The sequence below is a fragment of the Frankia sp. Hr75.2 genome, from assembly GCF_949319125.1.
GTDB classification, from domain to species: Bacteria; Actinomycetota; Actinomycetes; order Frankiales; family Frankiaceae; genus Parafrankia; species Parafrankia soli.
The window spans coordinates 1-57,671 of record NZ_CASGGV010000266.1; the positions used below are offsets into that span (position 1 = coordinate 1).

Sequence of the window (57,671 nt, forward strand, 5' to 3'; positions counted from 1 at the left end):
CCGTCCACCCTGGATGAGAGGTCGCCGTAGCCCACGAATGCTGGGGCGATCTCCCAGGCACGGACCAGACTCGGCGCCGTGGGGAGGGTCCCCTGGCGGGCGTGGGCCCGACCAGGGGAACCGTGACAGTTGCCGCTCTCGGACGGGCGCCGACCGAATATGGTCGTGCGCCATGCGGAACTCGTTCTGTGTTCTGGCCTGAAGGCGAAGCCGAGAACGGCGAGCGACGCGACGTCGCACTCAGGACCAGCCGTCCGAGCGCGGCCCCTGCGCGGAACTGGTCGACCGGCCGGTCGACGTCGGTTCCGACCGCCAGGACGGTCGGACGTTCGACGGCCACGTCCGCCACCCGCGTGCCACTCTTGTCGATCACGTCGAAGTCCCGCAGCACGAACTCCGGCTCGCGGGTTCGCGCAGTGGTGACGACCGAGTACCGCGGGATGCCGTCGGCAGCGCTGACGCGGCAGCAGCGGTTCGACGGGCGTCCTGCGGACAGCATTCCGGGGTGTTTCATCGCGACCCGCCGTCCGGCCTGGCCGGATGCCTAGTCGAGGTGCCCCAACGCGACGGCGAGCGACTCGGCGACGGGAGCCGCCGTGTCCACGGGCTGGGCGGACGGCCAGGGATCGGCTCGGGAGGCCATCGCCTCGTATACGACGGCCGAGGCGTCGGAGACCTTGTCGGGGGAGTCTGCCCGCTGCGCGATCCGGGAAACGGCCAGGTCCGCGGGTGCCACGCAGTGCAGTTCGACCAGGTCCGCGTGGGTGTCGGCCGCGACCTGCGCGGCCAGGTCCCGCTGGGCCTTCGATGTCCAGGAGGCGTCTGCCACGACCGTCTCGCCCCGTTCGAGGGCCAGGCGGGCGCGGTGGAGCATCTCGGCGTAGGCCCTGTCCGTGGCCTGCGGTCCGTAGACGCCTTCCCCGAAGGGGGCGGCGGCCGGGTCGTCGGACCGCAGGTGGTGCTGCTCTTTGCGTACGCTGTCCGACCGCAGCCACACCCAGTCCGGATGGCTGTCGGCCAGCTGCTCCGCCAGCGTCGACTTGCCGGTGCCCGGCAGGCCACCGACGAGGACCAGCCGCACCCGGCCGCGCCGCAGATGCCGCAGCGCGATGTCGGTCAGTGCCCGGGCGGTGTCGGCCGCGCCTGGCTCGCCCTGGTGGTCGCGGATGCAGGCAACCTTCGCGCGCACGAACGCCCGGTAGGCGATGTAGAGGTCTTCCAGGGAGCGCGGGTGGGTCTCCGCCGAGAACTCGCGGTAGGCGTCGAGGAAGTACCTGGCCTGGTCGGGCACGCCGAGCCGTTCAAGGTCCATGGCCAGGAACGCCACGTCGCCGAGGACGTCGCCGACCCGCAGCCGCTGGTCGAACTCGATGCAGTCCAGGATGCGGGGGCCGTCGTCGAGGCAGTAGATGTCCTCTGCCAGCAGGTCGCCGTGGCCGTCACGGACCCGCCCGGCGCGTTGCCGTTCGGTGATTAGCGGTGCTCGTCCGGTCAGGTAGCGCAACGCGAGCCGGGCGATCTCGTCGACGACGGTCCCGTCGAGCAGCGTGCCGCGAAACGGTGCCATGCCCACCGTGCCTTCGACCCAGAGCGCTTCCAGCGCGGCGAGGCCGCCGGCATGCGTGATTTCGGGCGACGTCGCGCACCGCTCGTGGAAGGAAGCCACCTGCCGGGCGACGTCACGCAGCTGCCCCTTCACCTCGGCGCCGTCGGCCACCAGCCGTGCCAGCTGCCGGTCGGACGGCATGCGGCGCATCACCACCATGTGGTCGCGCAGTTCACCGGCCGCGTCGCGGATGTCGCCGACGCCGAGGTAGACGTCCGGGGCGAGCCGGCGGTTGAGCCGCACTTCCGCCTCGCAGGCCGCCAATCGGGCCTCGCGAGTCCGGAAGTCGAGGAAACCGAGGAAGACCGGCTTCTTGAGCTTGAACACCCGGTCGCCCGCCAAGAACAACGTGGCGGTGTGCGTCTCCGCCGTGTCAAGGTGGTCGAGGTGCTGTCCGAGCCGGTCGTGGTCGGACACCACCTCGGGGTCCAGTCGGTCGAACGGGTGCTCCGCGAGGTCCTGCGGCGACGCCAGCAGGTCGGCCTGTCGATCGGACATCGTCTGCTCCTGCTCGTCTGCTCCCGCTCGGGACTGCCCTGCGCCACGTGTTAAGCGTCGTCGGCCGGCCGTGCGGGACGGCTCAGGCGACACGCTCCGACTCCGGGCCGCCGCCGAAGACGGGGCACGCCCACGACCGCGTTCGGCAGAGTCCTTCCGTCGCGTCGCGCCACGCCGGGCGGCTCGCAGTCGTCCGACTCACGGTGCCTGCCACTCTAGTGAGACCGCTCTGTCAGCCACGTCCAGTCCCGAACCTCCGGCATGTCCTCGAACTGCTCGGTGCGTTGCCCGTGCGTTCCGACGGCCGTTCAGGTGGTGGCCGAGCCGCGTCCCCCACGCCTCGGCACGCTCGCTTTCCCTGTCCGCCAGGGGCCCTTCGGTGGCGGTGACAAAGAAACGCGGCCCGCGGTCGATGCGGCGGTCCATCCTGATCACTTCAGGGCAGGTGGAGGAGCTGCTCGAGCCATGAGCAGCAGCTACCGACGTTGTCGACCGTGATGTGTGTCCCGCGGGGGAGTGTCCGACGAAAGTCCAACGGGTTGAGCGTGGCCGAGCGCGCGATCACCTTGCTGACGACCCGTACCCGTTCACGACGACTTGTCGGTACTCGGCCTGGACCTGCTGGCCGGGGGCGGATCGTCGGGCTGTTCGGTTACCTTTTGTGCCCCCAACGGGGCTCGCTACAGAATAGTGCAGGTCCTGCCAGGGGCTTCGCCGCTGGAAGGCTGGTCGTCGAGGGGAACTTCCTGGTCGGCTCTCTACGGGTGCGAGCGGTGGACCATGCGCCAGACCGCGCGGTACCACCGCCGGGATGATGGGCAGATACGGCCGGCCGCCACCCGCTACGGCAGGCGGAGCCTCTCGGTGGGCTGCCCGGTGAGCGTGGCGATCAGCTCGAAGTCCTTGTCGACGTGCAGTACCACCAGCCCGGCGAGCTCGGCTGTGGCGGCGATGATCAGGTCGGGGACGAACGGTGCGCGGTGGTGCCCGGTGCTGGCGAGCAGTTCTTGGATCTCGACGGCTCTGGCTTCGATACGGGGCGTGGTGTTCTCGACGGGCATCGCCGAGACCAGTGACCGGCGTAGCCGGACGCGGAGATCCTGAGCGGATCGTGCGGAGAAGCCGACCTCCAGGATCGTGACCGTCGTGATCCGGATCAGGCCGTGCTGGATGTGGGACAGCGACCGGTCGGCGTCGGGGTCTCGCTCAGCCGGACGAGGGCGGACTTGTCGATGAGCCAGCGCCGTGCCGTCTCGGCTGTGGCGGTCACGACCAGGCCTGCCGCATGACCTCCGGGTCGGCGAGATCGCGGAATGCGGCACTGAACCAGCGCAGGTCGTCGAGGGTCACCGGGGTGACCGAGCGTGCCGCATCCTGGGTGAGCTGCCGGCGGAGGTACTCGTTGCGGGACAGGCCGAGCCGGGCGGCGTGCGCCTCGACAGCGGCCAGCGCGTCATCGGGCACGCCAGGGATGAGCACATCGGGATATCCCATGCTGTCAGCAGGCGTGGCCCGTGGCCTGGGTAAGCGGCGGGATTGTGGGCCGTCGTGGCTTCATTGGCGGCTTCTTTGGGACATCACCGCATTCGCGGGTGTTTTATCCAGAAGCCGTTGCGGGACCTGAACAGGAGCACCTCCATCGCCGAGCTGATCATCGCCGGCAGGCCGGGGCCGCTGCGGAGGACGTCACCGACTGCGTCGGTGACGTCGGTCAGGAGACCGCGATCCTCGGCCGGGACGGCCCCCGCCCAGCTCCGTAGCTGTCGATGTCGCGTTGCACCTGAAGGCCACCCAACGTGCGCCCCGGGTACCGAATCCCGTCGAGCGCGCGGGACCCTCTAGATTCGTGCTTGATAGTGCGGGGCCTCAGGGGCAAGGGGACAGGCAATGGCGACCGCGGCGCGTGACCGGTTGGCGAGGATGTTGCGCGGCGACACGGAGACCGCGTTCAGCGTGGAGCTGACGGCGAGCACGGATGACCTGAGCATCGAGGTCGAGGGCATCGGACCCGTCACGTTCCCGGTGCCGTACGCGCAGGCCCGCAAGCTCCTCGGCCTCGGTCAGCCTGCCCGGTTCGGTCGCGGTGAGGAGACGCTGACCGACCCGGGCGTCCGTGACACGTGGGAGATCCCGAAGAACCTCGTTCATGCCACGTGGGACGACGACGCGTTGAACGTCATCCTGACAACGGCGAAAGATGAGCTGGGCCTGCCGATCGCCGCCGAGCTGACCGCCGATCTTCATTCCCTTCTGGTGTACGAGCCGGGCCAGTTCTTCCTCGCTCATCAGGACAGCGAGAAGGACGACTCGATGATCGGCACCCTGGTGGTGACGATGCCGTCCACCTACACCGGCGGCGAGCTGGTGGTCAGGCACAACGGCGAGCAGCGGGCCTACCGGGGGTCGAAGACGGAGCTGTCGCTGGTCGCCTTCTACGCCGACTGCCGGCACGAGGTCGCCGAGGTGCGGTCGGGGTATCGGATCGCGCTCACCTACAACCTCCTGCTGCGTGGGGACACCTCCTTGCCGGAGGGCGACGAGGGAGCAGTCGCCGAACTGGCCGGTTTCCTTCGTGAGCACTTCAGCACACCGGTGCCCGCCTACCGCCCCGGAGCCGCGTCCGACCCGCCGAACCGGCTCGTCTACCTCCTCGACCATGAGTACACCCCGCGCGCGCTGGGCTGGGATGGGCTGAAGGGCGCCGATGCCGCGCGCGTGTCCCTGCTGCGGGCCGCGGCCGAGCGGGAGGGGTACGAAACCGTCCTCGCGCTCGCCGACGTCAAGACGACGTACAGCGCGTACGAGGCGGACGACGACTACGGATACGGCGGACGACGCTACGAGGACGAGGACGAGGACGAGGACGAGGGCGACGACGAAGGCCCTGACGGCTCGGCCGACTACGAAGTCCAGGAACTGATCGACGTCGACGTCACGCTCACGCACTGGACCGGTCCGGGTGGCGACCGGCTGGAGGCGACCTCGCTGTCCGTCGGCACCGACGAGGTCTGTGCGTCCACCGGGACGGACGACCTTGAGCCCTATACCTCGGAGTACGAGGGCTATATGGGCAACTGGGGCAACACACTGGACCGCTGGTACCACCGCGCGGCGGTTGTCGTGTGGCCGCGCGAGCAGGCCTTCGCCAATCGTGCCGAGGCCTCGCCCGCCTGGGCGCTCGACGCGCTCGCCGAAATGGCGCCGGCGGGCGCGAAGGCCGCCGTGGCGACACTCGAGCCGTTCTGGGACGGCGTTCTGCGCGCACGGTCGCCGCGGGACGAGGACAGGATCTCCGGGATTTTCGGCAAGGCGCTGCGAGCGGCGGACGTCGTGGCGGACGCGGCGACCGCGTCGATGCTGCTGCGCCCGTTCCGCGTCGAGAACCTGACCGCAGGCGACGCCGCGCCCTTCGCGAAGCTCACCGGCCGGTACGGCCAGCAGTGGACCATGGAACTGCTGCGGACGTGGGCCGGCGTGGGACAGCCGACCTGGGCGATCGACGGACCGGAACGCAGGCGGTGGGTGGCGGGATCGCTTCCCGGTCTGTGCGCGGGGCTGCACGCCGCGCACGGTGCCGGCGCGGCGACCGCACGGCTGCTTCTCGACCTGGCATGGGAGTGGCTGCGTGAGGCCATCGGCATCACCATCAGGTCATCGTCCCCCCGCCACCGCGACAGCGGCCTCGATGACCTGGGCACACCGCTCGCCTCGGTGCTGACCGCCGCCGCGACCGGGGCGGCGAGCATCCGGGACTCGGCGGCCGGGTACCTCCGGCGGCAGCCGGACACAGTCACGGCGCTTGTAATGCCCGCGCTACGCGCCGCGGTGAGCCTGCCCGGCGGCGGCCCCCGCGGCGAGGCGGGTTTCGACGTCTTGGCCGCGGACTGCGCCGCGCGGCTGCGTGCCCGGCTGGCCCTCCCTCGGCGCGCGCCCACCGACTGGTCGATCGAGCTGCCCGCCGGCGGCTGCACCTGCGACTTGTGCGGCACCTTGCGCACGTTCCTGGCGGACCCGGACCGGCGCACCCTCGAATGGCCGCTCGCCGAGAAGCGCAGGCAGCATGTCCACTCCCGGATCGACATCGCCGAACTGCCCGTCAGTCACGTCACCCGGCGCCAGGGCCGCCCCTACACGCTCATCCTCCACAAAACCGACGCGATCTTCACCGAAGAGGCCAGGGCGCGGGACCGGGACCAAGCCGACCTGGACTGGCTGGCTGCCGAATGGCACCCGATGTGATCATCTACTCCCGTGAGGCCGGGCTGGCCAAGCTGGCAGGGCGTCCTCTTCCGCATTACGCCGTTGCCATGACGGAGATGCCGCTGCCGGAGGGTCGGGTAGGCGGCGACGCGGGCGAAAGGTGAATGCCGTGCGGCCGTACGAGGCTGCCGATCCAGCGACTGTGCCGCCCCGATCAGGGCCAGCGGCCCGGCGAGGTCGAGCAGTGACACGTGCGGCTGGCACTTCGCGGCGCCCCTCGGCACGCTGCTCGACGAGGTAGGTCGCAACGCCGAGTGCGGCAGCGCGGCCAGCATGAGCCAGGTCAAGGCGGCCAGCCGAGCGCGTGGTTTGGCCGGCGGCACGAGCAGGCCGGTGATTGGGCAGGGTCAGGAACCGTCGAGGGTGGCGAGGAAGGCCCGGGCGCTGGGCGCCGAGGGGGCTGGTTTCCGGTAGATGAGGCTGATCGTGTGCCGGGCGGCGTGATCGTCCAGCCGTAGCACCCCGATGTCGCCTGATGCCTCCGCCGCTTTCCGGGCCGCGGAGGCGGTCACGATCGCGGCGCCGAGGCCGAGGGCGGCGAAGCGGATGATGTCGCCGAGGTTGGTGAGTTCGAAGGCGATGGTCCGGGTGGTGATGCCGGCGCGGGTGAAGGCGGCGTCGACCTGCAGACGCAGCCCCGATCCCGTCCGCAGTTCGATGAAGCGGGTGCCCTTGGCGAGCTCGGGTAGACGCACGTAGGTGTGGCCGAACAGAGGGTGGGTCCTGCCGACAACGGCGACCAGTGGCTCGGTGGCCAGCATGCGGTGCGCCAGCCCGTCCGGGATCTGGTCGGCGAACAGGCCGACGAATGCCAGGTCGAGTTCGCCGATCCGGACCTGTTCGGCCATTATCACGCTGCCGTTGTCGCTGATGGCGATCTCGACTCCGGGATGGCGTCGGTGGAAGTCGGCCACCATTGTCTCGATCTCGCTGGTTGTCTCGACGGCTCCGATCATGCCGAGGCGCATCTGACCGGTGACGACTCCGGACAGCCCCGCCAGCGCCGATGTGGCCTGGTCGAGTTCGGCCAGGATCCGCCGGGCGTAGGGCAGCAGTAGTTCCCCGGCCTGGCTGAGCCGGACAGACCGGCTGGTCCGTTCGAACAGGCGCAGGTCGATCTCCCGCTCGAGCCGGGCGATCTGGTAGCTGAGCGCGGACTGCACCACGTGGCAGCGGGTGGCGGCCCGGGTGAAGTTCGCCTCTTCGGCGACGGCGACGAAGTACTCCAGCTGACGAACTTCCATCGAGATCCTCGATCGGTGCACTCGAAACAATGTCTTGGACAGATTGCCTGACGGCGCCGAACCTCGTCATCAGGACACCACGCGCGAAGCTCCATACCGGACACGCCTCGGACACGCCGAAGAAGCAACCGCCGTGGACCAGCGATCTAGCTGATGACCATCCCGGGGTGCACCCGGGAGCCCGCCCCCGCTACAGCCACTCGGACGCCGCAACCCGGAGGACCGCGTGCCCTCGTCCCGTATCTCGCAACCACTGGTCGTCATCCTCGGCGCGCTGACGGCGCTCGCCCCGTTCTCGATCGACACCTACCTGCCCGGGCTGCCCGACCTGGCCCGAACCTTCCACACGTCGGCCTCGGCAACGCAGCTGACCCTGACCGCCTGCCTGCTCGGCCTGGCCGTCGGCCAGCTCGTCGCCGGGCCGCTGAGTGACAGCTACGGCCGGCGCCGGCCGCTGCTGGCCGGGCTCGCCGTGTACACCCTCGCATCGCTGCTGTGCGCGCTCGCGCCGTCCATCTGGGCGCTGGTCGCCCTCCGGTTCGTACAGGGAGCGGCCGGCGCCGGCGGCATCGTCATCTCCAAGGCCATCGCCCGCGACCGGACCAGCGGGACGGCTTCCGCCCGGCTGTTCGCCACGCTTGCGCTCGTCACCGGCCTCGCCCCCATGCTCGCGCCAGTTGTCGGCGCCCAGGTTCTGCAGGTCACCTCCTGGCGGGGCGTGTTCCTCGTCCTGGCCGGCCTCGGCGCGGTGCTGTTCACCGTCACCGCCACCGGGCTCGCCGAGTCACTGCCCGCCGGGCGCCGGCACCGTGGCGGGGTGAGTGCCACCCTCCGGGTCTTCCGCGGGCTGCTGGCCGACCGGACCGTCCTCGGGTGCGCGCTGGCCCTCGGGTTCGCAGCCGGCGCCATGTTCGCCTACATCTCCGGGGGACCGTTCGTCCTCCAGGACATTTACGGCCTGTCCCCACAGGCGTACAGCGTCACGTTCGCGGTCAACGCCCTCGGCTTCATCGCCGCCAGTCAGGTCGGTGGGCGCGTCGTCCACCGCACCGGCCCACGCGCACTGCTCCTCGCAGGCGTCGCCATGTGCGCCGTCGGAGGCATTGCCGCGTTCGTCGCGCTCGCCGCCCACGCGGGCCTGGGAGTGGTGCTGCCGACCCTGTTCGTGACGGTCACCAGCATGGGACTGACCTTCCCGAACGCGATCGCGCACGCGCTGGCCGACCAAGCGGGCAACGCCGGTGCGGCAGCGGCCCTGCTCGGCCTCGCCCAGTTCCTGTTCGGCGCGCTGGCAGCCCCTGTCGTCGGGTCCGCCGGCACCGACACCGCACTCCCCATGGGGATCATCATCGCCGTTCTCGGGGTCGCCGCGGCGACCGCATGCGTGTTCCTGGTTCCCCGGCAGACCGGGAGAAACACTCAGGTAGGGAAAGCCACAGTCTTGTCCGCACCCCGATAGACCACGCTCATACCACTTGCCGCTCGGCCCTGGTCGTCCCGACTTGCCTGGCTCGACGTCGGTGCAGGTGACGGGGGCCGAGCCGGGACCGGCTTCCGCCACAGCTGAAGTTTCCGTGCCAAGACCGCCTTGCACCGTATCGGGTACGACCTGTGCGCCTCCTGGCACCGTCTCGGTGTTGAGTCCTCCGCTGATGTGTCGAGACGGTCGGGTTGGTGCTCGTGGTGCGGTACGACGCGCTGTCTGACGGCAAGGTAGGGCACGAACCCGTGCACATCGTCGTTGGTTGGTGCTAGCCATTCAACCAATAGTTCGGAGGATGCTGACTAACAATGCCGGAGCGCCGACGTATGACAGCGAAGAGTTACCAGAGCGGATGAACGGACCCGTCCATCGCTAACTTTTTGCAGCAGATTGACTACTCTCTGGTGCCCCCAACGGGATTCGAACCCGTGCTACCGCCTTGAAAGGGCGACGTCCTGGGCCGCTAGACGATGGGGGCAGCGGACCGGAGATGCGGCAGCGGATGATCCACCACAGCGCCGGGCTTCAGAACAGGGCAAGCATAGGGGATCGTCCGCTCCGCCGACAAACGCGTGCCGTCGACCGCTGGTCGGAGGACGCGACGTCGATCATGCCGGCGGAGGCTTTGGCGGGGCAACCGCGGGCCCTGAGGGCAGACTGAGCGCGGGGCGTGGGTCGACCCGGCGGTAGCGCGACCGGAAGAACGCGCGTACCGGACGTCCGCCGATCGAGATCGTGTGTTCGATGGTCACCGGCGCAGCCGATGTGGCCGGAATGCCCGGAGTGGTCCCGTGCGGCGGTGCCGCCGGGCGGGGGAACGGGACTTCGAGCGGCGGCGTGATGTCGAATGACAGGGTGACGTCGTCGGATCTCGCCCGGGGTGTGTTCGGGTCGTAGACCCGCAGCCTGACCCGGTTTCCGCGCTGCTCGTACGCGTAGGCGAGGACCTGGTGATTGAGGCCGAGGCGCAGCGGGTCGGCCGAGTGGACGGTGATGACGCCGAGCGGGCAGAGCAGACCGCGATCCAGGTCGAGGCGGATCCGCGGCCATTCCCGGTCGACGCTGATCCGCCCGACGCCGGGGCGGGTCAGCGGGCCGCGAGGCAGGTCGGTGTCGGCCGCGCTGGTCAGGCGGTAGTAGCGGTAGACCCCGCGCGGGATGTCGAAGCTGTCGAAGAGCCGGCGCACGATGTAGCGGTAGAGGGCCGTCCCGGCGGCCGGTGGGCTGGTGATCTCCGGAGGCGCTACGCCGAACTCGAACATGTCGCGGACGGCGTAGATCATCCCGCCGCACAGGCCACGGCTGGCGTCTCCGATCGGCACCGTGCCGAGGCCCACGACCGGGATCCGCAGGACGGGCTGGCGGGGGAAGGAGTTGGTGAAGCCGAAGGCGTGGGTGCTCGGGAGGAAGCCCGGCACGGCTGCGCTCCGCCCGCCGGACCGCTCCCGTGCTGTTCCGTCCCGCATGGTGCCGTCGCCCACAGCGCCGTCGCCCACGGCGCCGTCACCCACGGCGCCGCCCGGCGTGGTGCCGTCGCCCGCTCCTTCGTCGGTCACGCCTCCATCCTCACGTCCCGGCGGGGTTGCCGGGGTGGATGTCGTCAGGACTCTCGACGCGGCCGGCGGTCGCGGTGGCGGCCCGCCGGTGCCCCGGTCACGCGCGGGGGCGCGGGCGGGGCGGGGAGCCGCACCGGTCCGGCGGGGGCGAGGGTAGCGGGACGACGGGCGGCCAGCGCGGCGCGAACGGTCTCGGTCAGGCTCGTGGGGGTGAACGGCTTGGGCAGGTAGGCCACGCCGAGGTCACCACCGCCGTCGGCGAGCATCCCGCGGCTGTAGGCGGAGGTGAAGACGACGGGCAGGCCCGGGAACATCCGGGTCAGTTCCTCGGCGAGCTGACGGCCGTTGCGGCCGGGCATGATCACGTCCGTGACGAGTAGATCGACGGAGGTCAGCCGGCGGGCGAGCGTCCGTGCCGCTCGGCCGTCGGCCGCGCACACCACCCGGTAGCCGGCACCGCGCAGCACCCGCTCGGCCAGGCGGCGGACGGCGTCGTCGTCCTCGGCGAGCAGGATGGTCGTGCAACTCCAGGCGTGCCGGGCGGCGTCTGGCCGGTACCGGTCGTTCGGCGCGGCTGATCGCTCCGGCGCACCTACCGGGGCGGGGCGGTTCGTCCTGACCGCGCCGCGCGGCCAGCCGCTCAGGTCGGCGCCGGTGTCGCCCCGGGCGTGGTCCTCGACCGCTCCGCCGGCTGTCGTGGCGACAGCGCCGGCCGACGGGAGACCGGGCCCGTGTCGGCCGGGGTCGCGGAGACCGACTGCGGTGATGCCAGGTGCGGCGGCGCCGGGTCCGGTGAACGGGGCGTCGTTGAGCGCGGGTTCGGTAAGCGCGGGTTCGGCGAGCGCGGGTTCGGTGAGAGTGGGTTCGACGAACGCGGGGAGGTCGACCCGGAACGTGGCGCCGAGTCCCGGGACGGAGTCGACCTCGACGGTGCCCTCGGCCTGGCGCACGATCCCGTACACGGTCGCCAGCCCGAGGCCGGTTCCCTTGCCAGGGTCCTTGGTGGTGAAGAAGGGCTCGAAGATGCGCGAGCGGACGTGCTCGGGCATGCCGTGCCCGGTGTCGGCCACGGTCAGCCGCACCAGCCGCCGCGGTGGGACGTCGGGGTGGGACGCGGAGGCGACGTCGTCGACGACCACCCGGATGAACAGCCGCCCGCCGTCGGGCATCGCGTCCCGGCTGTTGACGACCAGGTTGACCAGAACCTGCTCGAGTTTCCCGCGGTCGACGCGCACGATCGCGGGCCGCGCCGAGGGCATCACGACCAGCTCGATGTCCTCGCGGATGAGGCGGCGCAGCATCTCCTCGAGCCCGCGTACCAGGTCGTTGAGGTCGACCGGCCCGGGGCGGACGTCGACTGTGCGCGAGAAGGCGAGGAGCTGGCTCGTCAGGCCGGTGGCGCGCGCGGCCGCGTCCCGTACGGCGGTCAGGTCGCGCTGGACGCCCTCGTCGAGATCGCCGCGCGCCAGCACGAGCGTGGCGTAGCCGTCGATGACGGTGAGCAGGTTGTTGAAGTCATGCGCGATGCCGCCGGCGAGCTGGCCGAGGGCGTCGAGCCGCTGGGCCTGACGCAGCTGGGCCTCGATGTTCTTCTGCTCGGTGACGTCGGTGACGATCGCGAGCGTCCCGTCGACGGTGCCGGCCGGCCCGAGCCGGGCGGTGAGCGCGACCTGGGCGCAGACCTTGCGGGCGTCGGAGTGCCGCAGCGCTGTCTCGAGGCGGCGGACGGCGCCGGCCCGCACCGCCTCCAGCGCGGCCGTGATCTCGGCGCGGTCGGTGTCGGACACCAGGTCCGTGAACCGGGTGCCCAGCGGTGTCCCGCCGACGATGGCGGCGAACCGGGCGTTGCGGTAGGTGATGTGCCCGTCCGGGCCGAGCAGGACGACGCCGTCGGCCGTCGTCTCGACGATGCCGCGGTAGCGCTCCTCGCTTTCGCGCAGGGTCTGCTGTGTGGCCTCTCGCAGGCGAAGATCCTCGAAGAGGGCGGTACCGCGAACGAGTGCCGGGAAGCGACTCCGTAGCGTCCAGTACCAGATGCCGACGGTTGCAGTGACGACGTCCCAGGTGGTGGTGAGGAACTGGACGTCGACCAGAGTGCGGCCGGCCGGCCCCGCGGGCCCGCCGCCACCATGCCCGCTGCCGCTGTGCCCACCGTGTGCGGCCGGGCCGGTGGCGTGCGTGAGTTGGAGGATGTGCGAGCCGTGCCCGATCGCGCAGGTGAAGAAGATGGCGGCGGTGGCCAGGCCGAGCGGGTTGTTGCGCCACTGGCCCGACCGCCACAGGCCACGCGCGATCGACAGGCAGATCGCGAGGTAGGCGGCCGTCGTCGCGGCGTTGGCCAGGGCCGCCGTGGCCAAGCCGTTCACGGGCTGTGGTCCGGGCCCAGGGGCGGCCGCGCCGTGGCGGGTGCCCGGCTCTCAGGCGCGTGTACGAGTGTCATCCGAACGTGAATCGTCCGTATGACCTTGTATCTCGCCGCATAAAATGCTATTTGAGTGCTCGAATAGGTACTTCTGGTGACGGACTCCCCCACGGCGCCTCATCTTGCTCCGTTCCGCGGTGGGGTGAAAGGAGAACCCCCGTGGTCCCACGTGTGCCCCTGCGAGACAGTCAGAAGCGCGGGAGGTACGCAGGAGCCACAGCGGTTATCCGGTGCCGGCCCGGCTGAGCGATGTAAAGCGTCCCGTCGGGACCCACGGCGACCTGCTTCGGATCGAGCACGGGCACCTCGCCCGACCGCGCCGCGGCGACGGCGACCCTGCCGTCCGGGTGGATCGCCAGCACCCGGTCCCCGGCGGGATCAGCCAGGTAGACGGTGCCGTCAGGCCCGACCGCGAGCCCGGTCGGGGTGCCCACGTCGGTGCCGGTCGCCGGTGCGCCATCGGCCGCGGGCCGGCCGCCGTACGCCGTGCCGGCCATGGTCCCGATGCGTCCCGCGTGGTCGACGCGCCGGATCCGCCGCTGGTCCGGGTCGGCGATGAGCAGGCGCCCCGCGCCATCCACCGCGAGAGACTGTGGACGTCCGATCGCGGCCCGCGTGGCCGGCCCGCCGTCGCCGGAGTAACCCGGTTCGGCGGTGCCGGCGATCACCCGTGCCGTCTCACCCGGCCCGAGCCGCCAGACCCGGTGGCTGTCGGTGTCCGCGACGAGGAGGACGCCGCCGGGGCCGGTCGTCACCGCGCGTGGCCGGCGCAGCGCTGCGGGCGTCGGCACGGTGGTGATCGTCCCGTCCGGGTCGACCCGGCGGATGCGGTCGTTGAAGCAGTCCGCGATCAGCAGGGCGCCGTCCTCGGTCACCGCGAGGCCGGCTGGATTGTCCAGCTCCGCGGCGGTGGCGGGGCCGCCGTCCCCGGCCCGCCCGGCCTTGCCCGTCCCGGCCACCACGGTCTGGGACGCCGTTACCTGGAACGCCGTCACCCGGGATGCTGTCGGCCGGGGGGTTCCGCCTTTGGTCGTGCCGGGTGCGGCGTCCGCGGCGTCGACGCGCAGGACCCGGTGCGCCAGCGGTTGTGAGACGTACAGTGCGCCGTCCGGGGCGACCGCCAGCGCGAACGGGCTCTCCACTCGCAGGTGCACGACGGCGCGGCCCGCCGGGGCGGGCCGGCCGTCCCGCCCCGGCGGGCCGGTCGCGGGTTGCTCGTCACGGGGCGAGCGCCGTCCCGCCCACCGCCGCAGCAGGCCTTGGCGCCGGGTGAGGGGTGAGTCCGCGGTGCTGGTTTCCCGGCCCGCCGTGGTGTCCCGGCCCCTGGGTAGAAGGACGGGGCCCTCGGTGGGGGCGGTTGCGTCGGCGGGTGCGACGGTGTCGGCGGGTGCGACGGTGTCGGGTCCGGCCTGTGCTGACGCCGGTCCGGCGTGTGCTGACGCCGGTCCGGCGTGTGCTGACGCGGGTCCGGCCTGAGCCGACGCGGTCGCGGCGATGAGGACGACGTCCGGCAGATGGACCGGGACGGGGCAGGCCGACAGCCAGCCGGGGCCGAAATCCCGCGCGGCCGCGGCGGCGAGCTCGAGCGCGAAGTCGAGCGCGCTCTGCTGGCGTCGCGCCGGGTCGGGGTCGAGCGCCCGTACCACGACCCCGCCGATCGCCGGCGGCGTCGATCCGGGTGGCGGCGGCCGGAAGCCGCGCAGGTGCTGCTCCGCGAGCTCTACGGGGGAGAGTCGGCGGGAGAACGGTGTCTGCCCCGACAGCAGCTCGTAGAGGACCGTCCCGAGCGCGTACAGGTCGGTCGCCGGCCGCAGCGGGGCCCCGGTGAACTGCTCTGGCGCCATGTAGACGGGTGTGCCGACGATCGTGTTGCCGCGGCCCGTCGTCGTCTCGACGATCTTCGCGATGCCGAAGTCCGTGATCTTCAGGGTGTGGTCGGAGGTGAAGAGCACGTTGTCGGGCTTGATGTCGCGGTGGATCACCTGGCTGCGGTGCGCCGCGTCCAGCGCGGTGGCCATCGCCAGGCCGAACGCGACCACCTCCGCCATCGCCAGCCCGCGCGAGGCGCGGGCGCGCAGCGTCCCGCCGGCGCAGAGCTCCATGACGATCATGCAGAGGTCGCGCCGTTCGACGTAGTCGAAGACGCGGACGATGTGCGGATGCGCGAGCCGGGCGAGCAGGCGCGCCTCCGCGGCGAAGACCTCCCGGCCCACCCCGAGCTCCGACTCGGAGTCGGCCATCTCCGGCACCAGGATCTTGATCGCGGCCGGCCGCTCGAGCCGGACGTGCCGGGCGGCGAACACCAGGCCGAACCCGCCCGTCCCGATCAGGTCGCCGACCTCGTAGCCGGGCAGCGCCGCCTCGATGTGCGCGCGGTCGACGATCACATCAGACTGGCCGCCGACGCCGCCGAGGCGGCGGAACAATCACCCACAGACCGGATCGTAGGGCAGATCCGGTAGGAAACGGCGCCACTCCGCGGCCGTGATGCCCACCCCCGCCCGCTCGCAGATCCGGGCCCGCACCCGGTCGACATCAAGGTCCCACACCACCGCGGGCACGGTGAAGATCACACCGACCAGCTTCTTGCCGTCCAGGGTGTAGAGGATCTCCCCGATACCGGCCTCACTGCCGGCCGAGCGCGCGAGCTTCTCGATGAGCGTCGGGGAGTCGCGTTCCGTAACGTCCCAGACCTGCACGGTGTTGTCGTTGCTGCCGGTGGCGAGCTGCGTGCCGTCCGGGCTGAACGCGACGCTGGTCACGGACGTCGAATGGCCCGGCAGGTCCGCGATCTGGCGCGGCGCGTCCAGGCGGGTCACGTCCCACAGCGTCGCGAACGGGTTCGCCCCGCCGGCCGCGAGCGTCCTGCCGTCGGGGGAGAAGCGCACCTCCCAGACCCCGCCCGGGAACTCGGGCAGCTCCGAGACCAGCCGGAGCCGACGCGGGTCCGTCACGTCCCAGAGCTTCACCGAGCGTTCGGCCGCACTCACCAGGATTCGGCCGTCCGGGGAGAAACTCAGGTCACGGACGGACGAGCGGTGCGCGATCAGCGACGCGAGCCGCCGCGGCCGGGAGAGATCGGTGACGTCCCAGGTCTCAACCCTGGCCTGGAACGCCGGTTCCGGCGGGGAGTTCAGACCGCCGAGCACCAGGGTCCTCCCGTCCGGGCTGAACAACAGCTCCGCGGTGCCCCCGGCCGGCCCCGGCACGTCCGAGATCCGGGACGGCTTCGCGGGGTCGCGGACGTCGTAGAAGACGATGTTCTTGCCCGTGCCCACGGCAAGCACGTTCCCGTCCGGGCTGAAGGCCGACGAGCCCGTCGGGTCGAACTCGTCCACGGTCACGTCGGTGAGCACGTGCAGCCGGCGGGGCGCGTAGGGATCACCGACGTCCCACAGCTCGACCGCCTTGTCGGTGGTGATCGCCACGATGCCGGTGACCGGGTTCACGACGGCGTCCTCCTGCGTGCCGTCGCGCCCGATCAGCGCCGGGCCGGGCATCTCCCAGATCCGCAGCGAGCCGTCCACCGAGACCGACGCGAGCCGGCGGCCGTCCGGGCTGAAGGCCACATCCCAGACCGTGGCGCCCTCGTCGAGGAAGGTCAGGCTGTACTGGTCGACGTCCACATCGAAAATCGGAACTCCGACGTACCGGAACCCGCCCACGCCGACCAGGCCGCTGACCGGGTCCACGGCGAGGCCGGTGATCGGCGCGTCCCCGCTGCCCGCCCGGCCGTCGTACTCCAGACGCGGCAGATCCGGCCCGGAGAACTTGCGGACGTAGCCGCCGTTCCCGGCGGTGTAGACCGTGTGGCCGTCGCCGCCGAAGGTGACCGACCGGATCGGGCCCGCGCCGTCCGCGCTCGGGCCGCCGTCCTCGACGAGCACCTTGAGTGGCCGCGGACCGCTCGGATCATCGACCGACCACAGCAGGGCGGAACCACCCTCGTCCCCGGCGATCAGGAACGCGCCGTCCGGGCTGAACTCCAGCGCCACCACCTGCGCCAGGTGCAGGAAGAGCTGCCCCTCCTTCACCGGGCGCGCCGGATCCGAGACGTCGTAGATGAACGCCGACTTCCCGTAGCCACCGACGGCGAGACGATCAGACGTCGGGTCGAACGCCAGGCCGTAGACCTCCGAATCCGCCTTCGGCAGGGTCGCCAGCAGACGCGGCCTGGCCCGGTCGGTGATGTCCCACAGCTTGGCCAGCCCGTCGGCGCCGCCGGTCGCCAGCACCGTCCCATCCCGGTTGAAGGCCACCGCCTTCACCGCCCTGCCATGCCCGCCACCACGTTCGTCCGGGATGCGTGCGAGTGGCGTGAGCCGCCGCGGATCGGTCGCGTCCCAGACCGCGGCCGTCCAGTCGTCGCTGCCCGTCGCCAGCAGGCGACCATCCCGGCTGTAGGCCACCGTGCCGACCGACTTGGTGTGCGCCTGGTACCGCGTGGGCACCCCGCTGCCGCCGTTGAACGACGACAGGACGGCCCCGCGTGCCTCCGGCGTGTCCGCCGTGCGCAGCGCGACCAGGCTGAGCTGGGCGGCCAGCGCCGGATTGTCCCGTCGGGCGGCCTCCGCCTGCGTCGCGATCCGCTGCGAGAGCGCCCGGTCCCGAGCCCGCCCCGACGAGGTGCTCTGCTGGAACGTCAGACCCGCCAGCGACGCGGCGACGAGCAGCAGGACGGCCAGCGCCGCCGCGAGCTGGCGCAGCCTACGGGCCCGACGCGCCGCCGCCCGCTGCTGCTCGGCCTCCGCGCGGACACTCTCGTCGAAGAACTGCCTGGTCGTCGCATCGACGTCCAGGTCGTCGTCCATCCAGTCGCGGGCCGCGGCGAGACGCGAACCGGCGAAAAGGTAGGACGGATCCCGCCCGCCCCGCTCCCACACCTCAGCGGCGTCGCGCAGCTGCTGCAACGCCACGGCGCCGGCGCGGTCCATGTCCATCCACTCGCGCAGCCGTGGCCAGGAACGCAGCAACGCCTCGTGCGCGATCTGCAGACCGTCCTGATCCCCGTCGGCATCGGCCTCGACGAGACGCGCGGCTACCAGCGCATCCAGGACGGTCGCCGACTCCGGCCCCGGCACCTCCGCGAGCAGCGTTGCCCGCCGCACCCGCCGCCGGGTGTCCGCGCCGTTCTCACCAAGCCGGATCATGCGCATCAGTAGCGGTCGGACGGCCTGCTGGGCGGCCCCGTCCAGACTCGTGTAGGCCGCCTCGGCGGTCTGGGCGATGGCCCCGGTCAGCCCGCCGACGCGCAGATAATCGGCGACGGTGAGCGCCTCGCCCGCACGGGCGAACCAGGTCGCGCGCAGCGCGTGGGCGAGCAGTGGCAGCGAGCCCGGATCAGCCACGAACCCGGAGCTGAGGTTGGAGACGAGCTCGGGGCTGCGACCGCTGCCGTGGCCGGTGCCCTGGTCGCTTCCGGTGATCCCCGTGCCGGCGGCGGCGCCGAGATCGCGCAGGACGAGCTCGACAAGCCCGGGCTCGACGTCCCCACCTGCGGCACGAGCCGGATTCACCACGATCTCGCGGATGTCGGCGGCCGCCATAGGCCCGACCACCACCTGATTGACCTGCAGGACCTCGACGAGCTCGGGGAAGGAGGCGCACGCCCCGTAGAAGTCCGCCCGCAGGCCGATCACGACGACCGCACTGCCCGCCGCGGTCGCGCACAGGGCCCGGACGAAGGCCTCCCGCTCGGCCTGGTCCGCGCAGAGCGTGAAAACCTCCTCGAACTGGTCGACCGCGATCACCATCCGCGGCTCGCGAGGATCGGCTGGCTCGTGAGGGTTGCCTGGCCTGTAGAGCGTGGTGGCGTCGTTTCGTGGGCCGCGGCGGATCGTGGTCTCGCCGTCCTCTGGGGCAGACCGAGGCGTGGCGCGCGCGGCGAGCAGCTCACGGACGATCTCGTTGAGCCGCTCCGGCTCCCGGCGCAGGCTGTCACCCAGCATCCGCGCCATCGTCGGCATCCCGGTCGCCTCGACGACACGCTGGACGAGCGCCTCGAGCGGGTGCTCGCCCGGTGTCATCACCAGCCGTGGCCAGCCACGCGAGCCGGGAAGCGCTCCGCGCGCGAGGGCGGGCAGGAGCCCGGCACGCAGCAGTGACGACTTCCCCGACCCCGAAGCGCCGACGAGCACCAGCGGCCCCACCCTCGACGCCTCCGAGGAAACCCTCGCCACCAGGTCGGCGACCATCCGCTCACGCCCGAAGAACCACTGCTCACTCGACTCGTCGAAGCCGCGCAGCCCCGGGTACGGGCAGGCCGTCGAGTACGCACCGGCCGGCGGGACGCCGGCCGGTGGCTTCGACGGGTATCCGTCGATGATCTGGGTGGGCGCAGCCTGGGACTCGACCAGCGGCGGCGTACGCATCTCCGCCGCGTTCCCGGCCGCCGTCCGAGGGGTCCGCTGGTCCGGCCGGGCCGCGGCGCCCGGCGAACCCTCACCGGAACCGTGCGGTCCGCCGCGCTCCGAACGCTCGGATGTCATGACCTCACCCGTCTCCGGGGCAGTGGGCCGATCGGGCAACCTCACCGATTGTGGTCTATCGCGGACTTTGACCGCACACCAGTCACCTAGACGACAGGGCATCCGCCGCTCGGCTGGAGACCGCCGTCCTTGGACCCGGGCTCGGCCACGGGCGCCTGCTACGCCACCGCGCACACGGGAGCGGGCGTCCACGGGATCAAGGACGCGCTCCGCGGATGATCCGCCATGGTCTTCGACTCCTCGAGACCAGGCCGGACAGGCGCGCCGGCTGGAGTCCGCTGGAGGGAAGGCGCCGCGATGGACCCGTCTGAGGGCGGCCGCGAGCGGCCTCGCCCGGGGCCCTGTGCGTACCGAGGATCATGGCGGGCCGATCGATCATGTATCGAGGAAAACTTCCTGCCCCCCACAGCCCGGATGGGTCGCATCGTCCTGTAGCATGACCTCCAGTTCCTGAGCAGCCGGGCACGACCAGCCGGCTTGGTCCACTGCGAGTAGCACGACCACTCAGGATGGCCAGAGCGACAACTGAAGATAAACACATGGTCCCGTGGTGAAGTCTGGAGTTCACGCCGCCCTGTCAAGGCGGAGGTCGCGGGTTCGAATCCCGTCGGGACCGCGTTATCGGCAACACAGAGCAAGATATGGGCAGGTAGCTCAGTCGGTACGAGCGTCCGCCTGAAAAGCGGAAGGTCGGCGGTTCGACCCCGCCCCTGCCCACTCACCCCCTGCCTGACCTGGGTTTTCTCTAGATCAGTCTCGGAGCTCCGGGTTGTGCAGTGCCCGGACAGAGTAAAACTTTTTCGGCTTGCACCGTGTACTGATCGAGGATCTTCGAGTCGGCTTCCGTGGACTCGTGCCGATTCGGGAGAATTAGCCAAAGTATCCTGCGGTGGGTTCTCGTTTGTGTGAGATCGTCACAGGGTCGGCGGGGCTGCCGTGCTGGCGATCTCCGTCCGGGCGGTGTCGAACCTGACGGGAACAGCGGTATCGACATCGGGCCGAGAATCGGGCTGTCTGGTTCTGCGACGACGTGCGCTGCAGTGAGAACCACCCGATCTGACACCCGCGCGGCGTCACTACCGGCCGGGGCAGTCTCGTGAGCTGGTGACCGATGCGCTCAGGCAGACGACGTGGTGGCCGGCCGGACCGTCGCTGAGGGTGCGCCCGACGGCGCCCGGAGGACCCGCCGGCTTGCTGTCAGGACGGCGAGAGCACCCGCAGACTCGCCGCAAACGGGAGCCGTCCGTCCGGTGGGGTTCCAGAGCGTGAGTGGACTCCACTCTGCGAGGCAGACGACATGATCAACGGCGTACTGTAGTGACGTGGACTCGTTGCACGCCTTCCGGACCGTTGACGACGCCGCAGCGGTCGCGGCTGGCATGGTCGCGGCCGAGTCCCGCCTGCAGGACATCTGGCGGCACGCAATTATACAGATGCTCGACGACTACACCAGCGTGCTGCGCCACCAGGGCCCTGAAGCAGCGAGCGCGATGTGGGCAGACCGCCCACGACCGTCCGGCGACCGCCGAGTGGACGCGGCGCTCGCCGCGCTTGGAGAGCACCTCGCCCGTCGAGACGGCTGGCAGACCCCCCCATGGGTGCGCGACCCGGCACTCGAGGCAGTGCCCTGGTGGTTCGTCACCACGCTGAAGGGCCTCCATCCTCGGGCGTTGGTCGAGTCCCCGCTGTCATTCCGTAAACGGGGCGTGTTCATCACCGGCGGCGCGCTCCAGCGGGCGTGACATGACCAGCCCGGGTCTCGGCCGTGAGTCGATCACCAGTCTGCTCCAGGAACTCAACGACGAACTGGGCCGGCGCGGCGCAAAGGCCGACCTTTTTCTCGTCGGCGGCGCCGCGCTCGCCCTCGTCTACGACGCGACCCGATCCACCCGCGATCTTGATGCCGTTTTCCTGCCAACCGACGTCGTCCGCGCCGCGGCCTCCGCGCTCGCCGAGCGCCATGCCCTCCCGGCCGACTGGCTCAACGACGCGGTGAAAGGCTTCCTGCCTGGCCCGGATCCGGCCGCGACCAGGTACTTCGATGCCAACCACCTCACCGTTGACGTTGCCTCCGCCGAGTACCTGCTCGCGATGAAGCTGTTCGCAGCCCGCGTCGAAGCCGACGCCGAGGACATCGCGTTCCTTTATCGCAAGCTCGGCTACACCACTGTCAGCGAAGGCCTCGACCTCGTCCAGTCCGTCTACCACGGTCGCCCGATCGATGCAAAGGTCCAGTTCCTCCTTGAAGAGATCGTCGATTCGCTCCACGACGACAGCGACGGCACAGCCCACGGCGGAAACTCCGCCTGAGCTGGCCCAAGCGTGGGACGCCCGGTACCGCCGGGCCGTGTGCCCGGGGCCGTGCCCGCCACCCCGGTCCTACGGGCCATCCGGCAGTCGTAGTCGATGCGTCGGTCGTGGACGTACCCTGGTCTGTCCGAAGCCGCCGCTGCGGACGGCCCGGCAACCCGGACCTGCCCGCCGGCGGGGAGCGGACCATCTGCCACCGTAGGATTGAAGACAATCCGCCTGTCGCGGTTACGCTCGTCGAGGTCGTGGGAAAACGCAGGTCAGCACAGCGTTTAGGCGTTTTGACCTGAAAAGCGGAAGGTCGGCAGTTCGACCCCGCCCCTGCCCACTCATCATCTCTGACCTTCCTGCGGGTTGTGCCGTGTGCGGACAGAGTTAAACTTTCTCTGTCTGTTCCGTGTACTGATCGATGATCAGCTACAGCAGCCGTACCTGGGTCGCGGCTTGTTGCCGTAGGACGTGGAGGAGTGCGCTGAGCCGGTCGCGGCGGGTGTCAGCGTAGTCAACCACGATCAGCACCGGGGTGTCGGTGTCCATGACGGTGGTGATCTGTTCGGTGGTGGTGTCTGCGGCGAGGGAGCCGGTGACCCAGCCGGTGTCGGCGAGGTCAGCGCAGACCTACTCTGCCGGGCGGATCCTACCCTGGCTGAATCCCCTGCCGTCTCCCACCAGCACCTGAACCGAGGGGCACCAGCCCTGCCAGTCAGGGCCCGCGTGCGGAGGTGCGGGACCCGGACTCCGGGCAAGGCAGCTATGCTGTCGCCCACATGGATGGCCTCGTACTCGCTGGGGAGCGACTCCACCGACGCATCGGAATACCAGGCGTACGCACAGCGCTATATGAAGCCAGGGGTTTATCGCCGAGCGCAGGAGCGTCTTGCATGGGTAGAGCAAGGGATGACGAGGTCAAGCGAGAGGCGGCGGCCATCGCCCGACGCTTGGGCGTCTGCCCCGCTTGCGGCAAGAAACTTGACGGGCCCGGGTATGGGACGGGGCGCATAGCTGACGGTGACTTCTGCTCTTTGAATTGTGTAGCAGACTACTGGTACTCGGATCCCGGGCGCGGTGGGCGATCAATGTACTCTAGAGACTACTGATAATGCCAAGACTATCTTTTCCGGAGTAGACCAAAGGTCGTTTCGTAACCCGGATGCTGGGGTCCTGGGTTGCTGATGGATCAGGTTGGAGTGCGGGTATCTCCGCTGCGGACCCTCAGTGGGTCTGCCCGTTCGCAGGGTTGAAGCCGACCCAGTTCCGTCGGCTGGTCTACCTCGTTGCCCAGAGCGGTGGAGACAGGATCGCCGACGGCAGGCCAGGTCGGCAGTGGGCACTTGCCCCTGCCCGACCGGGTGTTGTTGGCCGCGGCTTACTGGCGGACGAACCTGACCTTGTGCCGGATCGGCCCGCTCTTCGGCGTCTCCTACTCCGCGGCCTACCGGGTCCTCGACACCCCTGCTTGCCCTGGTACCCGCCCGCCGGCGGCCCCGGGACCAGGTGGCGATCGTGGACGGCACCCCCATCCCTTCAGGAGCCCTGGGATCGAGCTCATCTTCGTGGACACCACCGGGGCGACATTCGGGCGCAAGGCGCCGCGCCGATCAGTCCTTCACCCAGATAATCTTGTCGGCCGCGAACTGAGCTTCAGGCGCACAGCTTCGTGCTCCTCGTCCTCCACATCGCCTACGACGATGTGAGTGTATGCGTGCGATCGTGCCGCCGGTGTAGGCACAGTCCCCGCATCGTGCGGCGATCCCTATAGAATTTCAGCCGGTACCGGTTCCGCGCGTCGCGGACCACCTGCCAGAACTCGGCCAGCGCGTCGTCCGGCAGGTCGACCAGGTCGGTGACATGATGCCGGGGGATGGCCATCAGGTGCAGGCGGGTGCCCCGGCAGGGGTAGTCGTTGTGCCGGACGACGCAGTGCTCGGTGGCCGGGGCGAGACCCTGTACGGGTTCGAGGTCCATCTGCGGCGGGCAGAACAGGCAGGCGCTGGATTCCTCGAGCAGCCGCATCCGGTCTGCCTGCGTCGGAGTCCGCGCGTTACCCAGGTAGTAGAGGCTCACGTGCGGCGCACCAGCTGCTGGAACGTGTACGACAGACCCGATTTCTCGTCATGGCCCGTCTCGCTGGCGATGGAAGCGAAACCGTCCAGCCAGCCAGCCGGCATCCGGGCATCGCCCTCGAACTCGGCGTGCACGCGGGTGAGGTCGACGACGTCTACCTGCGGCAGCAGCTCCGCATAGACGCGCGCACCACCTATCACGAACCAGTCGGGCACGCCGAGGCCGGCGGAGATCTCCTGCGCACGCTTCGCCGCCGCGGTGAGTGTGCGGACGGCATCAACCCCGCTGTGTGATAGGCCGAGATCACCGCTGGAAACAGCGCCACTACCGGAGACAACGACGCAGTGCCGGCCGGCCAGCGGATGGCCGATCTTGCGGAGGATCGATTCGTGGGTCACCCGGCCCATGACGACGACATGGCCCCGCGTCAGGGCCGCGAATCGCCGCAGGTCGGCGGCCAGCCGCCAGGGCAGGTCACCGGCGCGGCCAATGACGTCGTTCTCCGCAGCGGCTACCACCAGTCGAACGCTCATCACCGGCAATCGTACCGGCCGGACAGCTCCGCGGACGGAGCGCTTACCGAGCGGCTACGCTCCGACTCATGGCGCACGTAGAATCGCGACAGCCGCGTATCCTTGTCTCGTACTCCAGCGGGAGCGACGCGTACTTCGCGATGGTCGAAAAGCTGATCCACTTGCTTGAGCGCAAGGGGATCGATGTCGTGTGGGACGTTTACGCCGGCCTAGACGGGCCGGACTGGCAGCGCTGGATGGACGAGCAGATCGCGGGAGTGGATTTCATCGTCGTACTCGGCTCTGCCAGATACCTCGAGGCTTCGTCCCCCGGTTTCGAGCACCCGGGTCCCGAGGGCCGCGGTCGCGGTGCGTACTACGAATGGACGATGATCAGGCGTCTGCGCCTCACGCCGAAACAGTTCCAGAAGAGGGTGCTGCCCGTCCTGCTTCCAGGGCACAAGGCCGCCGAACTGCCCCAAGAGGTGCACGATGACATGTTGTTCATCTATCGCATCAAAGAGCTGACCCTCGACGGCATCGACGAGCTACGACGCCGGATCCTCGGAGATCCACTACATGTGCCCTCGGCACCGGATGGTGAAGCCGACGGGCGGAGCCGACGCGAGCTACGGGCCGAAGCTGGCGAGATGGCCAAGGAGTTCACCCGAGCCCTGCGGACCTTCCGGGGCCGGCATAAGGCGATGGAGGCCTTGGCGAGGTGGCTGAGGGACCCGGACGACCGTCTGTCGCGGTTCGTGACTGGCGAACCGGGCGCGGGTAAGACGGCGATGCTCGGCCTGATCGCCCACCTCACCACCGGGCACGCGGAGCCGGTGGCGGAGGCGGTGCTGCGGGGGCTGCCGGACGCATGCCTGCCACCGGAGAACGCGATCGACGTCGCCCTGTCTGCACGGGGAAAGGACGCCGCCAAGATTCTCGACCTGCTTGAAGCGGCCGTGGGGATGCCTCCGGCGGCCGGCCCGGCTGACGACATCGAGACCCGCGTCCAGGCCCTTGTTGTCTACCTTCGGAAGCAGAGCAGGCGGATCACCGTCCTCCTGGACGCCCTGGACGAGGTCTCCCCGCCGACCGCGGGTTACGACGGTGAGTTCCCGCCGCCCGCGGATCTGGCGCCGCTGTGCGAGGACCTGCTCGCGCCGCTGGTCAACGACTCGGATTCGCCGATCCGCTTCCTTCTCGGTACCCGACGCAACGTCCTCCCGCTGCTGGGCGTGACCGGACTCGGTCCCCAGGGGCGGGTGATCGACCTGTCTGGGGACTACCAGGACCTAGCCGCCCTGCGCGAGCTGCTGGAGACTTCGCTGCTGGCCGGCGACTCGGCCTGGCTGCAAGCCAGCGAAGCCGACGTCCGGGTCGTGCTCGATGTGCTCTTCGAGAAGGCCGGCGGCTCGTTCCAGGTGGGTGAAATCATTGCTGAGGACCTTGCCCGCCAGGACCGTCTTCCCGAAGATGTGCGGGACGAGGTCTGGCAGGCGGGGATCGCCAGCACGGCCGGCGAGGCGATGTACGACGATCTGGGAACGCGCCTCGGCAATGGTGCCGATCGGGCGATCGGGCTGCTTCTCCCGCTGGCCTATGGCCGCGGCAGCGGAATCCCCTGGGGGGAGGTTTGGCTGCCGCTGGCGAACGCGCTACGGGCGCCCGAGACGCCCGAGTACGCGGACAGCGACCTGGATCTGATCCGCCGCCACGCCTCCTCGTACGTGGTGGAGGGGCCGCCCGACGCCCGTGGCCGTACCCTGTTCCGGCTGCACCACCGGGAATTCAGCGACTACCTCCGCGCGAGGCAGCACGAGGACGGCCGGGACAGCCAGACCGCCGACGAGCAGATGATCACCAGGACGCTGATCGAGGGCATCCCGGCCAAGGACCACGGGCGCGACTGGGCGTGGGCCTCGACGTACGTACGGAGACACCTGTTGGAGCACGCTATCGCAGGGGCCCGCCAGGAGGATCTGGAAGACCTCGTCTTCGACCCGGGCTTCCTGGCCAACGCCGCGGAGGCCGAGGTGCGTTCCGCACTCGGCAAGCTCACAGAGCCCCGGCACCGCGCCGTGGCGGACGCCTATGCCATGGCCCGCACCGCGGCATCCCGAGTGCAGGCGTCCGGCGACAGGGACGACACCCCGCTCCTGCTCGCGCAGTTATCGCTTGCGGCGCGCTGCCACGGGGCGCCGGCTCTGGCCGACAATGTCCCATTGGGTGCCGACCCGAGGCGGGCACCATGGCGGGCGAAGTGGGCGGCCTGGCGGCAGCAACCCCCACTGACGCTGCTCGCGGATCATTCCGGCCAGGTGGGGGTGGTCGCCACCGCGAGCCTCGCCGCCGGCGACACCGCCGCCCTCACCGGCGGCGTTGACGGTGTCATCCGCGTCTGCGATGTGCTCACTGGTGCGGCCCTCATGGAGATTCCTGCGCACCGGGGGCCCGTCCTCGGTCTGGCTACGGGTGCCGTGCGCGGCAGCGTCGTCGTCGTGTCCACCGGGGCGGATCTGCGGGCCCGGGTGTGGGACCTGGCCTCCGGCCGGCAGATCGGCCGCGATTTCACCCTGCACCGGGCGCAGGCCCGCGCTGTCGCGGTCGTTGATCTGGCCCTGGGGCCGCGGGTTCTGACCGGGGACGTAGCCGGAGTTCTGCATCAGTGGGACCCTGCGACCGGACGGCTCAAGGCCCGGGAGCAGAAGCTCGGGGCCTCGGGGATCACTGCGCTCGCACCAGTTACGGCCGGAGACCAGGTGTTTGTCCTGGCGGCCCACGACGACGGCTCGATCGGGCGGCTCACGCTCGCCAGCAAGCTCGTCCTGAGGAACTACGCCGGCACCGGGACTCGACCCGTCCGTGCCCTCGCCGTCACCGAACTGGACCGGCGGCCGGTGGTGGTGTCGGGAGGGGACAGCGGCGAGCTGCAGGTGTGGGACCCGGCAGCCGACCCCGAGCACGGCCCGTTGCGGACGGAAGCCCCGATCCGGCACGACCGTGGGATCCGGGCGCTGGCAGGCACATGTGTCGGGGGGATGCCCGCGGTCCTGAGCGTCGGGAACGACAACACCGCCCGGGTGTGGAACCTCCAGGACGGCAACCAGATCGGTGCCCCGTTCGCGGGCGAAACGGGCAACAGCCTGCGGGGCCTGGCGACGGTCGAGGCGAGCAACAGGTCGCTCGCCGTCCTGATCGCGTCCAGTGCCCGGCCGGTGGTCTGGGAGCTGACCCCCAACGGCGCCGTCAACGAGCCGTTCTCAGGCCACAAGCATCAGGTGCGCTCTCTGCTCTTCACCAAGATCGATGGCCGGAACAGGCTGGTATCCGGCAGCTCCGACGCGACCGTGCGCCGGTGGGACCCGGACAACGGTGGCCAGACCGGGGCCGAGTTGACCGGCCATCGTCGCGGCTGGGTGGGGGCGCTGGCGGCCGTCGAGGTCGCCGGCGAGGCACACATCTATTCGGCTGGTGCGGACAAAACGGTGCTGGGATGGAACGCGGCGACCGGCAAACAGGTGGGAGCGGTCAGCCACGACTGGCCTGTGGCCGCGCTGCTGCGGACGGCGGTGGACGGACGGCCATGGCTCGTCTCCGCGACGCTCGGCGGGAGCGTGTGTGCGTGGGACGTTGGGGGCGGCACAGACCCGCGCGCGTACACGGGGCACGGGACGACTGCGGTGCGAGCGCTCGCCGAGACGTGGTCCGAATCTGGTGACCCCCTGGTCGTCTCCGGTGGAGACAGCGCTGACCTGCATGTGTGGCAGCCGGCGACCGGTGCGCGGGTCAACGTCTGGGCAGCCGGGCACGCTGTCACCGCCCTGGCCACGGTCGCGGCCAGGGCGAATCTTGTCGTCTCCGGAGGTACGGACGGCCGAGTGCTGGCGCACGACCTGCGCTCGCGCCGGCCGGTGCGGTTACGGCCGGAAGGCCCGGCTGTAACCGCCCTCCAGCTCGCCGTCCTCGACGACACGACCGTGCTTGTGACAGCGCACGAGGACGGCAGCGTGCGGCTTTCCGATGTGGACTCGCCGGCAGACGTCGTAGTGCACCTCGGCCACGGTGGCCAGGCACGAGCCTTGGCGATCGGCGAGGCGAACGGTCGCTGGGTGGCGTTCTCCGCTGGCGACGACCACCTCATCAAGGTCTGGGACCTGCACGACAAGGCTCCGGTGCACCAGATGCACCGCGGGCGTGTCTGGGCAGTGGCGGCGGTGCCGGCCAGCGACCCGGCGCGGATCGACGTCCTCTCTGCCGGCGACGACGACACCATCCAGGTCAGGGCACTCGATCTGTCACCTGGCGGGGGGACGGTGTCGGAGCGCCGACGGGAGGTGCGGGTACTGTCGGCCCACCACCGTGGCGTGCGCGCCCTCGCGACCGGGCAGGTCGCCTCTGGCGTCGTCCTGGTATCAGGCGGGATCGACAGGTCCCTGCGGATCCGGGACCTGCCCTCGGGCCGGTTACTGAGGCAGCTGCCCGGCCACGGCGACTGGGTGCGCGCCGTGGCCACCGGCTCATTCCCCGGTCCTGGCCCGGTCGCCGTCTCCGCGAGCGGCGATGGCCTCATCGGCGTCTGGGATCTGGAACGACGAGCCCTCATCGGGCCGCTTCGGCCCGTCCACACGGACGGCGTGCGGGCCCTGTGCCTGGCCGAGGTGACGCTCCACGGCACCGAGACGCCGGTGATTGTTTCCGGGGATGTCAAGGGCAAGATCCTGGTCACCCAACTCACCGGCGGAGCCACCGTGGGTCAGCCCTTCATGAAGGAACGGGCTGGCGCCGGTGACGGAGTGCGTGCGCTGGCGGCGACACGACTGGACGGGCAGTGGGTCATAGTCTCCGGCTACGCTGGCGGCGACGTCCTGGCCTGGGATATTGCCACCCGGACCGAGGCGGGCCGAGTCCCGAGTAGCGGCGGCGAGATCAACGCCATAGCGGCACGCGAGGGCATCGACGGCTTCGGCTGCGCATGGGTCGCGGTTGCTGCGGGCCGGACGGTCACCTTGTCGTCATGGATGGACGACGACGGAGGTTGGCAGCAGCGGGCGCGGATCGAGTTCGGGTGCGACGTCCTGGACCTCGCCATCGTGCCGGACGAGTCGGACGACCTGATCCCCGGCATGGTGGTGGTCGGCGCCACCCAGGGCGTTGTTGTACTGGAGTTCGCCAAAGACCTGTGAATCCCGCCCGCATCCATTAGTGTCCAGCCATCCACCGGGCTCGGACCAGTCAGCCCGGCCGTCCTTAAACGAGTCACTAGCGTCCGAGGACCCCAGCTGTCGCTTCACGGCATCAGGGCAATCCAGGTCTTTGCGGCACGGATCGTGCCAGGTACTGCTGGGTGCGGAGCCATAGGACGCGGCTTCCCAGAGCCAGCTATGATATCGCGCGTGCGGGGGCATCGTGCTTGCCGGAGACCGACTCCGGCCGGTGTCCCGGAGCGCTAGAAGCGACACCTGGCGCTGACTGGAGGCAGTGATTGCTTGCGACTGCAGGAGCAGGCGTGAAAGAAAAAACGGGCCACTGCATGGACGGTCGCCATACTCGGGTTGTGCTGGATAGCTTCCTGGCGCCAAAAGTTTGCGAGGTTCGAGTGTGGAAGACGACGTGAACCTGCTCGCCTTCACACCGCTATATTACGGGGAGCGGCTACGCATTGTCAATCCCCGGGGCGACATAGGGATAGTCACTCTGTGGTCGCCGACTTCAACTGCCGAGCGTCTCCTGGGCCGGATCTCCCCAAACCTCCTTGACCCAGAGCAGAGTCGAATCGCGGTGATTTCGAACCTGTATGGTGACGGCCTGCATCAGATGCTCTGCAATCTGCTGTACAATCCTCAGATCCACCACATCGTAGCGGTCGGCGAAAGTCTTGGACTGCCTACGGCATCCGAGATCGAAGCCCTCCTCGAAAGGGGTGTGGAGGAAACGTCGATACTGGGCTCACGAGTGCATCGGATCCAGGGTACTGACCGGGTTTTTCCGATAACACCGAATTTCGACCTCGAGATCCTGCGGCGCAGGATCAACTTCAAGTACCTGGGAAGATTCTCCGACAACGGCTTCGGGGACGCTTTCATAGAACATCTACGGAACCTGCCGAAACGCCCGGTGTCTCGCGCCTCGCTGAGGATTCGCGTCGAAATCCCCCCGGCGCTGCCCGGCGACTACACATATCGCCCGTCAGATCTCATGAGTCACCAGGTCGCGAGAGCCAGCCCTCTGGACTGTTGGGAAGAGCTCGTTACGCGCGCCGTCCGTTTCGGTCGCCCGGTAGAGCTGCGGAGCGGGCCGCGGCTGGAACTCCTCAACACCCGAGTCGTGATAACCAATCCGACTGATGATCCGGAAGCGGCGCTTGCCGAGTACGGGTTCTCGCTCAAGCAGTTCCGCGAATATCAGCGCACCATGTTGGATTCGACCAAGCCTCCCGACATCGACTATACGTATGGCAATCGGCTGGCCGGCTACTTCTCCAGCGGCGGCACTGTTACTGATTCCATGAAACTGGCCGCCAGCCAGCTGATCGCGGATCCCGAATCCCGGAAGGCGTTTATCTCGCTTTGGGACACGAGCCGCGATCTCGTGCCGGGCACCGCCTCGACGCCTTGCCTCGTCACCATCTTCCTGCGTCGCTCCGGCGAACGGCTGACGCTCACCGCAACCTATCGCGCACATAACCTGCTGACGGCCTGGTTGCAGAACGCATATGGTCTGATGGCGATACAGAAGGAGGTTTGCCGGCGGACAGGAATGATGGCGGGGAAGATAACAGTGATCAGTCATTCCCTGGGAATCGACCCGCGATCGCCTAGGTATGGAATCGCCAAGGCGATCGCTGGCAAATGGACCCGCGACGAGGACCTCGATCGAGACACCGGTAGACATTCATTGCGCGAGGACCCGAACGGATACTTCATGGTGACGATCGACGCGGCGGCCGGTGAGATCGTCGCCGAGCATCGTTTCGAGGGCCTCCTGGTGAAACAATACCGCGGGGACAAAGCGGTGAAGATCGAGAGGGAGGTCATCGGCGATATGGCCGTCAGTCTTGTCTCGCACGCACTCTGGCTGGGCCGTGAGCTTAAGACCAAGGAGGATCTGCTGTCCAGCAAGCGCCGTCCGGGGGACGACGCGTGACCCCGCGCCTGGTCGTCCTCGACATCGGCGCCACTCTGGTCACCGGCCCTGATCGCGGTCCCGCACGGCGGATCGCGGAGCTCTCGGGACTTGACACGGAGCAACGGCGCCGGCTACATCGAATGCTGATGACGACGGACTTAAGCGGCCCGGCAGCGGCCGCCACGGCCGCTCATCAGCGGCTCGGGCTGACGGGCCGGGCGCTGGAGCAGGCCATCCGGGCGGTGTGGACAGCCCAGTGCCTGGAGGCGAGACTCATTCCTGGAACGTCGGATGTGCTGTGTGCCCTGGTCGGCCGCGGCTATCGGCTGGCCCTGCTGTCCAACATCTGGAATCCCTACCTGATCTCCGTACGAAGCGTGCTCGGGGATTTCTTCGCCGAGCATATCCCGGCCGATCTTCAACTCTTCTCCTGTCTCGAAGGTATCGCCAAGCCAGCCCCGGAGCTATTCGAACGGGTTCTGCGCCGAGCCACGGCCGAGCCGAGCGATGCGATCATGGTGGGTGACTCCTACGAAAAGGACATTGAGCCGGCCATGGCCTGCGGAATGCGAAGCGTCTGGCTGCCGCAGCCATCGGTACCCGCGGATGCCGTCATGGCACGCATCCGCCTCGGAGCGGCGTCCGCACCGGACCTCACACTAGGCTCGCTGGCGGATGTCGATCTCGATAGTGACTGGCCTTTCCGTAGCCTTACGTAAACTGGGAGATAATATGGAAATCCTGTCGGTCGAATGGTTCCCGGCGGCGGAGCTGCTGGCTCGCATCCGCCTGACCCGGCTCCGCGGGTTCGATGGTGCCCAGCCCTATCTCGATGCCTCGATCGAAGTGGTCCCGACCATCGAAACAGCCAACCTCACTCCTTCGCAGAACTACGTCCTGACGCCGGGCGTCGATAAGATCATCGAGCTGCGGTCGGCCCTGCTGGACCACGGGGTCGACATCTTCGCGCTCGACGGCGGTGTATATGTGACGACCTCGGACGATCCTGGTGAGCGGATCCCGGTGATCCCGCCCGTGGTCGAAGAGTCAGTGGAGCGGGACGGTCGCACGGTATTGTTGATCAACGACGGCTTGCACCGGGTGTCCGCCGCCCGGTCCCTCGGGCTGCCGATCTCCATTGTGCTGGTCTCCGGAGTCCCAGCTGAATATCCCTACTACGCCTACGCGCTAGACGCCGGCTGGGACGGTGTCATCCCCATGCTCGAGCTACCCGATGGTCACCAGAAAAAGGACTACCGCCAGCCGACTAACTACAAATCTTTGTTCCGCGACTTCAATGCACAGTTCCCGGGAGTTCAGAAGGTCCGCAAGCAGTCAAACCCGAGCCATCTCATAATGTGATGTCGGTCTCCGTCGCCGCACCGGGTTCCGTCTGCTGGAAGGACAGCAATGCATTTCGTTACCGATGAGTTCCTGGACGATCTTGAGATGGGTCGTGGCGAGAAGTCGGCGGTTACGGACGTCTGGGTTGACCGAAAGTCTCGCTACTTCGACGTCGAAGTGATATCGGATCTGGTGGTTGCCGGACCAAAAGCACACTCCGGAATTTATTCGGACGAGGAGATCAATCGCCTCCGCGGTGATCTGGTGAGCCGCGTCACGGATCTACGCAGGGCCTTCCAGCTCGCCGGTGAGAAGCGGTCCGGCAGCGCGGCAGACCTGTTGGTGAACTGCGGCGATCTGGTCGGCAAGAGGAATGACCGAAGCGCCTCGGAGCTTCACAGGGTACAGGCTGCATACCGGGAGATCTGCCTTCCCGCACTGCGCGACCTGCAGGGCGGGGCCGACGGAAAGATCCTCGGCATTCCCGGCGATCAGGACTCCTATGCCGGCGGGGGCCGGATCCGGGGGCCGTGGGAGGCGCCGCCGGAGGCCGCCGGTGAAGGGTCTCACCCTTACTACACCCACCTCGCGTCCGGTCTCGCGGCCAACGACCTGCCGAAGAGGCCCGAAGAACACCCCGTTACATCGATTTTCCGAGTACTGGAGCTGAACGACACCAGTTCCTCCGCCGGTCTCGGCGACGAGCCTCTTGCCTGCGTTGCTGTCGTGGGGTTCGACTCCAACGACATTCAGTACAAGTATGATCTGGCGGCCAACTATGGCCAGATCGGAGAGGAACAACTAAACCGGGCACGGCGCCTGATCGGCGTTCTGCGTTCCAAGGTCGCCCGGAGCACTCCGCTCTACCTGATAGCTGTGACGCATCACAATCTGCTCCCGACGCAGGATCGGCTGGCACAGCTTCCCCGCGGCGCCAATGACGAACACTACGTGCGGTTCCGGGCAGTCCTGGACGTTCCGGAAGAGTCGTCGAACGTCTGCGAGCCCACGTCGCGTTTCTGTGTGACGAACCACTTCCTCGCCGAGAGCACGTCGAATGCAACTTCGAACGCATCCGGTTTTCTCAACCACCTGCTGCAACTGCGCACCTCGTTGCTTGTGCACAGCAACATGCAACAGCGGGCCGCGGCCACCGTTACCAGCGCGCCGCTTGTGACAGGCCAGTCTCCCCGGCAGCTCGACATTGTCACGGCACCTGCACTCTCGACCGGGCGTCCCACGTCGGGTATGGCGCGCATCCGACTGGATCTGTGGAAGGGCGATGCCGAGATCGCCTTCAAATACGACGCAGCGGAGGACGGCGGCCCGGCGGACAAGCCCGTGCAGATGAACCGGCGGCTGGTCTCGGCGTCACGGGTCAGCAGCGGTGAGCGGCGCCTGTACGGCAAGGTACGGGATCTGATCGCCGCGGCGCTGGAGAACAAGACGACGCAGAGCCGGTCAGAGATCGAACGCTTCGCGGAGTATGTCGGGAAGGTCTGGGCGGAACACGGTTACGCCGCGGTCTCCTTCGCCGACGGCAAGCTGCCGGCCGATCTCGGGCCTGCCACGCGACAGAACCGCTACCACTTGTTGTTGCTGCTGCGGGAGGCGGAGGGCGGCAACTATGAGCTGTTGCTCAGCCGCCACACCCCGCTAAAGCCGAGCGACATGGCGGAATGGGGCACGTTGCTGATGCCAGCCTTCAGTAACGTGCGGGACCTGATGGACCGTCTTCGGCTGGACGTCGTACGGCAGGTGAGCCAGGCGGAGGATCTTGAGCGTGCGGCCAGCGCGAAGCGCTTCGATGAAGCGGTAGAAGCCCTCCAGGACGGCGATGGGGGTCAGCAGGATGATATCTGGCAGGATAAGCTCCGCGAGATCGCAACAGATACGAAACGCAAGATCTCCCCTACCTCTGGAACCATCACCGACTACGAGTATCGGCTGGTTGTGCTGACCCCGTTTGTCCGTGACACGCGCGAAATCACGACGTTCGACGCGTCCCCTGAGACGCGGACCGAGCTGGCATTGGTCGAGTGGTTGACCGAACTGCCCAGCGTTCGCCTGCCCGGCGCACCTCTCGGAGGGCGTCAGGAGCTGCCGATGGAAGCGATCATGTCGGGTGGGGCGGGTCTGCGCTGGGATCCCACCGCTGACCCGGTGAATCCGGATGAGGCGAGCGAGGACGACGAGCGTCGCCGCCGTGCCTTCCCGCCCGGAGCAGTCTGGTTCCCCCTGCAGCAGGCCGGTGACGCGAGCCAGCCGTGGGAATTGGCGCCGTCGATCGTGGCCCGCAACGCCGACGTGATGCGCTGGGTAAGTGGGCAGCTCAGAGACCGGCTGGCCAAGGACGGCACTTATCCGCCCCATGTGGTCCTCGGTGCGATGCGGGAAAGCAGCGGATACGACCTGGCGGATGGCCCTTTCCCCTTCGACGGCGTTCCCTTCGCCGCAGACCCCACCACTGCGGCTTACGTCGACGCACGTACCCGGCCGCTGTCGGTCTCGACTACGGAGGCGATGGCACGGGTTGAGTTCATACATGACTTTGACCTGCGGGGACAGCGTCCGTATGCCGATCTCCAGATTCGCCGGGTGGTTCTGGTGCGCCGGGTCATTCCTGTCCCGAGTGGTCGGGAGCGCGACGTCATCTGTGTGTTCGACGCCTCCCAACCCCCGTCCGGTAAGGACCTCTCTTATTTCTTGACGATCCCCGAATCTGAACGGCTGGGGCTACTGCGACCGGCCCAGCGCTACGTCCTGCAAGCCGGTCTCGACCGGGCTGGCTGGGTAAATGACTACCTCTCCGAAAAGTGCATCGACCCGTGGGGCTTCCTGCGTGCGACCTACGGTGGTGCGGGTGAGCCGATCGCGCTCACTCCACCGATCATCGAACAGGTCACGGCAGGCGATGTGGACACCGATGACGGTCGTTACCGGGAGTTCGTGGTCTGCGACGGCAACCACCGTGTGGTGACGAAGGTATGGAACAGCGGTGAGGCGGCCGCGGCGATCGGTGTGGTAGGTGAGCCTCGCGAGCCCTACTACGCCCGGCCCTTCTCGCCGTACGAGTGGGACATGACTGCAGACAACCCGCTCGCGGTGACGCCGGACGTGCGCTTCAAGCACGCGCCGAGGAGCGTCCCGTGGGAAGGTCTGAGCGAACCCGCCCGGAAGGAGCTGCAGGCTATACCGCCGGAGCGGCGCTACCGCCGCTACTACCGGGATCTGAGCCTGGGGTTTGGCCCGATGGGTGGTCAGGGAGGCCGTTACGTCTGAACACGGTGGGGCCCTCGGCCGATCGGCTATTCTGTGCTCCATGGTGGAGTATCTGCCCGTCGAGCAGCGCAGCCCGTCGACCGAGTACCGGCAGGTGTTGGAGCGCATCCTCACCTCCGGTATCGAGGTACAGACCAGACAGGGCATCGCCGCACTCACGCTGATGCAACAGACGATGTCGTTTCCGCTGGCGCAGGGTTTCCCCGTCATCACCGAGCGCAGCATCAAGTCGTTCTGGCGTAAGGCCATCGGGGAGCTGTGTGCCTTCATCAACGGCGCCACGACCTTGAAGGAGCTCGAGGGATTTGGCTGCGACTGGTGGGGCCCCTGGACCACGCCGGCGAAGACTCTAAAGAAAGGCATCGAGCCGGGCAGCATCGGCCCAGGCTCCTACGGGGGTGCCTTCCACGACTTCCCAACCGTCGAAGGCCCGCCGTTCGATCAGTTTAAGCACCTGGTGGAGCAGCTACGCGAGCTGCCGGGTGACCGGACGCACTTCGTGTCTCCGTGGATCCCGCAGTACCAGGTGCGAGGTAAGGGCAAGCGCCCGCGAACTACGATCGCCCCCTGCCACGGTTGGGTACATGTGCGGGTGCTGAATGGCGGACTGCACCTGCACATGTTCCAGCGCTCCGGTGATGTTCCCGTCGGAGTGCCGGCGAACATCGTCCAGTACGCGGCCCTGACCCTGATGCTGGAGCACCTCACGGGCCTTCCTGCGGTGACCTATTACCACACCATCTCGGACGCTCATATCTATGTGGACCAGGTTCCGGCTGTGAAGCAGATGCTTGCCACCGAAAGGCTGCCGTTTCCCACGGTGCACCTGACCGAGGCCGGTAAGGCTGTGACGGAGATCCATGGCTTCCGCGCTGAGCACTTCGATTTGTCGGACTACTGGTCCAATCCCGCCATCAGGGAGATCCCGGTAGCGACCTGAGCCCGATCTGGTCGCGGGTCTCGACATAATCCCGAGCCCGCAACCGGCGATAATTGCAGGCGGTCTGCCACTTCACTCCTGGCTGACAAGGTCTACGCCACCAAGAAGATCCGCTCCTCGCTGCGGGTGCGAGGTATCTCCCTTCGGGTAGGGCTTGGTGCAGAGCGTAGTCGTCCCACCGGTGCTTCATCAGGACCTGATGGCCGGCAGTAGGATTGCCGACGATGAGTGTCCGACTGGTGGTGGCCGCAGTGGAGAACGGCGTCGTTGGTCGTGACGGCGGTCTGGTGTGACGGCTGCCCGCCGATCTTCGTCGGTTCGCCGCTCTGACCCGGGGGGGGGCACGTCGTGGTTATGGGGCATCTGACCCATGAGCCCATCCTCGGGCAACTTGGCCGACCGCTGGCCGATCGGCACTCGGTTGTCGTATCCAGCCGCGGACCCGGCCCACGGGATCACAGCATGGAGGTGGTGGCTACGCCTGTCGAGTCGGTGGAACGTGCTGATGTCGTCTCCGCCGGCCTCGGTACGCACTCCTGGTTCGTGATAAGCGGTGCCCGTCTGTACGTGGCACTCCTGCCGTACGTCGACGCGGTGGACCTTACTCGTGTGTGCGCTAATGTCGAGGGTGACGCCCGGGTGCCGATCGGCTGGCTCGACGGCTTCGTCATCATTTCCCGCGAGCCGGGCCATGACCAGGAGTCGAGCCTGTCGTACACGTTCCACCAACTGGCGCGTCGGACGTGAATTTGTACCATCTGGGGAATGCGCGAACTCCGGCACAGGCCGATCGGATGCGGCTGCTCGAGGAGTCCGGTACCTGTCTCTTCTGCCCGCCACAGATGGATCTCGAACCTGCGCGGGGCCTCGTCCTGGCCACTGAGCACTGGGTGGTCCGCCACAACGACTACGGCTACCGCGGCACCCGTCTGCACCTGATGGCCATCCCCCGCAGACATGTCATCGACCTGGTCGACCTACCAGATGACGCGTTGGCGGAGTTCTGGCGCGTCGTGCGCGACGTCCGGGACCGATACGGGCTGAGGTTCTACGGCCTGGGCGCCCGATGCGGGGACTGCGCGTACACCGGCGGCACGATCGCGCACGTGCATACCCACATTGTTGTAGGCGACGTGGAGGACCCGGCGCACGAGGCGGTGCGGCTGAAACTCAGCTCGCGCCCGCCGTCCTCGCCGTAGCGGTCATCCTGACGATGAACTGAGCGGCGCGGCGTCCGGCGCCGCTTCAGGCTGGACCGTGGATGCCGCACTGGTGTCCACGAAGACGAGCTCCACCCCGGCAGTCTGCATGACCTCATCACCACGCAGGACGGAATAGCCGCCCGCGAAGAAACACCGGGCAAAGCCCGCCTCGGCGATCAGCCGGGAACAGGCTGGGCAGGGAAAGGTCCCGACGTGGAGGTCCGCCCCCCGTAGGCTGAAGCCCTCCCTGGCTGCCCGGGTGATGATGGCGGCCTCCGCATGGATGGATGTGGTCCGCTCCATCTCGATTCCCCGGCGGAAGTCGTTGCGTGGGTCACCATCAATGTAGGGTGCGTATTCGCTGGGCAGATGACGGTTGTAGTCTACGGCTAGGATAGTGCCGTCTCGCACGGCGACCGCCCCGACCTGGCGCCACCAGTCCGAGCTGTGCTCCGCCGCTTCCGCTCCAATGCTCTGCATCTGCCGGGCGTAGTTGTCGTCGGTTACGAGGCCGTCCCATCTCGGTGGGATTCCGGCGCGGCTCCACTCGCGGTCCCATCGCAGGAAGGTGCGCTCGAACCTCACCTCGGCCTGGGTCGCCAGCTGGTAGGTGGCTACCAGCTGGCGCATCAGATCCTCGTCAGGGAGTATCAACACGCCAGGTGCGACGGCTTCGGCTAGCTCGTCCCGCTCCACTACCCGACCACGACTGATCAGACCGATCGTGCGTAGCCAGCCCAACACCTGTATCGGGTCCAGCGCCCGGATCTCTTTGCGGATCACAGGATAATCCTGACCGAAGCTACGGCCGACGACGAGGACCTCAACCTCCGGCAGGGCATGCCTGGCTAGGAAACTCTGGTATCCGGCGTGGATGACCGGTACATAGATCAGCAGCTGCGTCATCGCTCGCCAGCGACCTCCGAGACGATCTCACGCATGAAGGTCGGAAGACGCTCGGCGAAGACGGTGGCGATCTCGAAGTAGGTGGTACGCAGCCGAGCCGACGTGCTGACGGTGGCCATACGCCGGAGTACCTCGACGCGGCCACAGTAGTCGCGTTCTAGTTCTGCGATTTCCTGAGCGGAATAGGTATCCTCGGTCGCCACCAGCACGTCCGGGCGCACGGCCCGAGTCAGTGCCCATCGCTCATGCTCGGGATGCTTCAGCGTGACTAGCCCGACCCCGCGCTGATGGGTGACCATTCGGAGCCGCTCGAGCTCGGGCACGGCCGGACGCGTCCTACCCTTGCGTAGCCGAACCTTGGCATCGCTGTCTACGCCCACGACAAGGAAGTCGCCGAGCGAACGCGCAGCCTCCAGGTACATGGAGTGACCCTCGTGGATCACGTCGAATGATCCACTGGTCAAGACGATCTTCTTGTCGCCTCGCGCGCGGATGGCTGCGACGACTAGTTCGATCTCGTCCAAATCCTTGATGTACCGGCTACTGAAGTGCGACCTGTCTTCAGTGAGTAGCCCGATGAGATCGTCATACTCGTGCTTGCCGTTGGCACACCCAGCCTGAGTCCGCAAGCCGCGCTCCTTCCACCGGCGCAAAGACTACCCTGTGGCGGGCGTCCGATCATCCCGACATGCTGCAGGCGACGAGCCCTGGGCTTGTCGTATGACCTCCGAGTATCACTCATCGTGATTGCTGCTGGTGATCAGCGGTGGGCCAGCGTGCTGCAGTGACGTGGAATGACCTTCGGAAGATCGTGCTCTCGAGTCGAGTCTACGAATGTGGTGTACGGATCGCGATCGTCCGGCGACTCGCCGGAGTGGTGGTCCGTGACGTAAAGCGACCACCATGTGATCCTTTCCGGGAACGGCGAAGAGCTCGATGAGGAGAAACGCGATGGCCGTGCGTCCGACTATGACCGATACCGACGGGCCGGGCAAGGAACTGATGGCGGCGAGTCCGGATCTGTTGGGCTCGATGGTGAAGGCGTTCACGGAGGCGTAGATGAGCGCCGAGGCCGATGGGCTGTGTGGGGCGGAGTACGAGGAGGTATCCTCAGATCGGACGGATCGCCGGAATGGGTACCGGGTGCGGGAATGGGACACCAGCGCGGGGACGCTTGAGCTGGCGATTCCGAAGCTGCGGTCCGGGTCGTACTTCCCGGACTGGCTACTGGCCCGGCGACGACGCGCGGAACAGACACTGATCTCGGTCGTCGCCACGTCCTATCTGCTGGGCGTATCGACGCGGCGGGCCGACAGGCCCGTCGAACATCTCGACGTCGCAGGTCTCGAAGCCGGCAAAGCGTCTCGCTGCCCAGGCTGAGGCGTTCCGCTCCAGGCCGCTGGACGCCGGCCCGTATCGGTTCGTGCAGGCGGATGCGTTGACGATGAAGATCCGCGAGGACGGCGGATGATCGACGTTCACTGGCGGCTTCTTCTGTCCGCCGGGTCTGCACCCTTACGCGGAGCGGGCGGGTGCCCCAGTCCACGAGCGATCCGGGGAACATCCCGTCGGTGGACAGCAGCCATGATCGGCCAGTCCGCGAAGAAGCTGCCAGCAGCTGCCTGCTGGCGGTATCGTGCGTGCTCGCCGGTACAACTAGCATCGCCAGCAACAGACCGAGGGCGTCCACAACGAGGAACCGCTTATGGCCGTCGACCTTCTTGCCCATGTCGAACCCGCGGGTGGCCGCAGGCACAGTGTTAGGCGCCTTCGCCGACTTGGAGTCGATGATCCCCGCTGTCGGCGCGACCCCACGTCTTCCTGCTCACGGAGCCGGCCTCGTAACGCGTGTGGATACATTCCGGTCACACCCGTCTCGTGCCAGCGGGCGCAGCAGAAGTAGGCGTGGCGTCAGCCAGGGCGGATGGTCCGACGGCAACGCCCGTCACGCATACCCGGTCCGCACCACGTACAAGATCGCATTCACTAGGTCCCGGCGGTTGTGCTTCGACTCCGTGGTCGGTCGTCGCCATCGGTGACAGCAACGATCGACCAGCGCCCACCAGGAGGCAGCCGGACCGGACGGATACCGATGAGGACGAGTTCGAACATCCACTCACCCTCCCCCGCCACCTGCTCAACCAAGCCCACCCCTCGAGACCGCATACTCAGCGCACAACCCCCGGGCCTCACGCAATATTACCGATCAACGTTCTCGAAAACCTGCTGACGTCCACCACCAACCCTATCGGGCGGACCAGGTGCCGAGCGAGATGGGCCTGGCACCGCATAGCCGATGGACTAGCGCCAGGCGATCTGATTGAATGCCGTCATTTTTGTGTGTGAGAGCCAGAACCCGGGCCGGACCTATTACTTGGAGCGAGCGTGACCCGCAGACGTACAGGCAGCCCATCCAGATCATGGGGACTGGCCATAGGGAACCTGTCCTGGGGGCGACTGGCGGCCGGAGGTATCGTCGGATGCCTGGTCGGCGCGGCCCTTTACTGGGCCAGCCACCTGCGCGGACTCGGCCTGTTCCTGCTAGTCGGCGCGGCCGCAGGAGGTGCGGCAGCTGTATTCCTTCGCGTCTATGGCGGATCAATAGATTTGTCGGAAGTCAAGTTGGCGATCCCAAATTTTTCCGAGCTCAATTTCGTTGTCGCGCCAGACAATCGGCTGGTTGCCTGGAGAATATTTGTAGAGATGGTGACTCGTGTCTCGACGCAGCCGCTTCCGGACGACGCCGGAGATTTGAGGGAGGCTCTTACGTCGCTGTATCTTCTATTTCAGAGCGTGCGGGAAAACCTGCGGGAGGCCAGGCCGTCGCCGCGCCGAGACGCGGCCACGGTTGAGGAGTTGGGGGTGGCCCTACTGAATCTTGAACTGCGCCCATTCCTGTCCCGGTGGCACGTCGCCCTCAAGGAGTGGGAAGATAATCACCAGGGTGAGTCCGAGAGCGCCTGGGAGAGAAATCTTGAGTGCCGGGCCGAGCTTCGAGAACTACAGCAGCGCCTAGGTTACTATGTCGATGGTTTTGCTAAGCTCGCCGGGACTGTTCCGTTGATCCCTGAATCTGAATAACTCTGATAGCGCGATCCCCTTCTGCCGGTTGAATCAGCTTGAAGAATTAGAATGTTGAGACGGTGACATCATTATGGATGAGGCAAAGAATTCTGGTCATTGGCCTGAAAATTGCTGTGTCCCTGCATTTCTAGGTACTGCTGTTGGTATACTTTCCGGGAATTTGGGACTCTTGGATGACGAACAAGTTCGGCGCAGGCTGGCTCGGGTGACGGGCGTAACGGTCGGTCCGCACGATCCCAACCCCTGGGGCTTGCCCGTGGCTCACAATGTGGAAGATCTTGGTGTAAATCCACAATCAATTTCTGGTCCACTCGGGTCCATAGAAGCGGCAATGATGATCGGTCAAAATTTTCGGCTCGAAATCACGCCGCTAAACACGATCCCATTCCAGTTGTATGAGGATGCCCTGCTGGATATGTATCATGCGGGGGCTGTTGTGGGAATATCCTTTGATTATGCTGAACTGGCCCACTTTCAGGGGCGTGTGCTCTCGAGTGCGAATACGTTTTCGCATGCGCGACACGTAGTTCGACTTACACCTCATGGGGATAGTGAATTTGACTCTTCAACTGTCGCTTCTCGCGATTTCCGTGCAGACTATCCCGGTTCCCTCTGTGTTTTTGATGACTCTGGAGAAATGGGATCGCCGGGGGTATCTGTCAACTGGCTTCACCTGACGAGAGCATCGAGTCTTGTAGAAGGCGGCTACTGGTCGGTCTGGTCATCAATCTAATCTGCCTGCGGCGGTTCCAGCCCTCGGGGTCCGCGATGGTGGTGTAGAGGTCGCCGCGCTTGTAAGCGGTGTTGGGACCACCACCTGGTTTCCTTTGACGCCGTGCGGGCTAGGGCCTGTTCTGGGTTCGGATCATGGGGTTGGCAGGGTGCGTAGCCAGAGGATGGATCCGCGTAGGTGGAGTCCTGCGGTGTAGCTTTCGGGTGTCTTGTCGTAGCGGGTGGCCAGACCCCGCCATTCCTTGATCTTGTTGATGCCGCGTTCCACGGTGTTGCGGTCTTTGTAGAGCGTGGCGTCGTGGCTGACCGGGCGGCCTCCGGCGCTGCCGCGCTTCTTACGGTTGGCCCTCTGGTCGGCCTTCTCCGGGATCACCGCCCGGATCTTCCGTATGCGCAGGTGGGCGCGGTTGGCGCGGGAGGAGTACGCCTTGTCTCCGGCGACCGCGGCCGGCCGGGTCCTGGGGCGGCCGACCAGCCCACGCACCTTGATCTTCTTCAGGACCGGGATGAAACGCGGGCTGTCTCCGGCCTGTCCGGGGGTGAGGATGATGGACAGTGGGCGGCAGCGCCGGTCGGTCGCGAGGTGCACCTTGCTGGTCAGCCCGCCCCGGGAGCGTCCCAGTTCGGCGGCCTTCAGCCGGGCTTTGCGGCGTCGGCGTACCGCGCGGCGCCGTGCCCGTTCGGCTTCCTCTCCGTCCTCGGGTGCCTCGGTTACGGAGTCGTTTTGCCCGGTTTCCAAAGCCCCTTTTCCTGCCTCAGGGCTTTCTCCATGTCCTCCAGGAGATCCGGGTCGACCACCATGCCCGCCGCGTGGTGATGCGCACGGACGACGGTGGAGTCCACGCTGACCAGACTGAGATCGACATCGTCGCGGGCCGCCGCCTCGGTGATCATCGCGTCCATGAGGGTCTGGAAGACCCCGTCACGCGCCCACATACGGAACCGGTCGTAGATCGTCGACCAGGAGCCGTAGCTGTTCGGCACGTCCCGCCAGGGGCTTCCGGTACGGAACCTCCACATCACCGCGTTGAAGTAGCCGCGCAGGTCAGGGATCGGACCGGACGCCCCCAGCGGGAGGTACGGCTCGATCAACTCCCATTCACCATCGGTCAGATCACCACGCGTCATACCACTGTGCTACCAGCCGAAACACCCACACGAAGGACGAACACCCCGATTGTGATCCAGACTCGGAACAGGCCCTAGGTCCATTTTCGTGCGAGGAGGTCACGGTGCCACCGAAGCACGGTGGCGGGGGTGACGAAGAGCGAACCCCAGCGGGCCCGGGGTAGCAGCCGGGACAGGGCTGCGAGGATTACCCGATCCTTCGGTTCCAGGACCGGGCGGTTCACCTGCCGTCGCAGCACCGCCACCTGATGTCGCAGGACGAGGAGCTCCACGTCTTTCGCGGTGTCGCCACGCACGCGGAGCAACGTTAGTCCGAGAGCGTTGCGTGTCAGGGCGTAGAGCAGCGACCACACCATGACCATCCAGCCTGCCCGAGGCGGGCCCTGTCCGGCGGGTAAACGTGCAGGTCACCGCTCGAATCGGGGTTCTGGAGCCCCACAGGGGTCAACGACGGGCTGGCGCTGCCCGCCGTCCTGTTGCTGATCGCGGCGGCGGGACCGGCGGCGGAGTCCGCCGAGAACTCGCCTGCCCGCATCGCCGTCGAGCTGGTGAGCGGCCTGTTTCTCGGCCTTGCCGGTGGCGATCACCGCGCTGACCCGCCTGCCGCTGCTGGGGGCCGAGCGGGCGGTTCAACAGAGCCGTTTTCTTGACATTCCCGCTACGGCCGTGCGCGGGCCGGGCGGGGATCAGCTGGCAGGCGGGTTGACGACGGCCTGGAGGACGACGAACGCCGCGACGGCGAGGACGAGGTAGGCGAAGGATCCGCGTAGCCGCTCGGCGGGCACGCGCGTCGCGAATCGTCCGGCGGTCAGCGAGCCGATGACCGCGGCGGCGGTGAACGCGGCGGCGATGCGGTAGTCAAGCGTGGCCTCGCCGGCGTGGGCGGCGAACCCGGCGGCGGAGTTGATCACGATGACGACCAGTGAGGTGCCGACCGCGGCGGGCATGGGCAGGCCGAGGAGCAGGACGAGGGCGGGGATGAGGAGGAATCCGCCGCCGACGCCGAACAGGCCGGTGAGGAAGCCGACGGCGATGCCGGTGCCGATGGCTTTGGGGAGGCAGCCACGCCAGTTGACGCCGCCGTCGGGTAGGGAACAGTCGCCGCCGGCTTCGCCGTCGCCGCGCAGCATGCGGACCGCGGCGGCGCCCATGAGGGCGGCGAGGCCGATCAGGACGAGGCGGGGATCGAGCAGCTGGTTGAGGGCCGCGCCGCCGAACGCCGCCAGTGCTCCGGCTGTGCCGACGATCGCGGCGATGCGCCAGCGGATCTGGCGGGTGCGCAGGCGGGGCAGCAGCGCGGCGGCTGAGGAGATTCCCACGACCAGCAGCGATGTGGGTACGGCGGCTGTCACAGAGAGCCCGGCGCCGTAGATCAGGGCGGGGACGGCCAGGATGGAGCCGCCGCCGCCGAGTAGACCGAGCAGGATCCCGATCGCCGCGCCGAGGCCCAGGGCGGCGATCATGGTCGTGGGCTGGCCAGGGCGGCGATGACGCCGTCGACGTCGAGGCGGGGGCCGCGGTTGTAAGGCAGTCTGGCCAGCAGGCTGCCCATCGCGCAGGTGTTGGACAGGGCGGCGAAGGTCAGCCCGGCGCCGACGGCCGCCGCGGCCCACTTGGCCGCCGGGACCGCCACGCTGGTCAGGACCGCGCCCAGCACGAGGGAGCCGGCGACGAGACGGACCTGCCGTTCGAGGTCCCAGCGGTTCGTGCCGCCGCGCACCGGGGCGCCGGCGGCCTGCCACGCGCTGATGCCGCCGTCGAGGATCCGCAGGTTCGGCAGGCCTGCGGCGGCGAGGGCCTGTTCGGCCGCGGTGGCGCGTTGCCCGGAGCGGCAGACGAGCACGACCTGCTCGTCGAGGTGCGCGCGCAGTTCGTCGCGGTGCTCGCGCAGGATGTCGAGCGGCACGTTGTAGGAGCCGGGGATGTGCGCGGCCTCGAACTCGCCCGGGGTGCGCACATCGATCAGCCGTGGTGCGCTGGCCGTGGCGATGAGCTGTCGCAGCGTCGTGGCATCCAGGGTGGCCGGGGCGCGGCTGGTCACGAGGTCTCCTTGTCGTCGACGATGGTCAGGCCTGCGTGGGCGGCGTTGGCGTAGGCGTCGTCGAGGTGCACCACCTGGCGGCCGGCGCGTTGCAACAGGCTGCTCGCGGCGGCGGCGCGGTAGCCGGAGCCGCAGTGCACCCAGACGGTGCCGGCAGGCACCTCGTCGAGCCGGGCCGGCAGTTCGGGCAGCGGGAGGTGCACGGCGTCGTCGAGGTGGCCGGAGCGCCATTCGTTGCCCATCCGCACGTCGAGCACGGCGTCCGGCGCCGGCAGTCCGGGCGGGACGGTGCCGGCGCGGGCGGCGGCGAGGTCGACGAACGTGGCGGTGGTGAGCGCGGCGATGTGATGCTCCTCGCCTGCGGCCCAGCCATCGGGGCCGCCGGTGGCCGTGGCAGCGGGCCGGTCGATGCCGATGCGGGCGAGTTCGCGCTGGGCGTCGGCGACCTGCTGCTCGCTCTCGCCGAGCAGGGTGATCGGCGCGCCCCAGGGGGCCATCCAGCCCAGCCAGGTGGACATCGGCCCGTCCAGGCCGAAGCTCAGCGTGCCGGTAAGGTGCCGGTGAGCGAACGCCTTGCGTGAGCGCAGGTCGATCACCCACTCACCGGCGCCGATCCGTCCACGTAGTTCGGCGGGGTCGGCCCGGTGCGCCGGCGTGAGGTCGATCAGTGCGGCCCCGTCGACGTTGCGGGCGCCCATGTGCGCGTAGTACGCGGGGTAGGCGTCGAGCCCGGCCAGGATCTCGGTGACGAACGCGTCGGTCTCCAGCCGCAGCGCCGGGTTGACCTGCCGCTCCCGGCCGATCGTGGAAGCGGGGGCGTCGGACTGGGTGGCGGAGCAGAAGCTGCCGAACCCGTGGGTGGGCCAGACCTGCGCGCCGTCGGGCAGCAGGTCGGCGAGGCGGCGCACCGAGGCGTGCTGTTGTTCGGCCAGGGTGTGGGCGTGCCGCTGACCGAGCAGGTCGGTGCGGCCGGTGGTGCCGAACAGCAGCGACCCGCCGGTGAACACCCCCACCGGCCCGTCGGGACCGTCGAGGACGTAGGACAGGTGATGGAACGTGTGCCCGGGGGCGGCCACCACCCGCAGCCGCATCGAGTCCGACATCGCGACCTCGTCGCCGTCGGCGACCGGCGTCCGCTCGAAGCCCACCTCGTCCACGGCGGCGACCAGATACCGGGCGCCGGTCACCCGGGCCAGCGCGAGACCGCCGGAGACGTAGTCGTTGTGCAGGTGTGTCTCGGCCACATGCGTGATCCGCACCCCGAGGCGGCCCGCCAGGGCCAGGATCCGGTCGATGTCACGCTGCGGATCGACCACGACCGCGACCCGCCCGTCATGGGCCAGGTAGCTGCGGTCACCCAGCGACGAGGTCTCCACGACCTGGACATCAATCTCGACATCAACACCAGTCATCGCCTGCTCACTCTCCTTCTTGTCGTTCGTGTCGGCCGGTGTTCCGCCTGGTGAGCCACGTGGTCGAAGCGGTGGCTCACCAGGCCCTGCGTGCCTGGGACGGCGCCTGCCCGTCACCCGCCGACGACAGCGCGGACCCATCGGGTGGATCCCGACATCGTCGCCTTCCGGATTCCATATACCCGGGGGGGTATACCCGGGACATGGTGCGGTACCGCGAATCGACGGGCAGACCCCTCCGGTCGACGGGGTCTGCCCGGTCGGGTCAGGACAAGGCCATGAACAGCTTCTCCAGCTGCTCCTCGGTCAGCGGCGGCTGCTCCCCGCGCTCGCGCGCGGCCTGGCACTGGCGCATGCCCGTAGAGATGATCTTGAAGCCTGCCTTGTCCAGCGCCCGGGATACTGCCGCGAGCTGTGTCAGGACCCGCTCGCAGTCGTCGCCGTTTTCGATCATGCCGATCACGGCGCCCAGCTGACCGTGCGCGCGCTTCAACCGCGTCAGCGCGTCCGACAGGACCTTGGCGTTCATCTCCACGGTGCCCCACCTCCACGACCACTATACCCCGGGGGGTATAGGGAGCAAAGGGCTCGGGCCGTGCGGAGGTGCCCGCTGCCGCGGCCGGCGGTAGTCGGCGAAACGGTGGAACGACTCACGCGGGACGCGGGCGTGGCTCACCGGGACGCCGCGCCCGCGGCGGGCGGTGGTGAGATCGCGCTTGGCCACCAGGTAGATGTCGGTGAGCAGTAGCCGGTCGACGAAGAAGTACGGTGAGACATTGGTCAGGGATGGCCGTCCGCCAGCGGTCAGCCCCGCCAGCTCGGCCGGTGGCAACGCCCGGCCGAGCCCGCCGAGAAGAGCCGGGTCGGGGGTGAAGACCCGCTTCGTCCGCCAGCGCCTGGCCTCGAGGTCCACCTGGGTGAGCAGGCCTGGCCCGGCGATCATGAAGTCGACGGCGGTCGGCTGCGATGGCCCGCTGACGAAGACGTTCCCGGCCAGCCCGTCAACAACCACGAGATCGGCGGCGGCGAGCCCTACGCGGTACCGACCCTGCCGGGCCTGACCTACGACCCTGGCGCCCACGGCGGCACCACCAACATCGAGGTCGACCGGAACGGCACCCCGTCCGCGAATACGTCAGGTGGCCGGCACCCACAACAACTGTGCCGGCGGGATCACCCCGTGGGGGACCTGGCTGACCTGTGAGGAGACCGAGCAGCGCGCCGGCGGGGCGTTCCAGTTCGACCACGGGTACGTCTTCGAGGTCGATCCGGTGGACCGGGCCGCCAACCTGAACCCTGTACCGCTGAAGTTCCTCGGCCGGTTCGCCCACGAGGCCGTCGCCGTCGACCCGCGCACCTCGGCGATCTATGGCACCGAGGACGCCAACGACCCGCACGGGCTGTTCTTCCGCTGGGTGCCCCCGCAGGGGTTCCGCGGCGGCAAGCGCGCGCTGCGCACGCTCGCGGTCAGCCAGGGCGGCGCCACGGCGGGCACCCTGCAGGCGATGAGCGGCCGCAAGGGCTCACAGCACATCGCCGATCCGTACACCATGTCAGTGGACGCCACTCTGTGCGTACCGTCGTCGACGATCGCGAACAGGCGTGGTGCCTGGCCGGCGACGAACGCCGCGAGCCGTTCCCCCGGTCTCGGCGCGGTGGCGGGCGGTCGCGGGTCGGTGATCACGACGATTCCCGTGATCTGGCGCCAGGGCGTTCTGGCCGCGCGTCCGGGACGGTCTCGTGAACATCCCGGACACGCGGTGTTATCTTCGACCTTCGGATCAGCGTTGGGCCGTGATCGTGCCGTCCACTGAGCCTGCACCGGTGACTCCAGTCAGGCGGTCGACTGCGTTCCGCAGCGCTGCGGGGAACTCGGCCGCCCAGTCTCTGATGGCCTCACCGACCGCGGTAGCGGCCTCGCCCGCCTGCCCCCATCCGCGTGCGATCGCCCCACCGAGCTGGGTCAGCCAGGTGCCTACCCGGTTCATGAACGCCTGCCCGGAGTTCGCGACCCAGGGACCGACCAGGCCCTCCCAGGCACCGCTGCTGACCAGGGCACCTGCCAGCGCGACGCACAGGATGTCCCCCCAGGCGTCCGCGTCAAGCTTCTTGCCGTCGAGCTTGAAAGAGACCAGCCTGAAGAGGAAGGCGCCCAGGAATCCGGCAACCGACGCGCAGGCCGTCTTGGCCAGGACACTCGCAACCCCACCGGTCGAGGCGATCACACCGAGCATGCACGCAGTCCGGAACGCCAGGCCCAGTGCGTAGAAGCCGGCAGCCAGCAGCGTGCTCTGCCACCAGGTTGGCCTTGTCAGTGCCTCACCCGACGTGAAGGTGAGCTTCAGCCCCTTGTCCGTCAGGCTGAAGGAGCCGTCGAAGTCGTGCACCTGGGGTGTGCCGCCCGGGAGATCCAGCGGATAGGCGTTCAGGTGCTCCTGGATGGTGTCGCTCAGCTGTGGGTTACGTCCGTTGGCGTCGGCCACCCAGGATTTTGCCTGACCCCGGTCGAAGCCTTCGGGGAGCGGCGTGCTGAGCGTCACCTGATCCCCGGAGACCGCGACGCTGAATCCAGCCACCGAGCTGACCACGGCCTTCGCGATATCGTCTATCCCCGCGGCCGTCTGCGTCATCTGCGAGGACAACGTGCCCAGGGCGCTCTGGGCTGCCTGGGCCGCCGCGGCCTGCGCGGTCGTGGACTCCGTGGTTTCGGCTGCTTCGGCGGCCCGGGTCAATGTGCAGACCAGGGTCATCGCGAGCGTGATCGCGATTGAAACCGCTGACCACCTACGGTTTCTGACAGGCAAACCAGCGTGCTTGGCTCTGCTTCCGTCCACAATGCCTCCGGTTGAGCGGAACATGCCCGAATGTTCGTTTTTGCAGGCCAAGGAGATGTAACCGCAGAGCCGGTTTCGAGCGGTTTCCTTTACATGAACATCGGTCAAATTTCTGTGCTACCAACCGCTTTGTGGATTCCTAATGGATTTTAGAAACATCAGATTCTGCATGTGGATTTCCGCTGGATTTTCACGGAAATCCACAGGTGGCGCCGGCGAGTAGCGCCAGCTCCGCGCATGCCACCCCGGTGCCGCGGTCGTTGTGCGGGTGGACGGAGAGGATCACGGCCTCCCGCCGGTCCAGATTGCGGTGCATGTACTCGATCTGGTCGGCGTACACGTTCGGGGTGACGATCCCGGCCGTCGCCGGTTGGCGTGGTCGCCATCTCCTCGCAGCCGGCGCAGGACTGGCAGGACATGCTGCGCCGCGCCGAGGTCAGTGACGTCTACGAGGTCCGGATGCTCGTGGAGGTGCAAGGCAGCGCGGTTGGCCGCGCAGCGGCGGACCGGTGCGGACGTGGCCGCCCTACACAAGGCGCTGGAAGGTCGTCGGATCGCGGCGGCGGGTAAAGACGACACGGCCTTCGCCGACGCCGACATCGCCCTGCACACGGCTGTCGGCGACGCCGCGCACGCCGCCCTCGTCGACGCCGTAGCTGCCGGGGACGGCGAGCGGGCCGGCGACATCCTGCGCGCAGAACTGGACCAGACCCTGACCCTGCTTCGAGCACCGACGAGATGAAGGGAAGAGCAGCGGCCACCTGTGACGCGGTGGGGAAAATCCGTCGTCGTCCCGGAAATCCGGCGGCTGCGGAGACATCCCTACCGGCCGGCCCTCCTGGTAGCGTGGGCGTTGCAGACAATCTTCCTGTCGCGGTTATGCTCGTCGAGGTCGTGCGAAAATGCAGGTCAGCACAGCGTTTAGGCGTTTTGACCTGAAAAGCGGAAGGTCGGCGGTTCGACCCCGCCCCTGCCCACCACCCTCTGACTAGGCCTTTTGTCTCTCTATTGAGATCGACTAGAGCTGTTTAAAGATCGTTATGTAGCAACGACCGTCACCCCATGACGGCGGACGGTCCGGGGCGTGGCCCCGCTGACCTGCATAAATGCTCACACCTGGCCACACCTGACCGTCCGCCGCGACATATTGGGGCGTTGCTACACCGAGGGGTCCCGACGAGACGCGGGCTCACGGGAGCAGGGCAGAGCACGTGACTGAACCGCGACGATGGGCAGAAGCGAGGCGGCCGAGCGTCCGCTGCAGCGGCGGACGTTCCAAAGAGCACCGTCGCCGACCTCCCCGCCGAAGACCGATGCCCGGGAAGTGAGGTTCCGGACATCCGACACACATCGCCGTCCCGCGCTCTCGTGGGTGGTGTTCGTCCGCAGACGTATCCGGTCGGTGCGCCGGCGCTTCGGTCCAGCACGACCCGTCATGCTACGTCATGGAATATTCTGCCTTGTAATCGAACGGGGTTCGAGTCACCTCGTCGGCTCCACAGAAATGGGGGATACATAGCCGGATCGTGACGGAGTAGTCGATCTCTCCGACCATGCATCCCGATGCTCGACAAGGCCGCCAGTGCACTCGGCAGGAGAGTGAACAACTCATCCAGGGAGCGTTGGAGAACCTCTGCGCGAGCCGGACCGTAATCGCCATCGCGTACCGACTGTCGACCCTGCTGACCATGGACCGGATCGTGGTCCTCGACGGCGATCACATCGTTGAACAGGGCACACACGAGGACCTGCTTGCGCTGGGCGGGCGACCAGCGCCTGTGGTGCCGGTAGAGCGGCGGCCTGATCGGCTCCATCGACCCGGTCAGTTCCGGGCTGCCCGCCGAGACTGCTCCGAACCCGAAAAACAACACACAAAAAAGCTTCTCCCCGGAAACCGTGGTTTCCGGGGAGAAGCAATTTCTAGTAGCGGGGGCAGGATTTGAACCTGCGACCTCTGGGTTATGAGCCCAGCGAGCTACCGAGCTGCTCCACCCCGCGTCGGTATTTTTTACTATACAGGGGCACTGAGGTCAGATGTCAAACGAGCGGGCCGGCTAGTTTTTTCGGCCACCACGGGTCGGCCCGATACCCCGTGCCCCCTGTCCTGCTGCGCCTGGGTGCATCGCCACCTCGGCGCCCCTACCTATCGGCACCCGGCCTGCCCGCCGGCTGGTGGGACCTCTGGTGAGCCGGGCGGCGGCACGGCTGGTTCGCGAGGACGGCCAGGTGATCATCGTGCACTGCCTGCTCGCGGTCGGGGTCAACGGCGAGGGGCACCGGGAGATCCTCGGCCTCGACGTCGTGAGCAGCGAGGATGGGGCCGGCCGGTTGGCGTTCTTCCGAGGCCTGGTCGCCCGCGGCCTGTTGGGCATCCGCCTGGTGAGCTCCGATGCTCACCGCGGCCTGGTCAACGCGATCGGGTCAACGCTGCCCGGTGCCTCGTGGCAGCGCCGCCTACCTGCACCTCTACGGCCTGGTCCGGGACGAGGTTGAGCATGCGATCGACTCGTTCTTCGTCCTGCGCAAGAACGGGGAGAAGGCACTCGGCGAGTTCCGCACCCGCCGCCTCGTTCTAACCGCCTACGACGCGATGACCACAGGTGGCCTTCACCTCCCTGTTGGATCCCCAGCCCGGCCATGGTCCCCGCCATCCTGACAGGGGGCGCGCATGACCGACACCGGGAGACCGTCCACACTGCCGCGCAACAGTGACGCCGGAGGGAACATTAGATCCTCGAGGGCGAGGCGACGCCCTGTCGGGAGACCTAGAACAGCGTCGACTGCTGACTCGCGGGTAACTCGATGACCGTGTCCGGAGTTGGCCGACCGGGACTCTGGCGGAGACGGCCGTCCTTGCGAAGTTCTCGCAACGCCGTACCTACATGCTCAGGGCGAAAGACTGTGTTGAGCAGCGCGAAACGGCGGAGGTTCGCGACTGTCATCGGACCTGACTCGGCGATCACATTCATGATCGCGTTCTGGAGTGGGCGAGTTTCGGGTTCCATCCTGAGATCAAGGAGCTGCTGACCCGCGTCGCGCGGGTCGCCCTCGCGCCCTGTCGCCCGGCGGGCTGGGGCGAGCGGAAGCGCCGCGGCAGCGGCCGGAAACCCCCGCTGGTCGTCTCGTTGAGGTGTAGCAACGGATTAGCAACGCTGGCGAACCGGCACGTACGTCGGCGGCCTTCCGCACACGAAAACGTACGTCTACGGACGCTGGGATGGCGGTCAGTTCGGCCTGAGAAGCGGAAGGTCGGCGGTTCGACCCCGCCCCTGCCCACTCTTCCCCTGTCCTACCTGCGGTTTCGCCGCGTCGGTGGTCTGGCTTGACGGATGTGCAGTGTGCGGACAAAGCCAAACTTTGGCCTGGTCCGTGCCCTGTCCGGGCGACTGGCGCGTGAGGGCATCCGCCTTGGCGCAGTTTGCCCCGGGCTTGTCGACACGCCGTTGACGGCGGGAGCTCGCACCCACTTCCAGGCCGCCGGTGTTCTGATGCTCTCCGCCGACGAGGTCGCCGCCGCCGTCGACACTCTTCGCACCGGGGAGGCGGGAACCGAGCTCGTCCTCACGCCTGGCCACGGCCCGGCTCGCTATGTCCCAACGCCGCTGCGTTGATGCCGCTGCGTTGACGCCGGTCGGTCCCGCCGAGGTGCCGGCCGGCGCGGATGGACTCCGAGGACGTCAGGCCGTCCAGGCCGGCGGCCCCACGGGTCGCCGGCCTGAACGCCGCACCGGCGATGTCCACTCCGAAACGGCCGTACCTCGATCCTGTCCGGCTCGCCCGGACCTGATCAGGCGGAGGCAACCTCGTGGAGCGCGTCGGCGACCGCCCGCGGCTCGGTGATCATGAGGTCGTGGCCGGTGTCGACGGCCCAGAGACGGCCGGCCGCGCGCGCCTTCTCCATGAGCTCCGCGTCGCGGGTGGCGAGGGTGGAGGTACAGACGATGTGGTACTGCGGGATCGCCCAGAGCGCCGCCTCGTTGGCGAGCGTCAGCGGCTGCTCGAAGCACCGCCACGGGTGGCCGGTCAGGCGATCGTCCATCCAGGCGAGGTCGGCCGGGTCGGTCACGCCGTAGAAGGCCCCCGCACCCGGGGCCGGCAGGAGGACCAGCTCGACACCGTCGACAACCTGGCCGTGTGGCCGGGTCACCGTGATGATCGGCCCGGCGACATCGACGAGCGACTGGCCGTTCACGGGGTTCGCCGCGTCGAGGTAGACGATGCGGCCCACCCGGTCGGCAGCCCGGTCGGCGACACCGGTGATGACCATTCCGCCGTAGCTGTGCCCGACCAGGATCACGTCACGCAGGTCCTCGTAGTGCAGCACCGCCACGACGTCCTGGATGTGTAAGTCGAGGTCGACCTTCGGGCTCGCCAGGTGCGCGCGCTCTCCCACTCCGGTGAGTGTGGGCGCGTAGACCTCGTGCCCGGCAGCCCGCAGTAAACGGCCTACCGGCTGGTAGCACCAGCCGCCATGCCCGCCACCATGCACCAGGACGTACGTCGCCATGCGAGTTCTCCTTCGCCATGACGGCACAGCCGACCCGTCCCGCGGGTCCGCGAGCCGCCCCTGATCGTGTAGACCGTGTAGATATCCCAGATATCCGGATAACCAGGATATCGTAGGTGATGTCTTGAGCAAGGACTGTCGGCGAACGAGGGGAGGAGCCAGGTGCCCGCATCCCGGCCAGGCGATGCAGTCCTCCGTGTGGTGCTTGAGCTGCTCGAGTCCGGCGGCCATGACGCCGTCCAGATCCGTGAGGTGGTCCGCCGCGCACACGTCTCGCCGCTGACGATCTACAAGCTGTTTCCCAGTCGGGACGAGCTCGTCGTGGCCGCGCTGCAGCAGTGGCTGACGGTCAACAGCTGTGCACCGGTGTCGCCACCAGCCCCCGGCGAATCCCTCTACGACGGCCTGATGCGGGTGTTCCGGCACGTCTTCGAGCCGTGGGAACGCAGCCCGCGCATCCTCGAGGCCTACCACCGGGCGCGGAACGGGCCGGGCGGACGAAAGCTCGACCAGCAGGCCATGGGCGCCATCGAACCTGTTGCGCGCGCCATCCTGGTCGGCGGTGACCCCGACTACATTGACGACATCGGGCTCATCCTCACGAACATGGCCTACGCCGTGGTGGGCCAGTTCGCGAACGGCGAGCTCGACATCACCGCCATTCTCCCGACACTTGAGCGGGCCGTCTTCCGCCTCACCACAAACAACGAGCCCGCTGCGGCCGCGGCACAGACGCGACGGACGCGGCCCGACAGGTACCCCACACCGCCCGCACAGCTCGACCGGCAGGACGCGACCGGCCCGGGCAAGTCACAGCGTTGACGATCCTCGAAGCGGTGGCGGACCGGCCGCCAGCCGATGAACATCGAACTACCTTCTCGGCTGACTGATCTGATCGGAGCGGAGATGACCGATCTTCGACCTGTCCTGCACGTCCCGGCACGTGATGTTCCGGTTCCGACATCGGTGAGCGCCGAGGCGCAGGCGGTCCTCGCGATGCCCCCGATGCAGTCTCCTGGGTACCCGCCATTAGATGATCTTGATGGATGGCGAACACTGATCGCCGATCACGACCGGACGATCGGCGCCACGCTCTCAGCGCGGGCAGCCGACGCGCCGGTCCGGACAGAGGAACTCGACCTCGGCCCGTTCCGTGTCCACGACATCACGCCGATCGACCTGTCGACAGACGACGACCGCGTCTATCTCGACATTCACGGCGGTGCCTTCATCTACGGAGCTGGTGAAGCCTGCCGCGCCATGGCGGTCGGCACCGCCACACGCGCTGGCATCCGCGTCTGGGCCGTCGACTACCGGATGCCTCCCGACCATCCGTTCCCTGCGGCACTCGACGACTGCCTTGCCACCTACCGCGCATTGCTGGAGGAATGCCAACCGGAGCGCATCGTCGTCGGCGGATCGTCGGCGGGTGGTAACCTCGCCGCCGCACTCATCCTGCGAGCGCGGGACGAAGGCCTCCCACTACCTGCCGGCGCGGTGCTGAAAACGCCGGTCGTGGACCTCACCGAGTCCGGTGATTCAATCCAGACGAACCTGGGGCTCGACCCACTCCTCCCGCGAAGGTCGATGCCCGCCTTCCTCCTGTACGCGGCAGGTCATGATCTTAAGAACCCCTATGTATCGCCGTTGTTCGGCGACTTCACCAAGGGGTTTGTGTCAACGATTCTCACGACAGGCACGCGTGACCTGCTCCTGTCGGACTCCGTGCGTATGCACCGGGCGCTTCGCGCAGCCGGCGTCGACGCGCACCTTCACGTCACCGAAGCAGGCGGTCATGGCGGGTTCTTCGGCATGGCCCCCGAGGACGATGCGATTCAGCGGGAGATACGCCAGTTCGTCGACTCCAGCACGGGGTGGAGGTCAAAATTTTGATTGGCGGTCTGTTCCTCCAGGATCGATCAGGACGTGTGCTGTACTGAACGAAATAAGGTGCACCTCACGAATTCCGAGTCGCCGTCGGTCAGTCTCACGGTGTCGGCGTCTGACGGCTGTAATTGCCGACCGGCGAGTTCGCCGGCTACGCCATGAGGAAGATGTCCATGGCACTGGTGAGATGTCCTCGGCGGACTTGGTCAGGTAAGCCGGCCCTGCGGCGCGCAGGGCCGCGAACTGGCCAGCGGATAGCGCGTCGAGAAGGTGGCCGAAGTCGGCTGATCTCAGTGCGGCCGTGAGACAGCACCCGGTCTGGTGCTGGGTCCCTCGAAGGACGACCTCACCCGCTACCGCGACACCAAGGCCCGGAGGAACTACTCCGGCACCAGCCCGACCACCCGCGCCTCCGGGAAGAAGACGGTCATGCAGGCCCGCTATGCGACCAACTACCGCCTCGCTGACCGCCGTGCACCGGCAGGCCTTCTGGCGGTGATTCTCGGGTGGCGATATCGCCACCCGAGAATCACCGCTTCAACCATGACGGATTGGCGAATCTGTCGGTGGCGAAAGTTACCCCGAATAGATCGCAGGGAGATCGCCCCGCTGCAGGCTAAACTGTCGACAGGACAGATACCGGCACACCGGGTGGGGAATATAGATCGACCAGGTCGCTGTCTGTCAGTTCTGGATCGCGCAGAACTGTATGGAACGGCACTCGTCGTTCGTCAATAGGCCAGCCGCGCGACCCCGGAGCAGTCCATGCTTTACCTGCGGACGAGAGTACGCCGAGGAGAACCT

39 protein-coding genes, 5 tRNA genes and 7 pseudogenes (1 of these 51 running past the window's edge) are annotated in these 57,671 nt (G+C 68.1%); 25 read left to right on the forward strand and 26 right to left on the reverse strand.

The features are described from left to right. Nucleotides 1-544: 544 nt before the first annotated feature. The 3 genes from AC559T_RS17955 to vapB all read right to left on the reverse strand — a co-directional run bounded on the left by AC559T_RS17955 (nucleotide 545) and on the right by vapB (nucleotide 3,598). The gene (locus AC559T_RS17955; protein ID WP_498869483.1) at nucleotides 545-2,104 is read right to left on the reverse strand and encodes a bifunctional aminoglycoside phosphotransferase/ATP-binding protein; all 1,560 of its coding nucleotides are present in this window, start codon (nucleotides 2,102-2,104) and stop codon (nucleotides 545-547) included. Between the two features lie 842 nt (nucleotides 2,105-2,946). Continuing rightward, nucleotides 2,947-3,426 (reverse strand): PIN domain nuclease, encoded by a 480-nt coding sequence (locus AC559T_RS17960; protein WP_498869484.1) that lies wholly within the window; start codon nucleotides 3,424-3,426, stop codon nucleotides 2,947-2,949. After that, the gene (gene vapB, locus AC559T_RS17965) at nucleotides 3,371-3,598 is read right to left on the reverse strand and encodes a type II toxin-antitoxin system VapB family antitoxin (RefSeq protein ID WP_498869485.1); all 228 of its coding nucleotides are present in this window, start codon (nucleotides 3,596-3,598) and stop codon (nucleotides 3,371-3,373) included. The genes AC559T_RS17960 and vapB overlap by 56 nt, the downstream gene beginning before the upstream one ends. Nucleotides 3,599-3,991: 393 nt before the next feature. Here vapB and AC559T_RS17970 point away from each other — a divergent pair, with 393 nt between their 5' ends. Further along, entirely contained in the window at nucleotides 3,992-6,343 is a 2,352-nt protein-coding gene (locus AC559T_RS17970; protein WP_498869486.1) for a 2OG-Fe(II) oxygenase, read from the forward strand. 368 nt (nucleotides 6,344-6,711) lie between these two features. On the opposite strand, the gene AC559T_RS17975 is transcribed toward AC559T_RS17970, so the two are convergent. Next, nucleotides 6,712-7,608 (reverse strand): LysR family transcriptional regulator, encoded by an 897-nt coding sequence (locus AC559T_RS17975; protein WP_498869487.1) that lies wholly within the window; start codon nucleotides 7,606-7,608, stop codon nucleotides 6,712-6,714. 226 nt (nucleotides 7,609-7,834) lie between these two features. Here AC559T_RS17975 and AC559T_RS17980 point away from each other — a divergent pair, with 226 nt between their 5' ends. Continuing rightward, the gene (locus AC559T_RS17980) at nucleotides 7,835-9,067 is read left to right on the forward strand and encodes a multidrug effflux MFS transporter (RefSeq protein ID WP_498869488.1); all 1,233 of its coding nucleotides are present in this window, start codon (nucleotides 7,835-7,837) and stop codon (nucleotides 9,065-9,067) included. 426 nt (nucleotides 9,068-9,493) lie between these two features. Here the strand turns inward: AC559T_RS17980 and AC559T_RS17985 are convergent. The 5 genes from AC559T_RS17985 to AC559T_RS18005 all read right to left on the reverse strand — a co-directional run bounded on the left by AC559T_RS17985 (nucleotide 9,494) and on the right by AC559T_RS18005 (nucleotide 19,557). After that, nucleotides 9,494-9,569: transfer RNA gene (locus AC559T_RS17985), tRNA-Glu, on the reverse strand. A gap of 130 nt (nucleotides 9,570-9,699) precedes the next feature. Further along, complete coding sequence (locus AC559T_RS17990) at nucleotides 9,700-10,557, reverse strand: hypothetical protein (protein ID WP_498869524.1); 858 nt, start codon at nucleotides 10,555-10,557, stop codon at nucleotides 9,700-9,702. Between the two features lie 134 nt (nucleotides 10,558-10,691). Then, nucleotides 10,692-13,013 (reverse strand): hybrid sensor histidine kinase/response regulator, encoded by a 2,322-nt coding sequence (locus AC559T_RS17995; RefSeq protein ID WP_498869489.1) that lies wholly within the window; start codon nucleotides 13,011-13,013, stop codon nucleotides 10,692-10,694. Between the two features lie 244 nt (nucleotides 13,014-13,257). Next, nucleotides 13,258-15,495, reverse strand: a complete 2,238-nt coding sequence (locus tag AC559T_RS18000) for a serine/threonine-protein kinase (RefSeq protein ID WP_498869490.1) — start codon at nucleotides 15,493-15,495, stop codon at nucleotides 13,258-13,260. Continuing rightward, complete coding sequence (locus AC559T_RS18005) at nucleotides 15,496-19,557, reverse strand: nSTAND1 domain-containing NTPase (RefSeq protein WP_498869491.1); 4,062 nt, start codon at nucleotides 19,555-19,557, stop codon at nucleotides 15,496-15,498. Between the two features lie 541 nt (nucleotides 19,558-20,098). Here AC559T_RS18005 and AC559T_RS18010 point away from each other — a divergent pair. From AC559T_RS18010 to AC559T_RS18030, 5 genes and pseudogenes are all read left to right on the forward strand, one after another. Then, nucleotides 20,099-20,173: transfer RNA gene (locus AC559T_RS18010), tRNA-Asp, on the forward strand. A 27-nt stretch (nucleotides 20,174-20,200) separates the two neighbouring features. Further along, nucleotides 20,201-20,274, forward strand: a tRNA-Phe gene (locus AC559T_RS18015). A 605-nt stretch (nucleotides 20,275-20,879) separates the two neighbouring features. Then, nucleotides 20,880-21,299: a hypothetical protein gene (locus AC559T_RS18020; protein ID WP_498869492.1), complete on the forward strand. Its 420-nt coding sequence runs from the start codon at nucleotides 20,880-20,882 to the stop codon at nucleotides 21,297-21,299. A 1-nt stretch (nucleotide 21,300) separates the two neighbouring features. Further along, complete coding sequence (locus AC559T_RS18025) at nucleotides 21,301-21,867, forward strand: DUF6036 family nucleotidyltransferase (protein WP_112107566.1); 567 nt, start codon at nucleotides 21,301-21,303, stop codon at nucleotides 21,865-21,867. Between the two features lie 1,150 nt (nucleotides 21,868-23,017). After that, nucleotides 23,018-23,394 (forward strand): annotated as a pseudogene (locus tag AC559T_RS18030) (helix-turn-helix domain-containing protein); the annotation flags it as partial. A gap of 153 nt (nucleotides 23,395-23,547) precedes the next feature. On the opposite strand, the gene AC559T_RS18035 reads toward AC559T_RS18030, so the two are convergent. Together AC559T_RS18035 and AC559T_RS18040 are read right to left on the reverse strand one after the other, a co-directional pair. After that, nucleotides 23,548-23,931: an HIT family protein gene (locus AC559T_RS18035; RefSeq protein WP_498869493.1), complete on the reverse strand. Its 384-nt coding sequence runs from the start codon at nucleotides 23,929-23,931 to the stop codon at nucleotides 23,548-23,550. Next, nucleotides 23,928-24,449 carry a dihydrofolate reductase gene (locus tag AC559T_RS18040; protein ID WP_498869494.1) on the reverse strand — a complete coding sequence of 174 codons (522 nt, stop codon included), beginning with the start codon at nucleotides 24,447-24,449 and terminating at the stop codon, nucleotides 23,928-23,930. The genes AC559T_RS18035 and AC559T_RS18040 overlap by 4 nt, the downstream gene beginning before the upstream one ends. 83 nt (nucleotides 24,450-24,532) lie before the next feature. On the opposite strand from AC559T_RS18040, the gene AC559T_RS18045 reads away from it, so the two are divergent. From AC559T_RS18045 to AC559T_RS18080, 8 genes are all read left to right on the forward strand, one after another. Then, nucleotides 24,533-29,626, forward strand: coding sequence for a TIR domain-containing protein (locus AC559T_RS18045; protein WP_498869495.1), 5,094 nt, complete (start codon nucleotides 24,533-24,535; stop codon nucleotides 29,624-29,626). Between the two features lie 415 nt (nucleotides 29,627-30,041). After that, nucleotides 30,042-31,586, forward strand: coding sequence for a thymidylate synthase (locus AC559T_RS18050; RefSeq protein WP_498869496.1), 1,545 nt, complete (start codon nucleotides 30,042-30,044; stop codon nucleotides 31,584-31,586). Next, on the forward strand, nucleotides 31,583-32,287 hold the full coding sequence (locus AC559T_RS18055) for an HAD family hydrolase (RefSeq protein WP_498869497.1): 705 nt from the start codon (nucleotides 31,583-31,585) through the stop codon (nucleotides 32,285-32,287). The genes AC559T_RS18050 and AC559T_RS18055 overlap by 4 nt, the downstream gene beginning before the upstream one ends. 13 nt (nucleotides 32,288-32,300) lie before the next feature. Continuing rightward, entirely contained in the window at nucleotides 32,301-32,930 is a 630-nt protein-coding gene (locus AC559T_RS18060) for a hypothetical protein (protein WP_498869498.1), read from the forward strand. Nucleotides 32,931-32,978: 48 nt separating this feature from the next. After that, a complete protein-coding gene (locus AC559T_RS18065) occupies nucleotides 32,979-36,194 on the forward strand; it encodes a hypothetical protein (RefSeq protein WP_498869499.1) in 3,216 nt (1,071 codons plus the stop codon). 40 nt (nucleotides 36,195-36,234) lie between these two features. Beyond that, nucleotides 36,235-37,134, forward strand: coding sequence for a thymidylate synthase (thyA, locus tag AC559T_RS18070; RefSeq protein WP_498869500.1), 900 nt, complete (start codon nucleotides 36,235-36,237; stop codon nucleotides 37,132-37,134). Nucleotides 37,135-37,482: 348 nt separating this feature from the next. Then, a complete protein-coding gene (locus AC559T_RS18075; protein WP_498869501.1) occupies nucleotides 37,483-37,881 on the forward strand; it encodes a dihydrofolate reductase in 399 nt (132 codons plus the stop codon). Between the two features lie 47 nt (nucleotides 37,882-37,928). Then, nucleotides 37,929-38,333 carry an HIT family protein gene (locus AC559T_RS18080; RefSeq protein WP_498869502.1) on the forward strand — a complete coding sequence of 135 codons (405 nt, stop codon included), beginning with the start codon at nucleotides 37,929-37,931 and terminating at the stop codon, nucleotides 38,331-38,333. A 3-nt stretch (nucleotides 38,334-38,336) separates the two neighbouring features. Here AC559T_RS18080 and AC559T_RS18085 read toward each other — a convergent pair whose 3' ends face one another. Both AC559T_RS18085 and AC559T_RS18090 read right to left on the reverse strand, forming a co-directional pair. After that, nucleotides 38,337-39,242: a deoxycytidylate deaminase gene (locus AC559T_RS18085; protein WP_498869503.1), complete on the reverse strand. Its 906-nt coding sequence runs from the start codon at nucleotides 39,240-39,242 to the stop codon at nucleotides 38,337-38,339. Further along, complete coding sequence (locus tag AC559T_RS18090; protein WP_498869504.1) at nucleotides 39,239-39,871, reverse strand: adenylyltransferase/cytidyltransferase family protein; 633 nt, start codon at nucleotides 39,869-39,871, stop codon at nucleotides 39,239-39,241. Before AC559T_RS18090 ends, AC559T_RS18085 begins: the two co-directional genes overlap by 4 nt. 322 nt (nucleotides 39,872-40,193) lie before the next feature. Between AC559T_RS18090 and AC559T_RS18095 the strand changes: the two are divergent. Continuing rightward, nucleotides 40,194-40,707: pseudogene (locus tag AC559T_RS18095) on the forward strand (transposase); the annotation flags it as partial. 24 nt (nucleotides 40,708-40,731) lie between these two features. Here the strand turns inward: AC559T_RS18095 and AC559T_RS18100 are convergent. Continuing rightward, nucleotides 40,732-40,998: pseudogene (locus tag AC559T_RS18100) on the reverse strand (IS5-like element ISFal3A family transposase); the annotation flags it as partial. Between the two features lie 629 nt (nucleotides 40,999-41,627). Between AC559T_RS18100 and AC559T_RS18105 the strand changes: the two are divergent. Continuing rightward, nucleotides 41,628-42,323: a hypothetical protein gene (locus tag AC559T_RS18105; RefSeq protein WP_498869505.1), complete on the forward strand. Its 696-nt coding sequence runs from the start codon at nucleotides 41,628-41,630 to the stop codon at nucleotides 42,321-42,323. 208 nt (nucleotides 42,324-42,531) lie between these two features. Next, nucleotides 42,532-43,059: a hypothetical protein gene (locus tag AC559T_RS18110; RefSeq protein ID WP_498869506.1), complete on the forward strand. Its 528-nt coding sequence runs from the start codon at nucleotides 42,532-42,534 to the stop codon at nucleotides 43,057-43,059. A gap of 132 nt (nucleotides 43,060-43,191) precedes the next feature. On the opposite strand, the pseudogene AC559T_RS18115 reads toward AC559T_RS18110, so the two are convergent. From AC559T_RS18115 to AC559T_RS18145, 7 genes and pseudogenes are all read right to left on the reverse strand, one after another. Beyond that, nucleotides 43,192-44,186: pseudogene (locus AC559T_RS18115) on the reverse strand (IS5 family transposase). Between the two features lie 77 nt (nucleotides 44,187-44,263). Then, nucleotides 44,264-44,548 (reverse strand): annotated as a pseudogene (locus tag AC559T_RS18120) (helix-turn-helix domain-containing protein); the annotation flags it as partial. A gap of 324 nt (nucleotides 44,549-44,872) precedes the next feature. Then, complete coding sequence (locus tag AC559T_RS18125; RefSeq protein WP_112107578.1) at nucleotides 44,873-45,649, reverse strand: sulfite exporter TauE/SafE family protein; 777 nt, start codon at nucleotides 45,647-45,649, stop codon at nucleotides 44,873-44,875. Further along, entirely contained in the window at nucleotides 45,646-46,227 is a 582-nt protein-coding gene (locus AC559T_RS18130; RefSeq protein WP_112107577.1) for a rhodanese-like domain-containing protein, read from the reverse strand. The genes AC559T_RS18125 and AC559T_RS18130 overlap by 4 nt, the downstream gene beginning before the upstream one ends. Then, on the reverse strand, nucleotides 46,224-47,639 hold the full coding sequence (locus tag AC559T_RS18135) for an MBL fold metallo-hydrolase (protein ID WP_498869507.1): 1,416 nt from the start codon (nucleotides 47,637-47,639) through the stop codon (nucleotides 46,224-46,226). The genes AC559T_RS18130 and AC559T_RS18135 overlap by 4 nt, the downstream gene beginning before the upstream one ends. A gap of 265 nt (nucleotides 47,640-47,904) precedes the next feature. Beyond that, nucleotides 47,905-48,168, reverse strand: coding sequence for a metal-sensitive transcriptional regulator (locus tag AC559T_RS18140; protein WP_200835364.1), 264 nt, complete (start codon nucleotides 48,166-48,168; stop codon nucleotides 47,905-47,907). A 27-nt stretch (nucleotides 48,169-48,195) separates the two neighbouring features. Continuing rightward, nucleotides 48,196-48,720 carry a hypothetical protein gene (locus tag AC559T_RS18145; RefSeq protein WP_498869508.1) on the reverse strand — a complete coding sequence of 175 codons (525 nt, stop codon included), beginning with the start codon at nucleotides 48,718-48,720 and terminating at the stop codon, nucleotides 48,196-48,198. Between the two features lie 58 nt (nucleotides 48,721-48,778). On the opposite strand from AC559T_RS18145, the gene AC559T_RS18150 reads away from it, so the two are divergent. Continuing rightward, on the forward strand, nucleotides 48,779-49,453 hold the full coding sequence (locus tag AC559T_RS18150; protein WP_498869509.1) for an alkaline phosphatase PhoX: 675 nt from the start codon (nucleotides 48,779-48,781) through the stop codon (nucleotides 49,451-49,453). On the opposite strand, the gene AC559T_RS18155 is transcribed toward AC559T_RS18150, so the two are convergent. Both AC559T_RS18155 and AC559T_RS18160 read right to left on the reverse strand, forming a co-directional pair. Continuing rightward, complete coding sequence (locus tag AC559T_RS18155; protein WP_112107574.1) at nucleotides 49,421-50,389, reverse strand: hypothetical protein; 969 nt, start codon at nucleotides 50,387-50,389, stop codon at nucleotides 49,421-49,423. The genes AC559T_RS18150 and AC559T_RS18155 overlap by 33 nt on opposite strands. A 292-nt stretch (nucleotides 50,390-50,681) precedes the next feature. Beyond that, nucleotides 50,682-50,843 (reverse strand): annotated as a pseudogene (locus AC559T_RS18160) (hydroxymethylglutaryl-CoA lyase-like TIM-barrel protein); the annotation flags it as partial. Nucleotides 50,844-50,990: 147 nt separating this feature from the next. Here AC559T_RS18160 and AC559T_RS18165 point away from each other — a divergent pair. Continuing rightward, nucleotides 50,991-51,215: a hypothetical protein gene (locus AC559T_RS18165; RefSeq protein WP_498869510.1), complete on the forward strand. Its 225-nt coding sequence runs from the start codon at nucleotides 50,991-50,993 to the stop codon at nucleotides 51,213-51,215. Between the two features lie 1,182 nt (nucleotides 51,216-52,397). On the opposite strand, the gene AC559T_RS18170 is transcribed toward AC559T_RS18165, so the two are convergent. Then, nucleotides 52,398-52,471: transfer RNA gene (locus AC559T_RS18170), tRNA-Met, on the reverse strand. 210 nt (nucleotides 52,472-52,681) lie between these two features. On the opposite strand from AC559T_RS18170, the pseudogene AC559T_RS18175 reads away from it, so the two are divergent. From AC559T_RS18175 to AC559T_RS18185, 3 genes and pseudogenes are all read left to right on the forward strand, one after another. Further along, nucleotides 52,682-52,924, forward strand: a pseudogene (locus tag AC559T_RS18175) (transposase); the annotation flags it as partial. Between the two features lie 763 nt (nucleotides 52,925-53,687). Beyond that, a tRNA-Ser gene (locus AC559T_RS18180) sits at nucleotides 53,688-53,749 on the forward strand. A 167-nt stretch (nucleotides 53,750-53,916) separates the two neighbouring features. After that, nucleotides 53,917-54,084, forward strand: coding sequence for a hypothetical protein (locus tag AC559T_RS18185; protein WP_498869511.1), 168 nt, complete (start codon nucleotides 53,917-53,919; stop codon nucleotides 54,082-54,084). A 176-nt stretch (nucleotides 54,085-54,260) separates the two neighbouring features. Here the strand turns inward: AC559T_RS18185 and AC559T_RS18190 are convergent, their stop codons facing one another. Then, nucleotides 54,261-54,980 (reverse strand): alpha/beta hydrolase, encoded by a 720-nt coding sequence (locus tag AC559T_RS18190; protein WP_112107563.1) that lies wholly within the window; start codon nucleotides 54,978-54,980, stop codon nucleotides 54,261-54,263. A 162-nt stretch (nucleotides 54,981-55,142) separates the two neighbouring features. On the opposite strand from AC559T_RS18190, the gene AC559T_RS18195 reads away from it, so the two are divergent. After that, nucleotides 55,143-55,802 (forward strand): TetR/AcrR family transcriptional regulator, encoded by a 660-nt coding sequence (locus AC559T_RS18195; protein ID WP_498869512.1) that lies wholly within the window; start codon nucleotides 55,143-55,145, stop codon nucleotides 55,800-55,802. Between the two features lie 36 nt (nucleotides 55,803-55,838). Continuing rightward, on the forward strand, nucleotides 55,839-56,873 hold the full coding sequence (locus tag AC559T_RS18200; RefSeq protein ID WP_368672096.1) for an alpha/beta hydrolase: 1,035 nt from the start codon (nucleotides 55,839-55,841) through the stop codon (nucleotides 56,871-56,873). 610 nt (nucleotides 56,874-57,483) lie between these two features. On the opposite strand, the gene AC559T_RS18205 is transcribed toward AC559T_RS18200, so the two are convergent. Next, nucleotides 57,484-57,671 carry the 3' portion of a barstar family protein gene (locus tag AC559T_RS18205; RefSeq protein ID WP_498869513.1) on the reverse strand. It continues 322 nt past the right edge of the window, so 188 of the gene's 510 nt are visible here — the last part of the coding sequence; the start codon falls outside the window, past its right edge; the stop codon is at nucleotides 57,484-57,486.

What these genes read in the sequence shown, in the direction of transcription:
- AC559T_RS17955 (WP_498869483.1), bottom strand. Translation starts at nt 2,104, where the DNA reads ATGTCCGATCGACAGGCCGACCTGCTGGCGTCGCCGCAGGACCTCGCG.
- vapB (WP_498869485.1), bottom strand. Translation starts at nt 3,598, where the DNA reads ATGGGATATCCCGATGTGCTCATCCCTGGCGTGCCCGATGACGCGCTG.
- AC559T_RS17970 (WP_498869486.1), top strand. Translation starts at nt 3,992, where the DNA reads ATGGCGACCGCGGCGCGTGACCGGTTGGCGAGGATGTTGCGCGGCGAC.
- AC559T_RS17975 (WP_498869487.1), bottom strand. Translation starts at nt 7,608, where the DNA reads ATGGAAGTTCGTCAGCTGGAGTACTTCGTCGCCGTCGCCGAAGAGGCG.
- AC559T_RS17990 (WP_498869524.1), bottom strand. Translation starts at nt 10,557, where the DNA reads ATGCGGGACGGAACAGCACGGGAGCGGTCCGGCGGGCGGAGCGCAGCC.
- AC559T_RS18005 (WP_498869491.1), bottom strand. Translation starts at nt 19,557, where the DNA reads ATGACATCCGAGCGTTCGGAGCGCGGCGGACCGCACGGTTCCGGTGAG.
- AC559T_RS18025 (WP_112107566.1), top strand. Translation starts at nt 21,301, where the DNA reads ATGACCAGCCCGGGTCTCGGCCGTGAGTCGATCACCAGTCTGCTCCAG.
- AC559T_RS18045 (WP_498869495.1), top strand. Translation starts at nt 24,533, where the DNA reads ATGGCGCACGTAGAATCGCGACAGCCGCGTATCCTTGTCTCGTACTCC.
- AC559T_RS18060 (WP_498869498.1), top strand. Translation starts at nt 32,301, where the DNA reads ATGGAAATCCTGTCGGTCGAATGGTTCCCGGCGGCGGAGCTGCTGGCT.
- AC559T_RS18065 (WP_498869499.1), top strand. Translation starts at nt 32,979, where the DNA reads ATGCATTTCGTTACCGATGAGTTCCTGGACGATCTTGAGATGGGTCGT.
- thyA (WP_498869500.1), top strand. Translation starts at nt 36,235, where the DNA reads ATGGTGGAGTATCTGCCCGTCGAGCAGCGCAGCCCGTCGACCGAGTAC.
- AC559T_RS18080 (WP_498869502.1), top strand. Translation starts at nt 37,929, where the DNA reads ATGCGGCTGCTCGAGGAGTCCGGTACCTGTCTCTTCTGCCCGCCACAG.
- AC559T_RS18085 (WP_498869503.1), bottom strand. Translation starts at nt 39,242, where the DNA reads ATGACGCAGCTGCTGATCTATGTACCGGTCATCCACGCCGGATACCAG.
- AC559T_RS18125 (WP_112107578.1), bottom strand. Translation starts at nt 45,649, where the DNA reads ATGATCGCCGCCCTGGGCCTCGGCGCGGCGATCGGGATCCTGCTCGGT.
- AC559T_RS18135 (WP_498869507.1), bottom strand. Translation starts at nt 47,639, where the DNA reads ATGACTGGTGTTGATGTCGAGATTGATGTCCAGGTCGTGGAGACCTCG.
- AC559T_RS18140 (WP_200835364.1), bottom strand. Translation starts at nt 48,168, where the DNA reads ATGAACGCCAAGGTCCTGTCGGACGCGCTGACGCGGTTGAAGCGCGCG.
- AC559T_RS18155 (WP_112107574.1), bottom strand. Translation starts at nt 50,389, where the DNA reads ATGACCCTGGTCTGCACATTGACCCGGGCCGCCGAAGCAGCCGAAACC.
- AC559T_RS18190 (WP_112107563.1), bottom strand. Translation starts at nt 54,980, where the DNA reads ATGGCGACGTACGTCCTGGTGCATGGTGGCGGGCATGGCGGCTGGTGC.
- AC559T_RS18200 (WP_368672096.1), top strand. Translation starts at nt 55,839, where the DNA reads ATGAACATCGAACTACCTTCTCGGCTGACTGATCTGATCGGAGCGGAG.